Raw genomic sequence first — 57,671 nt, forward strand, 5'->3', positions numbered from 1 at the left:
CGGTTTCCGGATCGAGCCAGGAGAAGTCGAGGCGTGCCTGCAGACCAGCCCGGCGGTCGCCGCGGCCCATGTCGTCGGTCACGATTACGGCGATGGCGACTGGCGCCTGGTCAGCTATGTAGTACCGACCCGGGGCGTGGAAGCCTGGAGCGAACAGACCCGCGGCGAAGTTGCCGCGTTGGTGGCGGCTAATCTGCCGGATTACATGCGTCCTTCGGCCTACATTGCGCTGGCAGAATTGCCGGTCACAGCCCACGGCAAGATCGACAAGAACCGCCTGCCTTCGCCTGACTCGGTCCCTTCGACCGTACAGCACCTGCGCGAAGCGGGCCTCACCGAGCAAGAGCAGTTCGTGCTCAAAGTATGGTCGGACGATATCGGCCTGAAGAACATCGGCGTGAACGATGACTTCTTCGATTTCGGCGGTACCTCCCTGGCCCTGATCCGCTCGTTGAGTACCCTCAAGGCCCATTACCGGATCAACCTGGACCCTGGCGCACTGGCAGACGGCGCGACCGCCAAAGTGTTGGCCGACTGCATCCAGCGTTCCCTTGTCCAAGCCCAATGACCGAAAAGGAAAAGCTCATGAGCAAAAAATTCGCCTTGACCCCGGAAGAACGTGCGTCCTTTGAAAAGAACGGCTTCATCGGACCCTTCGACGCCTATACGCCAGAAGAAATGAAAGAGACCTGGAGGCGTACCCGTCTACGCCTGCTCGACCGCAGTGCCGCAGCCTACCAGGATCTGGATGCGATCTCCGGCGGCACCAACATCGCCAACTACGATCGCCACCTGGACGATGAATTCCTCGCCAACCACATCTGCCGTGCGCAAATCTGCGACCGCGTCGAGAGCATTCTCGGCCCGGATGTCCTGTGCTGGCGTACCGAGTTTTTCCCTAAATACCCGGGCGACGAAGGCACCGACTGGCACCAGGCCGACACCTTCGCCAACGCCTCGGGCAAGCCGCAGATCCTCTGGCCGGAAAACGAAGACTTCGGCGGCACCATCACCGTCTGGACCGCCTTCACCGACGCCAACATCGCCAACGGTTGCCTGCAATTCATTCCCGGCACCCAGAACAGCATGAACTACGACGAAACCAAGCGCATGGCCTACGATCCCGATGCCAACAACAGCTCGGTGGTCAAGGATGGGGTGCGGCGCGGTTTCTTCGGCTATGACTATCGCCAGCTGCAGATCGACGAGAACTGGAAGCCCGACGAAGCCTCCGCCGTGCCGATGCAGATGAAGGCCGGTCAGTTCATCATTTTCTGGTCGACCCTGATGCACGCCTCCTACCCCCACAGCGGTGAGTCCCAGGACATGCGCATGGGCTTCGCCTCGCGCTATGTGCCGTCGTTCGTGAAGATCTATCCAGACTCCGACCACATCGAGGAGTACGGCGGTCGCATCAGCCTGGAAAAATACGGCGCGGTCCAGGTAATCGGGGACAACACCCCGGAATACAACCGCCTTGTCACCCACACCACCCGAGGCAAGAAGTTCGAAGCGGTCTGATATTTTTCAGTGCCCTATGACAGTTGGCATGCGCAACGTGCCTGACAGGAGTCCCCCAATCCATGACTATTTCCACCGACGCAGCCACGCGCCTGTGTGAGACCGTGAGGATGCTTAGGCACCTTGCCATCCATCTGCCCGACCCGATCTGCCTGAGCTTTCTCGCCCAGGGGAATGACCTGTCACCCGACCAGGCTTCCCCCAGCGTCAGAGCCACGGAACGGGCGGTCAGTACCGCCTTCGCGCGGATCGGCGTCAAGGCCGTGCAGTACTTGCACGACGGTGAGACACAACTGTCGTCCTTCGAGATGTTTATCAGCAAGAAAATCTGCCAGGCGCTCGAGTTCTCCTACGAGCACTTCGACGACGTCGACAGTGCCAAGGAGTTCGGGCGCCTGGTCAGACACTTCGATTTCAGCGGTGCGGTGCCCGAGGTTGAGACACTGCACCTGATCACCCGCGACAACGTGGCGCTGTCAGTCCATGCCAGCACCGACCGACAACGCCCGGCCATCGTCCTGGCCCTGCCCTGCGGCATGCCGTTCGACCTGTGCCGCGACTGGTTCAACGCGCTGAGCGAGCGGTTCTTCGTGGTCACCTGGGAAACCCGCGGGCTGTTCGGTTCCTGCACTTCGTTCGACCAGTTGTCAGTGGATACCGACGCGCAGGTTGGCGACCTGATCAATGTGATGAACCACTACGAGCTGGAGAGCGCGCACCTGATGGGCATCTGCGGCGGCGCGGTGATTGCCCTCAGTGCTGCAGCCACCCACACCGACCGGGTCAACTCCCTGAGCCTGTGGCACGGGGATTACAACCTGGGCGACGACAGCCTGCGCACGCCTCATCAACAGAATTTCGAATGGCTGATGGAATCGGCCGCCGTGGACCGCAACGAGGCCAGTGACCTGCAGGCGCTGTTCCTGGACCAGGCGACGCTGGCGACGATTCCGGACTCCATCGCCCATGCGGCGCTCTATCCTTACGTCAATGAGGAGCTGTTCTACCGCTATGCGCGACTCAACGATGCGTTGAACAAGACTGAGTTGAAGTGGCGGTTGGAGCAGATTACGGTGCCTACGTTGGTCGTCGCTGGCGATGCCGATGCAACGACCCATATCGGCGGCTCGCAGCACATTGCCGATTCCATCAGCGATGCTCTGCTGCATGTGGAGCACAATGGCAGCCACCTGGCGTTTTTTGAATCGACCCAGCTTTCGAAGCAGACGGCCTTTCGTTTTCTGGAATCGACGCTTGAATCTACGTTGGTCTGATATTGGCGTCTGATTGTGTGTATATCCGTTTTTTCTGTAACGGCGACTTAGGGTTCCGCCCTTACGGCGGGTCACTTTCGAAAAAGCGTGTACGGACCGGACACATGGTTGACACCTGTGCGGAGACATAGTGGACACATTATGCGCCGTAGTCAGGGTTATTCACGTCGAAGGTCCGTAAAAAGTGATGGCAGAAATAGACGTCAAACAAGCCATCGCTTTCAGCGTTAGGGCGTATTGCGATGTGCTGTCCTACCAGTCCTTTGGCGATGCTGAAGTAGCGTTTCTGGAAGCGAAATCGACTGTGATACACCTTGGCCAACACATCATCCGGACCATATTCAAACTCTGACAGTTGCTGCGGATACGCCCAGGGGCTGCTCCGATAGCGGTCCATAGGCACCTTGTAGCCCAGCGCCTGATGGGGGCGCTGCAGGTTATAAACCTCACGCCATCGATCAAAAGCCGATTGAGCGTCCATTAGCGTGGAAAAATGACGCCCATCCAGCACCTCTGCTTTGAGTGAGCGGTGGAAACGTTCGATCTTTCCATTGGTTTGAGGATGGCGAGGACGGCTGAAACTGATCCGGATCCCCAGGCGAATCAGCCAGATACTCAGCTCTGTCACTTCACCCGGATTGCGTGGCGAGCCCCAAGGTGGGCCGTTATCGACGTTGATACGCGCCGGCAAGCCATAGCGTTGAAAAACCTCGATCATCCTCTCCTTCACCGTGGCTCCCCGTTCGTTGTCACAAGCCTCAATGGCTAGGCTGAACCGAGAGTGATCGTCCAGCAGGGTCAGGGGATGGCATCGACCTTGTTGCAGCGCAAAATGCCCTTTGAAATCCATCTGCCAAAGATCATTAGGCGCGTCGTGTTCAAATCTCAGCGTTGCCGATTGCTCTCTCTGAGAAGGCTGGATCAGGCCGTGCCGGTGCAAGACATTGGTGACGGTGCTGGGGGCGATACGCTTTTCCAACAGGCTGCTAATCGTGCGTCCGCCCCATGCCGGATGGGCCTGCCTAAGGGCGACGACTTGTGCCTCCATGGCGGCCTGGGTCAGTTTGGGGCTGGTCGCGGGTCTGCGGGACTTCTCTTGCAGACCCTGCTGACCATGCGCCTTGTAGCGATCTAGCCACTTGTAGGCTGTTTGCGGGCTGATGCCGAATCGTCGACACAGCTCACGTTTATTGCTGCCGGGTTGCCGTGCTAAGGCAACGAACTCTTCTTTCAGGCTCATGGCGTCTCTCGTGGTCCAGGGCATGATGGCTTTCCGGCGAAATTGGCTCGCTGGAAAGTGTCCACCATGTCCCCGCACACCCGTCAACCATGTGTCCGGTCCGTACAAAAAAGCGCGAAAGTAACCAAAGCGCTTTTGCCCCACCACTCGGTGCCTCGCTAGGGCTCGGCATGCCCGAACGTAGGCATTGCTCCGTGGGCCCGCCGCGAAGGGCCATCCATGGCCCAGCGCGGCTACCTCGGCATCCATGCCGAGGTGCCCACTGCACAATGCCTACGTTCGGCCATCGTGGTTAATGGGGCGCCGAGATCAACGTCCACCGCTAGGCGGCCTGAGAGCCGACCTGGTTTGGGGTGGGACCGCGTTCCTCCTGTGGGAGCGGGCTTGCTCGCGAAGAGGCCGGGGCATTCAACATCTTCATCGACTGTGCCATCCTCTTCGAGCAGGCCCACACAATTGGATCAAGCTACGGCTGCAGATACAGGCCGCCTGTGAGCCCGCCATCGCGAGCAAGCTCGCTCCCACAATTGGATTGGGGTACAGCCGGGAGAGACAGGCCGGCTGTAAGGCCGCCTTCGCGAGCAAGCCCGCTCCCACAATTGGATCGGAGTACAGCCGGGAGAGACAGGCCGGCTGTAAGGACGCCTTCGCGGGCAAGCTCGCTCCCACAATTGGATTGGGGTACAGCCGCAAGAAACAGGCCGGCTGCAAGGCCGCCTTCGCGAGCAAGCTCGCTCCCACAATTGGATTGGGGTACAGCCGGGAGAGACAGGTCGGCTGTCAGACCGCCTTCGCGGGCAAGCCCGCTCCCACAATTGGATCGGAGTACAGCCGGGAGAGACAGGCCGGCTGTAAGGCCGCCTTCGCGGGCAAGCTCGCTCCCACAATTGGATCGGAGTACAGCCGGGAGAGACAGGCCGGCTGTAAGGCCGCCTTCGCGGGCAAGCTCGCTCCCACAATTGGATCGGAGTACGACCGAGAGAGCCAGGCCGGCTCTCAGGCCGCCTCGCGGCGGACGTTGATCTCGGCGCCCCATTAACCACGATGGCCGAACGTAGGTATTGCGCAGTGGGCAACCCGGCATGGATGCCGGGTTAGCCGCGCTGGGCCATGGATGGCCCTTCGCGGCGGCCCACGGAGCAATGCCTTCGTTCGGGCATGCCGAGCCTAGGCGAGGCACCAAGTGGTGGGGCTAAAGCGTTTTGCTTACTTTTGCGCTTCTCAAAAGTGAGCCGCCGTAAGGGCGGAACCATAAGTAGCCGTGACCGAAAAAACGGATATACACACCACATCGAAACAAAAGATCAAACCCCATCACCTCAAGCAACCATATGCTTCTCACGATGAAACTCAATATAAAGCACAGTACGATAAGCCCTGGAAGCATTCACCGCAAAGTGGTCAAGAGAGCCGTCAAAGATCACCAAATTGCCATTTGTACTCTGATTAAAGCTGCCATTAACGTTGAGATAAGAGTAATTCTGGGTAGTAGGCGCATCGATGGTCAGCTGCATATGCAACAGCCCCTCTTCCCACGTACCCGTATGGGCATGGGTGCTGAGAAACACACTGGGCTCCATGCGCAGCAAAGCACAGAGCTTGATGCCCGGGATTTTGCTCAGCAGCTCGATGGTCGCCGGCATGGCGGCCTGGGCGTAGGGGATCGGAGTGTCATAGGCGACCAGGCCATATTGCGTCCAGTCGCGTTTTATCTCCATGTTGTCACCCCACCCCCAGATCCAGCCGTACTTCCCGCCCGCCTCCATATGCGCGGCGACTGCGTCGACGATCTCAGTGATCGACTTACCCACGCGGTTGATGGTCAGGGTCGGCGCATCGAGCGCGAGAAACTCTTCACGAATCACCTCCCAGTTTTGGGCAAGGTCCTGAAGTTTGGGGAAGCGGCTGGGATCATAAAACGACGGGCGCATAGGTGCTCCTTTTATCGAGGTTGTCGGCTCAAATGGCGATGCAAACACTGGTCTGCCAGGCCCGGGCGCGGGGGTGGCAAAGGCTCGGCAAAGGTTGACCCACCGCCCCCGGCCTGTCTGTCACGGGAATCCGGTACAACCATCACAGAGCGTTGACCGGGGGACTGTCGCTCGCCTGTATGGCGACTGCCTGCGGCTGGGTCTCGGCCAGTCGACGCATCGGTCCATAGAGCAAAACGCCCAGGGGCAAAAGCGCAAAAAGCGCGCCGGCCACCACGAACAGCAAGCCCACGCCGCGTCCCGCACCCACCCCCAGCCAGAGACCGATCGAATCGGCGTAAAGGCCGCCGGGCTGCAGCGCCGGCTGGAACCAGTGGTCCACCAATACACCACCGACGAAGATCACGAGGCTGGTGGCAGCAATGGTCAACATGTTGATCAGCGCAAACACACTGGCGCGATTGCCGCTGGGAATCTTGTGCATCCACAGTGAGGTCACACAGGCATCGGCGACGCATGCCGAGGTGATGGCGAAGAACGCCAGGGCGCAGTAGGCAACGGGATGCAAAACCACCCCCAAGGCAATGACACAGGCGGCCAACAACAGATCGGCTACCCCCACCAACGCCATCAACTTGCGGGGGTGGCCGATGAGAATCAGCAGCCCGGCGCCAAACAACCCGCCCAGGGCCGACCATGTGTAGGCCATGCCCAGCATCTGGCTGCTCATGGTGGACAACACCAACGGCGTCATCATGACGGTCGCCAGCGAAAGCAGCGCGTTGCGTACCACGGTGTAAACCAACATCCAGGCCATCAGGTGCCCGGCAGAGAAAAACTTCAGCGCCGAGGCAATATTGCCCAGCACACTGCGAAACACCGGTTCCTTGCCGGCACCGTGCGGTCGCTCCGGCGCGAATCGCACATGGGAAAACGCCTTGATCACCAGCAAGGTGCCGGAACAAAAGGTCACCACGTTCAGGCCCAGGATCATCACCAGGCCGGCCTTGGCCATGATGATCCCGGCCATTTGCGGTGCCACCAGCGCCGAAACGTTTTTACTGATGCTGATCAGCCCCGAGGCCCGGGTGAATTTCTCCGGGGCGACAATCGTATTGACCGCCGCCTGGTACGCCGGTTTGCGGAAAGCCGCGACGATGGAGGCCAAGCCATTGAAGATGTACAGGTGCATGGGTTCCAGGCGATCGAGCCAAAGCAACGCCATGATCCCCAGGAGCAGCACCGCCAGGCTCACATCGCAACAGACAATGATCACCCGGTGACTGATCCGGTCGGCCAGCCCTCCCGCCAACGGCAAAAACACAATCGCCGGCAACGTTGCCGCCAGTATCACATTGGTGAACGCCACCGCCGAGCCAGTATGGGAATACACCCAGACGCCGAGGGCGAATCCCATCATCGTCGTACCGACTACCGCCAACGATTCACCGCACCAGAGGAAATAGAAACTACGTCCCAGATCGAATCGCCGGTGGATGCTCTTGAGGCTCATGCGCGCGCATCGCGGGGTTTGCTGGCACCGATCAACCGGCGTCCCAGTCGATAGACCAGGGAGTAGGCCACCACCCCCAGCACCAACGGCGCATAACGGGAAAACAGAAAGGTGCGCAATACCCGCCTGGCAATGGGCGAGCGAATATCGCCACTGACATGCAAGGGGGTCGGGAATGTCGCGGCAACGGTCGCACCGAATGCGTCATCCATGGATTGCACCGCATGCCACCAATAGACCGGTATGTACAACGCATCGCCCGGTTCCACCACCGTGCGCATGGCGTGCAAACCCCGGGTCCCGGGAAAGCGCCCGGTATCGATGTCGTACAGATAACCCGCCTCTTCGACCACCGGCCGAAGCGCCTGCCAACTGGCCTCGTCCGGCGGCAGCAAGAGCACTTCCTTGGCACCGACCACCTGGGCCATGAAGGTCTCATCGACGACATGGAAATGCCAATCGGTGTAGGAGTTGCGGTACAGAAAGCTGCGATGGGGTGGATAGTGCCGGGGCTTGGACAGTGTCGGCATGAAGGGCAGGCCCCCGACGTCGTCCCTCATCTGCTCGATGGCAGAGCCTTTGGAAAAGCGGCAACTGTCGGCCACCTGGGGATCATCGCCCTCGCCGAGCCTGTCGAGAAACTCATGGAAGGGCACTTCCTGGAAGACCGTTTTCGCGTACTCGGTCATCGCCGCCTTGACCTCGGGCTTCGACCAGCCGATGACCTCCGAAACGATCTTCGAACGCACCTTCACCGAACTGTTGCGCGAATGCGCCTTGAGGTAGTCGAGGTTCCATTTATGGAACGCCGGCCAATGCCGCACGGCATTCTTAATCAGGCAGGGACGGTTGTAATTCACGTACTGGCGGGTGAATTGCTCATTGGAAATCGTCAGCGCATCGATCACCTCGACCGGTCCGGCCTGGGGGTGATTGGGAAAACGGGACAGGCTCCAGAACTTTGAGGCTGGACGATCCGACTCAGTGACGTGTGGCATTTTCGACCCTCGCAAACTCACTCAGGGCCGTTGGTATAACAGACTCGCGCCACCCTGCCCAAGCACCGCAATGCCCCGTTTCCCGTGGTTGTCCCTGCTTCCCATGACAGACATCACCCAACGGATGTTCTAGTTTTTTCCCACTATTTTCTTTCGTCCCGCCGACATGCCGTCGTCCTGGTCACTGTGCAGCGCTGCCCCGTGACCGGAAACGCACTCATGATTTGCATACAGGTGCTCCTCCATGGATTCCTCGATCGCCAAGCTGCCCGTACAAGACTCCGCGTCCCATGAACTGGCTTCGGTCCAACAGGGCATCTGGCTCGATCAACTCGCGCACCCGGACCTGCCCTACTACAACATTGGCATGTCCCTGGAGATCATGGGTGAGATCGACATCCCGCTGTTCGAGAAAGCCATCGAGCTGGTTGCCAACCGCCACGACACCCTGCGCCTGAGCTTCAGCCATGAAGGCGGCATGGGCCGCCAGCGGGTCTTGCCCGAGGTCAAGGTGAACCTGGAAGTGGTGGAGTTTTCCGAGGCCGACGCCGAGGCCGGCCTGGCCATGGACTACCTGCGCAACGCCTTCCGCCAGCCATTCGAATCGCTGACCGGCCAGCTCTGGGAAGCGCGCATGGTCCGTTGCGGACCGCATCGCCACTACTGGCTCAACCGTTACCACCACCTGGTCACCGACGGCATCGGCGTTGCGTTGATCGGCCATGCCGTGGGGGCGGCCTACAATGCACTGCTGGCCGGCAATGACGAGGTCGCCCAGGGGCATTCCTATTTGTCATTCCTCGAGGATGACCGGGCTTACCTGCAGTCTTCCCGCTACGAGCGAGACCGTGCGTTCTGGCAGGAAACCTACGCTCAACTGCCGCCCTCACTGCTGCAACGCCGGGCCGATTTCAAAACCGGGCAGGCCAACGAGCTGGCACCCAGCGCCCAGGTCCAAGCGATGCTTCCACGAGCGCTGTACAACGCGCTGACGCAGTTCGCCAGCGAGCGCAGCCTGTCGGTGGCCCATGTGCTGATCAGCGTGGTCGCCACCTATTTCTGCCGCACCGTGGGGGTCGATGAAATCGTCGTCGGCATGCCCGTGCACAACCGTACGACGGCCCGGGCAAAGGAAACCGCAGGCATGTTTTCCTCGGTCAGTCCGATTCGCCTGCCCGTCGACCCCCAGGCCTCGCTGCTGGAGCTGATGCACACCGCCGGCGGGCAACTGCGCCGCTGCTACCGCCATCAGCGCTTCCCGATTGCCGAACTCAACCGCACCCTGCGCCTGGCGCAAACGGGCCGGCGACAACTGTTCGACGTTTCGCTGTCGTTCGAAAGCCTCGACGGCGACGATCAGTTCGGTGGCACCTCATCCCGAGTGATCACGATGGATAACGGCTATGAGCAGACGCCCATGGCCATTTTCGTGCGCGACTACCATCCGTTTGAAGACGTGCATCTGGACTTCAACTTCAATACCGCTTACTTCAGCCTGGAAGAAGCCCGGTATTTGCAACAGCGCATGCTCGCGATGCTCGAAGCGGTGCTGGAGCGCTATGACACCCCGGTGGGCGATTTCCCGCTGATGAGCCAGGCCGAGCGGCAACGCTTGCAAGTCGAATTCAACGCCACGGCCCGTGAATATCCCCGGGACGTGCTGATCCACACGTTATTCGAACAACAGGCCGAGCAGCGCCCGGACGCCTGCGCCGTACGCGACGACAGCGGGCCACTGCTCAGCTACGCACAACTCAACCGCCAGGCCAACCAGCTGGCCCATCGCCTGATCGAACTCGGCGTGAAGCCGGACGCTCGCGTGGCCGTGAGCCTCAAGCGCGGACCGGAAATGGTCGTCGCCCTGCTGGGGATCCTCAAGGCCGGCGCCGCCTATGTGCCGATCGATCCGGACCTGCCGAGCGCGCGCCAAGCCTTCATGCTTGACGACAGCGCCCCCCAAGTCGTGTTGAGCAGCCATGGGCTACTGGACGCGTTGCCACCGCTGACCATGCCACTGCTGACCCTGGATGACGACGAAGACCACGCGCAACTGACCACGCAACCGGCACATAATCCAGATCCGCAGGCCCTGGGCCTGACGCCTCGACACCTGGCCTACGTGCTCTATACCTCGGGCTCCACCGGCACCCCCAAAGGCGTGATGAATGAACACCTGGGCGTGGTCAACCGCCTGCTATGGGCCCGGGACGAATACAGCGTCGACGCCAGCGATCGGGTGCTGCAAAAGACCCCGTTCGGTTTCGACGTGTCGGTCTGGGAATTTTTCCTGCCGTTGCTGGCCGGTGGTGAACTGGTCATGGCCCGCCCGGGAGGGCATCAGGAGCCGGACTACCTGGCCCGACTGATGCGCCAGGCCGGTATCACGATGCTGCACTTCGTGCCGTCGATGCTCGACGTGTTCCTGGAACACCACGACAGCCAGGGTTTTCCTGATTTGCGTCGGGTACTGTGCAGCGGCGAAGCCCTGCCCCGCAGCCTGCAACGACGCTTCGAACAGCAACTGGCGGGCATCGAGCTGCATAACCTGTACGGCCCGACCGAGGCCGCCATCGACGTGACCGCCTGGCAATGCCGCCCCGGTGATCCCGGCGAAAGCGTGCCCATCGGCAGGCCGATCGCCAATACCCAGATGCATGTGCTCGATGGCCGTGGCGAACCCCAACCGTTGGGTGTCGCCGGAGAAATCCACATTGGTGGCATCGGTGTGGCAAGGGGTTACCTGAATCAACCGGAGCTGAGCGCCGAACGCTTTATCGCTGACCCGTTCAGCCGCGAACCGAACGCACGCCTGTACAAGACCGGCGACCTTGGCCGCTGGCTCGCCAACGGCGCGCTGGAATACCTGGGACGCAACGACTTCCAGGTGAAAATTCGCGGTTTGCGCATCGAGATCGGCGAAGTCGAAGCGGCGTTGGCGCTGTGCCCCGGCGTGCGAGAAGTGGTGGTCATCGCCCGGGAAGACAACCCCGGGCAACCGGACAGCAAGCGCCTGGTCGCCTATGTCTGCGGCGAACCGGTCCCGGCCGAGCAACTGCGCGGCGCCCTGCTCAAGCATTTGCCCGAGTACATGGTGCCCAGTGCCTTCGTGCACCTGGACACCCTGCCCCTCACCGCCAACGGCAAGCTCGACCGCCGTGCCTTGCCCGCGCCTGGCCAGGAATCCCTGGCGAGCAAAACCTACGAAGCCCCTCGGGGCGACACTGAAATCGCCATTGCCGCAATCTGGCAGGCCCTGCTCGGCCTGGACCAGGTCGGTCGCCACGACAGTTTCCTGGAGCTCGGCGGTCATTCGCTGCTGACCGTGCAGATGCAAGCGCGCCTGCATCAAGACCTCGGCGTCGAGATCGACCTGCGCACGCTGTTTGCCCAGACCTCGTTGAGCGAGCTGGCCCAGCGTGTGGAACAGGCCAGCCAGTCACAGCTCCAGCCGATTGCCGTGATCGCCCGCGACCAGCCGTTGCCGCTGTCCCTGGCTCAGCAACGCTTGTGGTTTCTCGATCAACTGGACCACGCCGCCAGTGTTGCCTATCACATGCCCGCCGCGTTGCACTTGCGCGGCAGCCTGGATCGCAACGCCTTGCAGCAGGCCCTGGACCGTATCGTCGCCCGGCATGAAAGCCTGCGTACCACCTTCGAGCAGCGTGACGGGGAAGTCCATCAACGGTTCGCCGTCACCGACAGCGGTTTCGCCCTGGTCGAGCACGATCTGCAAGCCCTGGCCCCCGCTGCCCGCCAACAGGCTGTCGAGCAACTGACCCAGGCCGAAGCCCGCGAAGCCTTCGACCTGAGCCAGGGGCCGCTGATTCGCGGGCGCCTGCTGCGCCTGGCCGAAGACGAGCACATCCTGCTGGTCACCCAGCACCACATCGTCTCCGACGGTTGGTCGGTGGCGGTGTTGATCGGTGAGTTCAACACCCTCTACGCTGCTTTCAGCCAGGGTCTCGACGATCCACTGCCAGCCCTGGCCTTGCAATACGCTGACTACGCCGCCTGGCAACAGCAACACCTGCAAGGTGAGCGGCTGCAAGCCCAGGCCCGTTTCTGGAAAGACCACCTCGCCGGCGCCCCCGCGTTGCTCGAATTGCCCAGCGACCACAGCCGGCCGCAGGTGCAGAGCTACCGCGGCGCCGCCGTGGCACTGGAACTCTCGACAGCACTGAGCGCCAGGCTGCGGGGCTTCAGCCAGCAACAAGGCCTGACGCCGTTCATGACCCTACTGGGCGCCTGGTCGATCCTGCTCTCGCGCCTGAGCAATCAGCCTGAAGTGGTGGTCGGCACGCCCGTGGCCAACCGCCCGCGCCGCGAAACCGAGGCGCTGATCGGTTTCTTCGTCAACACCCTGGCCCTGCGCATCGATGTCCAGGCCCACAGCCGGCTCGATCAGTTCCTGGCCCAGATCAAGGCCACCACCCTCGACGCTTACAGCCATCAGGATTTGCCGTTCGAACAGGTCGTCGAAGCCCTGCAACCGGAACGCAGCCTGAGCCACAGCCCGCTGTTCCAGGCGATGCTGGTGCTCGGCAACACCCCCCATGATCAGGCCCTGGCGCTGCCGGGGTTGGATCTGAGCCTACTGCCCCAGGCCATCGACACCACTCAGTTCGATGTCAGCCTGTCGCTCAACGACAACGGCGACACCATCAGTGGCCGGTTCGAGTACGCCAGCGATCTGTTCGACCGCTCCACCGTGGAACGCTTCGCCCAGCATTTCCAGACCTTGCTGGAAGCCATGGTCGAGGACGCCGAACAACCCGTGCTCGGCTTGCCGCTGCTCAGCCCGGCCCAGCGCCAGGCTTCACCCGCGGCGCAGCCACCCAAAGCCGTGTTCGATCCGCAGTGGCTGATTCATCAGCGTTTCGAACAACTTGCCGCCGCCCAACCCCAGGCCATCGCCCTGGTCTTCGGCGAACTCGAACTGACTTATCAGGCCCTCAATCGCCGCGCCAACCACATCGCCCGGGCATTGCTCGCCCAAGGCGTACGCCCCGATGACCGGGTGGCGATCCTGGCCCAGCGCGGCGTGGAAATGGTTTGCGCAGTCCTGGCCGTGCTCAAGGCCGGGGCGGCTTACGTGCCGCTGGATCCGGCCTACCCCACTGAGCGTCTCGGTTATCTGCTGAGCGACAGCCGCCCGGTGGCCTTGCTGGCTCAACCGGCCTGCCTCGAGGTGTTGCCCGAGCATGCCGTGCCGGTGGTGCATCTTGAGGATTACCTTGCGATAGACGACCAGTCCCTGGACTACAACCTCGAGGCCAGCGCACTGGGCCTGACGCCCCGGCATCTGGCCTACGTTATTTACACCTCGGGGTCGACCGGACTGCCAAAAGGCGTGTTGGTGGAACATGGCAACGTCGCACGACTGTTCGACGCCACCGCCGACTTGTTCGATTTCGATAACAACGACGTCTGGACGCTGTTCCACTCCTTCGCCTTTGACTTCTCGGTCTGGGAAATCTGGGGCGCGCTGAGCTACGGCGGCAAATTGGTCATCGTTCCAAGTGACGTGGCCCGTTCACCCGACGAGTTCTACGCACTGGTCTGCCAACAGCAGGTCACCGTCCTCAACCAGACGCCAAGTGCCTTCCGCCAATTGAGCGAAGCCCGTGAGCGCAGCGACCAGGAACATGCCCTGCGCGAAGTGATCTTCGGCGGCGAAGCCCTGGACTTCCGCAGCCTGCGGCCGTGGACCGCGCGCACCGCGCTGTCCCGCACCCGCCTGGTCAATATGTACGGGATTACCGAAATCACCGTGCACGCCACTTACTACCCGATCAGCCAGGCTGAAATCGACAGCGGCGCGCCAAGCCTGATCGGCCCTCCGCTGCCGGACCTGTGCCTGCGCATTCTCGACGCGTACCAGCAACCGGTACCGGTGGGGGTCAACGGTGAGATCTACATCGGCGGCGCTGGCGTGGCCCGGCATTACCTGAACCGCGACGCGCTGAATGCCGAACGTTTCATCAGCGATCCGTTCGCCGTGGAGCCCGGCGCACGGTTGTATCGCACCGGTGACATCGCCCGCTATCGCGCCGACGGCGGTGTCGTTTACGTGGGCCGCAACGATTCGCAAATCAAGATTCGTGGGTTCCGTATCGAGCTGGGGGAAATCGAAACCATCCTCGCCGCCGTTGCGGGTGTGCGCGAAGTGGTGGTCGTGCCGCTGGAAAGCCAACCGGGCCAATCGGACAGCAAGCGGTTAGTCGCTTACCTGTGCGGTGAGCCGGTACCGGCCGAGCAACTGCGCGCCGCGTTGCTGGAGTCCCTGCCCGAGTACATGGTACCCAGTGCCTTCGTGCATCTGGACACCCTGCCCCTCACCGCCAACGGCAAGCTTGACCGCCGTGCCTTGCCCTCGCCGGGCCAGGACGCCTTCGCCAGCCGGGTCTATGAGGCACCGCGTGGCGAGGTCGAACAGATCGTCGCCAACGTCTGGCAAGATTTGCTGGGCATCGAACAGGTCAGTCGTCACGACCGCTTCTTCGAAATCGGCGGGCATTCGCTGATGGCCGTGAGTCTGATCGACCGCCTGCGCCAGTACGGCCTGAACGCCACGGTGCGGACCGTGTTCACGGCACCCAGCCTGCGGGAAATGGCCGAGGTCCTGAGCCGCAATCACGAGGCACTGTTCCAGGCACCGGCCAACGACATTCCGCCTGGCTGCACAGCCCTGACCCCGGACATGTTGCCCCTGGTGGAACTGACCCCGGCCCAACTCGACCAGATTGTCGCCGCCGTTCCAGGGGGCGCCGGGAACATCCAGGACATCTACCCGCTGGCCCCGCTGCAGCAAGGCATTCTGTTCCATCACTTGCTCGGACAGGAAGGCGACGCCTATCTGGTGCGCTCGGTCATCGAGTTCGATGACCGTCAGCGCCTCGACGCCTTTCTCGCGGCCCTGCAGGTAGTGATCGATCGCCATGACATCCGGCGCACCGCCGTGCATTGGGTCGGCCAGCCACAAGCCGTTCAGGTGGTGCAGCGCCAGGCGTTACTGCCGGTAGATCACATCACCCTGGTTGCCGATGAAGACGCACGCGCTCAACTGGAGCGTCTGAGCGACCCACGGCACATGCGCCTGGACTTGCAACAGGCACCGCTGACGCGCGCCTGCGTCGCCCGTGATCCAAACTCCGGACGCTGGTTGCTGGCCCTGCTGGATCACCACATGATCAGCGACCACGTGTCCCAGGGGCTGGTGCTCGAAGAAATCCAGGCCCTGCTGCAGAACCAGGGCGCCAGCCTGCCGGCCCCGATGCCTTATCGGGAGTTTGTCGCGCAAATCCTTGCGACACCGCCTCACGCTCACCAAGACTATTTCAACCGTCGCCTGAGCGGTGTCGAGGAGCCCACCGCGCCGTTCGGCGTGCTGGATGTCCAGGGCGACGGTGCCCACGTGATGGAAGCCAACGTGCGCCTCGACCCAGCCCTGAGCCAGCGGATCCGCGCGCAATCGCGCACCGCCGGGGTGACACCGGCCGTACTGTTTCATATCGCTTGGGCCCAGGTTCTTGGACGCTGCACCGACCGTGACGACGTGGTGTTCGGCACCGTGGTCGCAGGCCGCCTGCAAGGCTCGTTGGGGGCTGATCGAGCCCTTGGCGTATTCATCAACACGTTGCCGGTGCGGGTCCAGTTGGTCGGGGTCGGCGTTGGTACCTTGGTGGACGAAACCTATCGCGACCTCAGCGAACTGCTGGCCCATGAACAGGCATCCCTGGCCCTGGCGCAACGTTGCAGCAGCGTGGGCCCAGGTCTGCCGCTGTTCACCACCCTGCTCAATTTCCGCCATCAGACCGAGGGCGGCTCACTGGCCAACGAAGAGCAGATCCTGGCCTGGGACGGTGTAAGGTTCCTGAGCAACGAAGCCCGCACCAACTATCCGATTGAAGTGGCGGTGGCGGATGAGGGAGAAGATTTCTCCCTGACAGCCCAATCCATCAGGGGCATCGATCCACAACGCATCGCCGCGTATCTCGGCCAAGCCGTGGAGACGTTGGTCGAAGCCTTGGAACAAGCCCCCGAACGCCTCGCCAGCAGCCTCGACGTGCTCCCCGAAACCGAGCGGCAATTGCTGCTGAATGACTTCAACCACACCGCCACGGATTTCGGCTCCGCGCAGCCCATCCATACCCTGTTTGAAACCCAGGTCCAGGCCAACCCCGAAGAGGTGGCCCTGGTCTGCGAAAGCCAACAACTGACTTACCGCCAGCTCAATCGCCGCGCCAACCATCTAGCCCGGCAGTTGCTCGAACTGGGCATCGAGCCCGATCAGCGCGTGGCGATCTGTGCCGAACGCAGCCTGGACATGATCGTTGGCCTGCTGGGCGTGCTCAAGGCTGGCGCGGCTTATATGCCCATCGACCCGGCCCATCCGGCCGAGCGCATGGCGTTCATGCTGCAAGACAGTCAACCTCGGGCACTGTTGACCCAGTCGGCGCTCACCTTGCCGTCCGGGGATCTGCCGGTGTTCTTGCTCGACACAAGCGATTCGCTGCGAGCGGCGGACGACGCGGCGTTCGATGTCAACCCGCAGGTACCCGGCCTGACTGCCGAGCACCTGGCCTATGTGATCTACACCTCCGGCTCCACCGGGCAGTCCAAGGGCGTGATGGTCGAGCACCGTTCGGTGTTCAACTTCTGGCAAGTGCTGACCCGCACCACCCACCAGCATTGCCCAGCTCCAGCCACCGTGGCGCTGAATGCCGGGTTCTTCTTCGACATGTCGATCAAAGGCATCTCGCAGCTGTTCTCCGGCCATCGACTGGTGATCATCCCGCAACTGATCCGCGCCAGCGGCCACGAGTTGCTGGACTTCCTCGAACAACATCAGGTGCATGCCTTCGACTCCACGCCGTCGCAGCTCGATACCCTGCTCGCCGCCGGCCTGCTGGAACGCCAGAGCTACCAGCCCGTCAGCGTGCTGCTCGGCGGCGAGGCGATCAACGCCGCGACCTGGGAGAAACTGCGCAACTGCCCAAGCATCCGTTTCTACAACATGTACGGCCCCACCGAGTGCACGGTGGACGCCACCATCGACTTGATCCGTGACCTGGGCGAACGTCCGAGCATTGGTCGGCCGATTGCCAACGTCCAGGTCCACGTGCTTGACGCCCGTGGCGAACCGACACCGTTGGGCGTGGCCGGCGAACTGCACATCGGCGGTGCCGGCGTGGCCCGGGGTTACCTGAACCGACCGGAGCTGAGCGCCGAGCGCTTCATCGCTGACCCGTTCAGCCGCGAACCGAACGCACGCCTGTACAAGACCGGTGACCTCGGCCGCTGGCTGGCCGACGGTACGCTGGAATATCTGGGCCGCAATGACTTCCAGGTGAAGATCCGTGGCTTCCGTATCGAACTGGGCGAGATTGAAACCGTGTTGCTGGGCTGTGTCGGTGTCACTGACGCCGTTGTGATTGCCCGGGAGGACAACCGGTTGGTGGCGTACCTGTGTGGCGAGCCGGTCCCGGCCGAACAACTGCGTAGCGCCTTGCTCAAGCATTTGCCCGAGTACATGGTGCCCAGCGCCTTCGTGCACTTGGACGCCCTGCCCCTCACCGCCAACGGCAAGCTCGACCGCCGCGCCCTACCGGCGCCCGGTCAGGAATCCCTGGCGAGCAAAGCTTACGAAGCCCCTCAGGGCAACACTGAAATCGCCATCGGCGCGATCTGGCAAACCCTGCTCGGCCTGGATCAGGTCGGTCGCCACGACGGTTTCCTTGAACTCGGCGGCCATTCGCTGCTGACCGTGCAATTGCAAGCCCACCTGCATCAGGACCTCGGGGTCGAGATCGACCTGCGTACGCTGTTTGGCCTGGGTTCGCTGCATGCGCTGGCCGAGTGTGTCGATCAAGCGGCCCTGTCCCGTGTCCAGCCAATCAGCGTGGTCCCCCGCGATCGGCCGTTGCCGCTGTCCCTGGCCCAGCGACGCTTGTGGTTCCTCGATCAACTGGACCACGCCGCCAGCGTCGCCTATCACATGCCCGCCGCGTTGCACCTGCGCGGCAGCCTGGATCGAAACGCCCTGCTGCGCGCCCTGGATCGCATCGTCGCCCGCCACGAAAGCCTGCGCACCACCTTCGAACGCGGTGACGGCGAGGTCCATCAACGGTTCGCCGCCGCCGACATCGGCTTTGCCCTGAAGGAGCACGACCTGCAAAGCCTGGACGCCGATGCCCGGCGACAGGCCGTCGAGCAACTGACCCAGGTCGAAACCCGAGAGGCCTTCGACCTGAGCCAGGGGCCAATGATTCGCGGGCGCCTGCTGCGCCTGGCCGAAGACGAACACATCCTGTTGGTCACCCAGCACCACATCGTCTCGGACGGTTGGTCGGTGGCCGTGCTGATCGGTGAATTCAACACCCTCTACGCCGCTTTCAGCCAAGGCCTCGACGACCCGCTGCCCCCCCTGGCCCTGCAATATGCCGACTACGCCGCCTGGCAACAGCAACACCTGCAAGGCGAACGCTTGCAGGCCCAGACCCGTTTTTGGCAAGACCACCTCAGCGGCGCCCCCGCGCTGCTGGAACTGCCCAGCGACCACAGCCGGCCGCCGGTGCAGAGCTATCGCGGCGCTACCGTGGCCCTGGAACTCCCGGCACCACTGAGCGCCCGACTGCGCCGCTTCAGCCAGCAACAAGGCCTGACCCCGTTCATGACGCTGCTGGGCGCCTGGTCGATCCTGCTCTCGCGCCTGAGCAATCAGCCTGAAGTGGTGATCGGCACGCCCGTGGCCAACCGTCCGCGCAATGAAACCGAAGCGTTGATCGGCTTCTTCGTCAACACCCTGGCCCTGCGCATCGACGTCCAGGCCCACAGCCGCGTCGACCAGTTGCTGGCCCAAATCAAGGCCACCACCCTCGACGCCTACAGTCATCAGGACTTGCCGTTCGAACAAGTCGTCGAAGCCCTGCAACCGGCACGCAGTCTCGGCCACAGCCCGTTGTTCCAGGCCACGCTGGTGCTGGGCAATACGCCGCGCGATCAAGTCCTGGCACTGCCGGGACTGAACCTGACGCCGCTGACCCAGGCCGCCAGCACCAGCCATTTCGATGTGAGCCTGTCGCTCAACGACAACGGCGAGACCTTCAGCGGCCAGTTCCAGTACGCCACTGATCTGTTCGACGAAGCCACTGTCGTTGGCTGGAGTCGACACTTCCTGCACCTGCTTGATGCCCTGCTCGACGACGTCACACAACCGCTGACGAGCCTGCCATTGCTGGATCCGCAGCAACGCCAGCAACTGCTGGTCGAGTTCAACCCTGCCACGGCCGTCCTGGACGAAAGCCCGGGGCGTTTCCCTCATGCCGTATTCGAGGCCCAAACGACGCGCACCCCGGATGCCGTGGCGCTGGTGTGCGCCGGGCAAGTGCTCAGTTACGCCGAACTCAATGCCCAGGCCAACCGCATCGCCCACCGCCTGATAGCGCTGGGCGTGCAGCCTGACGACACTGTCGGACTCTTCTCTCGCCGCAGCGCGGAGATGGTGATTGGCTTGCTGGGCATCATGAAAGCCGGCGCGGCCTATGTGCCGCTCGATCCGCAATACCCGGCGGAACGCCTGGCCCACATGCTGGCCGATAGCGCGCCACGGGTACTGGTTCGTCAACAAGCGCTGGATGAGCTGCCGATGCCAGAAGGCCTGGCGACGCTCGAACTGGGTTGCCCATCGCTGCTGCAAGCCCCTGACCACAACCCCCGGGTGACGGACCTGAATTTCGGCCACCTGGCCTACGTGATCTACACCTCGGGCTCCACCGGCTTGCCCAAAGGGGTGATGGTCGAGCATCGCGGTTTGCGTAACTTGCTGGACTGGTTCATCGAGGACCTGGCGTTCGATGCCGATGACGCGGTGCTGCTGGCGTCCTCCTACAACTTCGACCTGACCCAGAAAAACATCCTGGCGCCGCTGATGGTCGGCGCCCAATTGCACCTGGCCGAAGAACCCTTCAGCCCGGGCGCCATCGTCGCGCAGATCGCCAAGGCCGGCATTACCCACACCAACCTGTCGCCCAGTGCCTTCCACACCCTGGTGATTGCCGATCGGCACCAAGCCTTGTCCGGCCTGAAAAGGGTGGTATTGGGCGGTGAGCCCATTCCCGTCGCCATGCTGGAAAAACTGGCAGTGCCACGGCCAACGGTGGTGAACGGCTACGGGCCGACCGAGTGCAGCGGCGTCGTCGGCTGGCACCGGGTGAACAGCGACCTCTCGACCTATCGGGACCAGTCGATCCCCATCGGCAAACCGATCCGCAACATGCAAATGCACGTACTGGACAGCCACGGGCAACTGCTGCCGGTGGGCGTGCGCGGCGAGGTCCATATCGGCGGTGTCGGTGTGGCTCGCGGCTACCTGAACCGGCCGGAACTCAGCGCCGAACGCTTCATCGCTGACCCGTTCTCCAGCACGGCCAATGCGCGCCTGTACAAAACCGGTGACATCGGTCGCTGGTTACCCAACGGCACGCTGGAATACCTGGGACGCAATGACGATCAGGTGAAAATCCGCGGCCTGCGCGTCGAACTGGGGGAAATCGAAGCCGCCCTCGCCGCCCTTCCGGGTGTGCGAGAAGCGGTGGTCGTTGCCCGCGATCACCAGGCAGACGAGACCTACAGCAAACGCCTGGTCGCCTATCTGTGCGGCGTGCCGGCCGCGGCCGAACAATTGCGTGCCGAACTGTTGAAACGCCTGCCCGACTACATGGTTCCCAGCGCCTTTGTGGTACTGGAGGCATTCCCGCTGACGCCCAACGGCAAACTCGACCGCCGCGCCCTGCCCGAACCGGGCCAGGACGCCTACGCCAGCCGGGCCTATGAAGCACCGCAAGGTCCGGTGGAACTGGCGATTGCCGGCATCTGGCAACAATTGCTGGGGCTCGAACGTGTCGGTCGTCATGACGGTTTCTTCGAGCTCGGCGGCCACTCACTGCTGGCGGTCAGCCTGATCGAACGCCTGCGCGAACAAGGCCTGAACGCCGACGTGCGCAGCGTCTTCAGCGCGCCAAGCCTGCGGGAGCTGGCCCAGGCCGTGGCAAACACCCAGGAGCAGACCTTCCAGGCACCGGCCAATCTCATCCCGGCCGCTTGTACCGCCCTGACCCCGGAGATGTTGCCGCTGGTGACACTGACCCCGGCCCAGCTCGAACGCATCGTCGCTGCCGTCCCCGGTGGAGCGGCGAATATCCAGGACATTTACCCTCTGGCGCCCTTGCAGGAAGGCATCCTCTTCCACCACTTGCTGGGACATGAAGGTGACGCCTACCTGATGCGCTCGATGCTCGACTTCGATAACCGCCAGTGCCTCGATGCCTTCATCGCCGCCGTGCAGGCAGTGATCGATCGCCACGACATACTGCGCACCGCCGTGCATTGGGACGGTTTGCCCCAAGCGGTACAAGTGGTGCAACGCCAGGCCCGGCTGACAGTGCACAGCATCACCCTCGATCCCCACAAGGACCCGATCAGCCAGCTTGAAACCCTGAGCGATCCCCGGCAACTGCGCCTGGACCTGCGCGAGGCCCCATTGATGCGTGCCTGCATTGCCCAGGACCCGCATTCCGAACGTTGGATGCTGGCGCTGCTCAACCACCACATGGCCAGCGACCACGTGACCCTGGAAATCGTCCTCGAAGAAATCCACGCCATCCTGCATGGACAAGGCGACAGCCTGGCGAGGCCGCAACCCTATCGCGACTTCATCGCCCAGACCCAGGCCATCCCGACGCAGGTCCACGAAGACTATTTCCGCCGGCGACTGGCTGATGTCGATACCCCCACCGCGCCTTTCGATCTGCTGGAGGTGCAAGGCGATGGCAATCACATCGAAGAAGCCAGTGTGCGCCTGAGCGTCGAACTCAACCTGCGCATCCGGGCCCAGGCCCGGGAACGCGGCATCACCCCAGCCGTGCTGTTCCATGTTGCCTGGGGGCAGGTGCTCGCCCGTTGCACCGGTCGTGATGACGTGGTGTTCGGCACCGTGGTTGCCGGTCGCCTGCAAGGTTCTGCCGGCGCCGAGCGTGCCCTCGGGGTGTTCATCAACACCCTGCCCGTGCGGTTGCGACTGGCCGAAGACGGCGCCAACGCCCAGGTGATGGCGACCCACCGCGACCTCAGTGAACTGCTGGCCCACGAACAGGCATCCCTGGCCCTGGCCCAGCGCTGCAGCGGTGTGCCCAACGCACTGCCGCTGTTCACCAGCCTGCTCAATTATCGGCACCAGCGCGGTGACAACCCGCTGCATTGGCCAGGCATGCGGATCCTGGGCAGCGCCGAGCGGAGCAACTACCCGCTGACCCTGTCGGTCAACGATTACGGCGATGCCTTGGGCCTGGCGGTGCAAAGCGTGCGGGCGGTGGATCCGCAACGCATCTGCGCGCTGATGCAACGCGCCCTGGAACAATTGACCCAGGCCTTGATGTACACGCCACAGATTCCGCTCACGCAACTGGACGTGCTGCCCACCGAGGAGCGCACCCTGCTGCTGGAAACCTTCAACCAGAACGAGGCGGACTACCCGACGCAGCGGTGCATTCAACAGCTGTTCGAAGAGCAGGTGCACCGCACGCCGGACGCCTGTGCACTGGTCGACAGCCAGCATCGCCTCAGTTATGCCGAGCTCAACGCCCAGGCCAACCGTCTGGCCCACCAGTTGATCGCGGCGGGGGTCCAGCCGGGAGATCTGGTGGCGATCTGCGTCGAACGCGGCGTCGCGATGATCAGTGGCTTGCTGGGCATTCTCAAGGCCGGTGGCGCCTATGTGCCGCTGGATCCGAGCTACCCGGCCGAGCGCCTGGCCTCGATTGTCGAGGATGCCCGGCCGCGTCTGTTGCTGGCCGATCCGGTCGGTCGCGCGGCCATCGGCACGCTGCAGGAAGGCACTCGCTACCTGGCCATCGAACAGGCGCTGGCGACGCCGTCGAACAGCCGCGACCCACACCTGGATAGCACCGGCCTGACCCCGACGCATCTGGCCTATGTGATTTACACCTCCGGCTCTACCGGCAAACCCAAGGGTGTGATGATCGAACACCACAACCTGGTGGCTTCGACGCTGGCCCGTGGCGCGGTGTATGGGCCGGCGACCGGCAAGCGTTTCCTGCTGCTGTCATCGATAGCCTTCGACAGCTCCGTGGCCGGAATCTTCGGCACCCTGGTCAGTGGCGGCGCCCTGTGCATCCCGGATGCCGAGACTGCCCGGGACCCTGAAGCCATTGCCCGCTTCATCGGCGAACAGGCCATCACTTCATTGCTGTGCGTACCCTCCCTGGGACGCCTGGTGCTGGCCAGCCTTGCCGCTGGCGAGGGTCATGGCGCGCTGCAAGAGATGATCGTGGCCGGTGAAACCTGCCCCGCACAGCTGGTGCAGGAATGTGCCGGGCTTGAACCTGCGATCACCTTGTACAACGAGTACGGTCCCACCGAAGCCACCGTCTGGGCCACGGTGCATCGCTGCACTGTTGAGGACCAGGGCACGGTGCCGATCGGTCGAGGGATTCCCAACAGCCGCCTGTACGTGCTCGACGAACAGCGCCAGCCGACACCGCTCGGCGTACCGGGCGAGCTGTACGTGGGCGGTGCGGGGGTTGCCCGTGGCTACCTGGACCGGGCGCAACTGAACGCCGAACACTTCCTTGCCGACCCGTTCGCGGCAAGCGACGAAGCGCGGATGTACCGCACCGGCGATCTGGTGCGCAGGCGCGCCGATGGGGTGCTCGAGTTCCTCGGGCGCAACGACCAGCAAGTCAAGATCCGCGGTTTCCGTATCGAACCCGGTGAGATCGAAGCCTTGATGCTGACCCTGCCGGGCGTGCGCGAGGCGGCGGTCATCACTCGCGAGGACACACCGGGGGCCGTGCGCCTGGTGGCTTACCTGAGTGTCGAACCGCACCTGGCCGGCCGTAACGCCAGCAGCACGCTGCGCCCTTACCTGGTCTCGCAGTTGCCGGACTACATGGTTCCAGCGGCGTTCGTGGTGCTCGAGCAATTACCGTTGAGCCCCAACGGCAAGCTGGATCGCCGCGCCCTGCCCGCGCCTCGCAGCGAAGACTTCGCCTATCGCCAATACGAAGCACCCAACGGCGAAACCGAAGCCCTGCTGGCGCAGATCTGGGCCGACTTGCTGGGCCTGGAACGGATCGGCCGTCACGACGACTTCTTCGAACTCGGCGGCCATTCGCTGCTGGCGGTGCAAGTCACGCTCCGGGCGCGCGAAACCTTCGGCGTCGAAGTGCCGCTCAGGGGGTTGTTCGAACACCCGTCGCTGGGAGCCCTGGCCGACCTGATCACCACCCTGCAGCTGGCGCAATACGAGTCGGATGAGCTGCTGGACCTGCAACAAGAAATGGCTTCGCTGTCTGAAAGCGAACTGCTCGCTATCGTCTCCAAGGATGCTTAATAAATTGAACGAACATAACGATAGTCTCGACCAGTTGAAACGCGCCGCCCTCCTGCGCCTGCTCAAGCAACGCGGCGCAACGCGGGTCATCGAAACAGCCCATGACGACATGATCAGCGTCGACCGCGAGGGACCATTGGCGCTGTCGTTCGCCCAGCAGCGCCTGTGGTTCCTCGACCAGTTGGACCCGACGGCCAGCGTCGCCTACCACATCCCCGCCTCATTGTTGCTGCGCGGCACCCTCGACCAGGCGGCCCTCAAGGCCGCGCTCGACCGGCTCGTGGCCCGGCACGAAAGCCTGCGCACCACCTTCCGCCGCGAAGGCGAACACCCGGTGCAAATCATCGCCCCGGCGGATTGCGGCTTCAGCCTGTTGGAACACGACCTGCGCCACCTCTCCCGGGACCAGGCCGAGCAACAGGCGGCGCGCCTGACTGAAGACGAGGCCGTGCAGCCGTTCGACCTGCTGCACGGGCCGCTGATCCGCGGCAACCTGTTATGCCTGGCCGAGGATGAGCACATTCTGCTGATCACTCAGCACCACATCATCTCCGACGGTTGGTCCATCGGCATCCTGGTCAAGGAGTTCGCCGCGCTGTATCAGGCATTCAGCACCCAGCAGGCCGATCCCCTCCCGCCGCTGCCCCTGCAATACGCAGACTATGCGGCCTGGCAACGCCAGCACCTGAATGGCGAGCGCCTGGCTCAGCAAGTGGAATTCTGGCGCAGCCACCTGGCCGGCGCCCCCGCCCTGCTCTCGCTGCCCACCGACCGGCCACGCCCGGCGGTACAGAGCTACCGCGGCGAAACCCTGAAGTTCGCGCTGCCCGCCGCGCTGTCCAGCGCCATCGCCCGGTTCGCCCAGTCCCAGGCCGCGACTCCATTCATGACGTTGATGGCCGCCTGGGCGGTGTTGCTGGCCCGGATCAGCGGCCAGCAAGACGTGGTGATCGGCACCGTCGCCGCCAACCGCGACCGCCTGGACGTGCAGTCGCTGATCGGTTTCTTCGTCAACACCCTGGCCCTGCGCATCCGCCTGGACGCCAACCCAACCCTCGAGCAGGTGCTGCAACAGGTCAAGCACCTGATGCTGGAATCATCCAGCCGCCAGGACACGCCATTCGAACAGGTCGTCGAAGCCCTCAAGCCACCGCGCAGTGCCAGCTACAGCCCGATATTCCAGACGATTCTCTACACCAATGCCGGAGACGGGGGCGGTTCGTTGCAACTGCCAGGGCTGGACCTGCAATTCCTGCCTTCGCGCAAAGGCAGTGCCCAGCACGATCTGTCCCTGCACATCGACGAAGGCGGCCCCTGCCTGTCCTGCAGCCTGGCGTACTCCACCGCGCTGTTCGACGCCTGCACCGTCGAACGCCTGGCGGCGCGCTTCGAGCGTCTGCTGCATTGTTTCACCGAAGCACCACACACCCGTATTGGAGCGCTGGAACTGGACCCGGCCCTCGCACTGCCCGAAGTCGCTGCATTGGCGCCTGTGCCGGAACAGCTGCCGTTGTCTTATCACCAGGAACGGCTGTGGTTCGTCGACACGTTTGAAACCGGGTATCTGTACGAAGCCAACCCGGTCTATCACAACATCGCGTTGCTGCTGGAGTTGACCGGCGAGATCAATCAACCGGCCCTGCAAACGGCCCTCGACGGATTGCTCGCCCGCCACGACATTCTTCGTTGCCGGGTGACCAGCGATGGCGCCCGCGCCTGGCAACGCTTCGACGGCCCGTCAAGCCTTGCCCTCGATCTGATACAGAGCGACCCGCACGATCTGGCGGCCCGGGCCCTGGCCGAAACACGTCGGCCCTTGACCATGGACGGCGGCAGCCTGGTGCGTGCAACCCTGGTCCGGGCGGATGACAACAACGCCGTCCTGGCCATTGCCGTGCACCATCTGCTAGCCGACCGCACCGCCATGGGATTGCTCAAGCGCGACCTCCTGGCCCTCTATGAAGCGGCCTGCGCCGAACGCCGCGCCGAGCTGCCCGCACTGCCTCTGGGCTACGGCGACTTTGCCGCCTGGCAACGCAACCTGCCGGCCGCCGTGCTGGAAAACCTGCGGGCCTACTGGGCCTATCAATTGCGTGGCAAGCTGCAAGCCCTGGAACTGCCGCTGAATCGGCCACGGGCCGCGGTGCATGTGTTTGCCGAAGCCACCCACGGATTCAGCATCGAGCCGACACTGGTTCGGCGCCTTGAAGCCCTGTCCAAGGAAGTCGGTGTCAGCAGCGAGAGCCTGGCCCTGAGTGCCTTCACCGCACTGTTGCGCCGCTACGCAGGGCACGACGAACTGGTGATCGGCACCACCGCGGCCTGTCGTGAACCGGCCCTGCACGACGTGATCGGACCGCTGGACAACCTGCTGGTGCTGCGCGAAACCTGCGACAACGCCACCACCCTGCAACAGCTTTGGGAACAGACCGCCAGCCACCTGGCCCAGGCACTGCGCCATCGGCACATGCAGTTCGACCAGTTGGTGCTCGCCCTCAATCCGGCCAAGGACATGAGCCGCACCGCGCTGTTCGACGTGCTGTTCAACTTCCAGCACGGCAGCGACACCCAGGCGCTGGTCGCCGGCCTGGCGGTCAGTACCCTGGAAACCAACCTGGGTTACGGCAAGAACGACCTGCACCTGCTGATCACCGCCGGCGAGTCACATTGGGCCGGGCACCTGGCGTACAACGCCGAGTTCTTCGACCGCGAATTTGTCCAGCAACTGATGCGTCATTACGTGCGCTTGCTGGAAGCCTTTGTCGATGATTTGCAGCAACGGGTCGACGACATCCCGTTGCTGGATTCGGCCGAGCGTCAGCGGCAGATCCTCGATTTCAACGACAGCGAAGCGGCCTGGCCCGACACCCTGACAGTGCATCAGATTTTCGAAGAGCAGGTACGCCGGACTCCGGAGCGCATTGCCGTCAATCTGGGCCAGGAAAACCTGAGCTATCGACAGCTCAATGAACAAGCCAACCGACTCGCCCACCGCTTGCGCGCGGCGGGTGTGCAGCCGCAGGAACTGGTGGCCATCGCCCTGGATCGCTCGGTGCAGATGATCGTCGCCACCCTGGCGGTGCTCAAGGCCGGTGCGGCCTATGTGCCGATCGACCCGAGTTCACCCCAGGAGCGCATCGCCTATGTGCTTCGCGACAGCGGCGTACGCAAAGCCATCGCTCGTCAGGACATGAGCCCGGCATTGCAGAGCCTGGGCATCGAAGTCCTTGATCCCCTCGCGGACAATGGCAGCAGCACCGCCAACCTGCCCAACCTCAACGCGCCGGACCACCTCTGCTATGTGATCTACACCTCGGGCTCCACCGGCGAGCCCAAGGGGGCGTTGCTCGAACACCGCAACGTGGTGCGGCTACTGCATAACAATCGCTCGGACTTCCAGTTCAGCGCCGATGATGTCTGGTCGCTGTTCCATTCCAATGCCTTCGATTTCTCGGTCTGGGAAATCTTCGGTGCCCTGCTCCACGGCGCCCGCCTGACCCTGGTGCCCGAGGCCCTGCGCCGCGATCCGACGCAGTTGCTGGGCTTTCTTGAAAGCGAACAGGTCACGGTCCTGAACCAGACCCCGTCGGCGTTTCTCCAGCTCAGTGCGGCGGCACTGGCGGCGCCACAGGTGCGCCTGGAGCGGCTGCGCTATGTGATTTTCGGTGGGGAAAGCCTGGAGCTGGGCAAGCTCGATGCCTTCCATCAGGCCTTCGGACATGTGGCACTGGTGAACATGTACGGCATCACCGAAACCTGCGTGCACGTCACCTACAAAGCCATCGGCGCGGCGGATATCGCCGCCGGTATCTCCAATGTCGGACGCCCGATCCCAACCACCGTGGCCTACGTGCTCGATGCTCAGCAGCGCCTGTTGCCTGTTGGTGTAGCCGGCGAGATTTGCGTCGGTGGGCTGGGGGTCGGACGCGGGTACCTGAATCGTCCGGCACTGAGTGCCGAACGCTTTATCGCCGACCCGTTCCGTCCCGGTGAGCGACTGTATCGCTCTGGAGACCTGGGCAAGCTGCTGGACAACGGCGAAATCATTCACCTGGGCCGGATGGATGCCCAAGTGAAGATTCGTGGTTTCCGTATCGAGCTGGGTGAGATCGAAGCCAAACTGCTGGCCTGCGACGGCGTACGTGAAGCACGGGTGCTGGCCCGCGAGGACGTGAGCCAGGGCAAGCGCCTGATCGCCTACCTGATCCCTCGCCCCGGCGCGCAGCTGGAGGTGGCGGCCTTGCGCAAACAGTTGGGGGCCACGCTGCCCGACTACATGATCCCAAGTGCGTTCGTCAGCCTGGAAGCCTACCCGCTCACCGCCAACGGCAAACTGGACCCGGATGCCTTGCCGGCGCCGGACCTCGATGCAATGTCCGCCCGCGGCTATGCCGCGCCCGAAGGTGCCACTGAAACAGCCCTGGCGCAGATTTTCCAGGAGCTGCTGGGCCTGGAACGCGTGGGACGCAGTGACAGTTTCTTTGAATTGGGTGGGCACTCGCTGCTCGCCGCGCAATTGGTTTCCCGGGTACGCCAACAATTGGGCGGCGAGCTGATGCTGCGTGAGCTGTTCAGCCATCCAAGCGTGGAAGAGCTGGCCCGGGTCGTCGGCGACCTGCAAAACGTCAGCAGCGAGACCATCGGTGTCGCCGACCGCAGCGCGCCGCTGGCGCTGTCCTTTGCCCAGCAACGCCTTTGGTTTCTCGACCAACTGGACTCAAGCGCCAGCACCGCATACCACATGCCCGCGTCCCTACTGCTGCGTGGCGATTTGGATCATGCCGCGCTCAAGGCCGCGCTCGACCGCTTGGTGGCACGTCACGAAAGCCTGCGCACCACCTTCGAACGTCATGGCGAGCAACCGGTGCAGATCATTGCCCCGGCAGACTGCGGCTTCGCGTTGGCCGAGCAGGATTTGCGCAGCCTGTCTTATGAGCAGGCCAGCCTCAGCGCATCGCGTATCGGCAACAGCGAGGCCGTGACGCCGTTCGACCTGCGCCAAGGGCCGCTGATTCGTGGGCGCCTGCTGCGCCTGGCCGATGACGAACACATTCTGCTCATCACCCAGCACCACATCATCTCCGACGGTTGGTCAGTGGGAGTATTGGTCAGGGAATTCGCTGCGCTTTACCGGGCCTTCAGTCAACAGCAACCCGACCCACTGCCCGCCCTGTCGATTCAATATGCCGACTACGCCGCCTGGCAGCGCCAGGTCCTCGATAGCGAGCGTCTGAACCACCAGGCCGACTTCTGGCGTGAGCACCTCGGCGGCGCGCCGTCGCTGTTGGCCTTGCCCACCGACCGCCCACGCCCGGCGACGCAGAGCTATCGGGGTGGCGATGTCCCTGTCGAGATCGCCCCCGCGATGCGCGAACGCCTGGAGCGTTTCTGCCAACAGCACAACGTCACCCTGTTCATGGCCTTGCTCAGTGCCTGGTCGGTCCTCATGGCGCGCCTGGGCAACGAGCGGGACGTGGTGATCGGTGTCCCCACGGCCAACCGTGGCCGCACCGAAACGGAAAACCTGATCGGTTTCTTCGTCAACACCCTGGCCTTGCGGGTAGACCTTGGACAGAACCCGAGCGTGGCGCAGCTGCTGGAGCAGATCAAGCAGACCACCCTGGCGGCCCACGAGCATCAGGACATTCCTTTCGAACAAGTCATCGAAGCCTTGCAGCCACCGCGCTCCCTGAGCCACAACCCGCTGTGCCAGGTCGCGCTGTCGCTGAATAATACCCCTGGCGGCGTTGAACTGAGCCTGCCCGGCCTGACCTTGGTTCCCGTGGCCCAGGCCCATGAAACCTCGCAGTTCGACCTGATGCTGACACTGGGCAATGCCAACGGCACGCTGGCCGGCGTGATCGAGTACGCCAGCGATCTGTTCGACCGCTCCACCGTGGAACGCTTCGCCCAGCATTTCCAGACCTTACTGGAAGCCATGGTCGAGGATGCCGAACAACCCGTGCTCGGCTTGCCGCTGCTCAGCCCGGCCCAGCGCCAGGCTTCACCCGCGGCGCAGCCACCCAAAGCCGTGTTCGATCCGCAGTGGCTGATTCATCAGCGTTTCGAACAACTTGTCGCCGCCCAACCCCAGGCCATCGCCCTGGTCTTCGGCGAACTCGAACTGACTTATCAGGCCCTCAATCGCCGCGCCAACCACATCGCCCGGGCGCTGCTCGCCCAAGGCGTACGCCCCGATGACCGCGTGGCGATCCTGGCCCAGCGCGGCGTGGAAATGGTTTGCGCAGTCCTGGCCGTGCTCAAGGCCGGGGCGGCTTACGTGCCGCTGGATCCGGCCTACCCCACTGAGCGTCTCGGTTATCTGCTGAGCGACAGCCGCCCGGTGGCCTTGCTGGCTCAACCGGCCTGCCTCGAGGTGTTGCCCGAGCATGCCGTGCCGGTGGTGCATCTTGAGGATTACCTTGCGATAGACGACCAGTCCCTGGACTACAACCTCGAGGCCAGCGCACTGGGCCTGACGCCCCGGCATCTGGCCTACGTTATTTACACCTCGGGGTCGACCGGACTGCCAAAAGGCGTGTTGGTGGAACATGGCAACGTCGCACGACTGTTCGACGCCACCGCCGACTTGTTCGATTTCGATAACAACGACGTCTGGACGCTGTTCCACTCCTTCGCCTTTGACTTCTCGGTCTGGGAAATCTGGGGCGCGCTGAGCTACGGCGGCAAATTGGTCATCGTTCCAAGTGACGTGGCCCGTTCACCCGACGAGTTCTACGCACTGGTCTGCCAACAGCAGGTCACCGTCCTCAACCAGACGCCAAGTGCCTTCCGCCAATTGAGCGAAGCCCGTGAGCGCAGCGACCAGGAACATGCCCTGCGCGAAGTGATCTTCGGCGGCGAAGCCCTGGACTTCCGCAGCCTGCGGCCGTGGACCGCGCGCACCGCGCTGTCCCGCACCCGCCTGGTCAATATGTACGGGATTACCGAAATCACCGTGCACGCCACTTACTACCCGATCAGCCAGGCTGAAATCGACAGCGGCGCGCCAAGCCTGATCGGCCCTCCGCTGCCGGACCTGTGCCTGCGCATTCTCGACGCGTACCAGCAACCGGTACCGGTGGGGGTCAACGGTGAGATCTACATCGGCGGCGCTGGCGTGGCCCGGCATTACCTGAACCGCGACGCGCTGAATGCCGAACGTTTCATCAGCGATCCGTTCGCCGTGGAGCCCGGCGCACGGTTGTATCGCACCGGTGACATCGCCCGCTATCGCGCCGACGGCGGTGTCGTTTACGTGGGCCGCAACGATTCACAGATCAAGATTCGTGGGTTCCGTATCGAGCTGGGGGAAATCGAGGCGCAACTGTTGGCCTGCGCCGAAGTCCGCGAAGCGCTGGTCATCGTGCGCGAAGATCAACCCGGCGACAAACGCCTGGTGGCGTACCTGATCGCTCAGGAAGGGATTGCCCTTGAGTCCTCGGCCTTGCGTAGCCAATTGGCAAGCGTGCTGGCCGAACATATGCTGCCCAGCGCTTTCGTGACCCTGGCCGCCTGGCCCCTGACCACCAACGGCAAGCTGGACCGTGGTGCCTTGCCGGCACCGGACTTGTCCGCGGCGGCGAGCCAGCACTATGAAGCACCGCTGGGGGATATCGAAATGACCCTGGCCAGCGCCTGGCAGAAACTGCTCGGAGTTGAACGGGTGGGTCGTCAGGACCACTTTTTCGAACTCGGCGGCCACTCGTTCCTGGTCATCAGCCTGATCGAGCGTCTGCGCCAGGCCGGTCTGCAACTGGATGTGCGCACGGTCTTCTCCGCGCCGACCCTCAAAGCCATGGCCGCCGTCCTCGCCGGTGGCAGCAACAGCCAACGGGTGGTCCCGGCGAACCTGATCCCCGCCGACTGCACAGCCATCGAGCCTCAGATGTTGCCGCTGGTGACCCTGAGCCCACAGGAAATCGAACACATCGTCGCCGATGTCCCCGGTGGGGCGGGCAATGTGCAGGATATCTACCCCCTGTCATCGTTGCAGGAAGGTATTCTGTTCCACCACTTGTTGCAGTCCGAAGGCGATGCCTACCTGATGCGCACCGTGGTGACGTTCAATCATCGCCAGGTGCTCGACGACTTCCTCGCCGCCGTACAGGTGGTGATCGACCGCCACGACATCCTGCGCACGGCCCTGCGCTGGCACGGCTTGCCGCAGCCGGTGCAGATCGTTCATCGCCAGGCGCAGCTGCCGGTCATTCTCCTGGACGGTCTGCCCGGCCAAGCGGCCTTGCAGACCCTTCGCGACCACACGGACACTCACCATCTGCGACTCGACCTGCAACGGGCTCCGCTGATCGCGGCCTACATCATCTACGATGAACCCGGTGAGCAGTGGTTGCTGGCCTTGCTCGACCATCACCTGGTCAGCGATAACGTGACCTTGCGCCTGATCATGCTGGAGATCCAGGCGGTCATGGCCGGCCAGGCCGACAGCCTGCCGCCGTCCCAGCCGTACCGAAACTTCATCGCCCAGGCCGCCAGCGTGTCCCAGGCCGATCACGAAGCCTATTTCCGGCGCTTGCTGGCCGATGTCGACGCCACCACCGCGCCTTACGGGGTGCTGGATGTCCGGGGCAACGGTGCCGGGATCAAGCGCGCGGTCAAACACTTGAGCGACGAGCTCAGTGCACGGGTATATCGAACGGCGCGCCAGCAAGGGGTCCCGACGTCCGTGCTGTTCCACGCCGCCTGGGGCCTGGTGGTCGCGGCCACCAGCGGGCGCGACGATGGGATTTTCGGCACGGTGTTGTCGGGACGCTCCCAAGGCACCGCCGGCGCCGACCATGCACTGGGGATGTTCATCAATACTCTGCCGATGCGCATTCGCTTGCAGCAGAACACGGTCAGCGACATCGTCCAGGACGCCTACCAGCAGCTCAGTGAATTGCTGACCCACGAACAGGCTTCCCTGGCCCTGGCCCAGCGTTGCAGTGCGGTGGACGCTTCCCTGCCACTGTTCACGGTGATCCTCAACTGCCGCCATGGCGACCTGGTGAATGCGTCCGGGGAAAACGCCGTGGATGGAGGCCACCACGAAGGCATGCACTTTGTGGCCTCCGAAACCCGTACCAACTACCCCATCGAAATTGCCGTGGCGAATGTGGGTAGCGGATTCTCCCTGACCGCCCAGTCCATCACCGGCATCGATCCGCAACGCATCGCCGCGTATCTCGGCCAAGCCGTGGAGACGTTGGTCGAAGCCCTGGAACAAGCCCCCGAGCGCCTCGCCAGCAGCCTCGACGTGCTCCCCGAAACCGAGCGGCAATTGCTGCTGAATGACTTCAACCACACCGCCACGGATTTCGGCTCGGCGCAGCCCATCCATACCCTGTTTGAAACCCAGGTCCAGGCCAACCCCGAGGCGGTGGCCCTGGTTTGCGAAAGCCAACAACTGACTTACCGCCAGCTCAATCGCCGCGCCAACCATCTAGCCCGGCAGTTGCTCGAACTGGGCATCGAGCCCGATCAGCGCGTGGCGATCTGTGCCGAACGCAGCCTGGACATGATCGTGGGCCTTATGGGCGTGCTCAAGGCCGGCGGCGCCTACGTGCCCATCGACCCGGCCCACCCGGCCGAGCGCATGGCGTTCATGCTGCAAGACAGTCAACCTCGGGCGCTGTTGACCCAATCGGCGCTTACCCTGCCGTCCGGGGATCTGCCGGTGTTCTTGCTCGACACAGCTGATTCGCGGCGATCGGCGGATGACGCGGCTTTCGATGCTAACCCGCAAGTGCCTGGCCTGACGCCTGAGCACCTGGCCTATGTGATCTACACCTCCGGCTCCACCGGCCAGTCCAAGGGCGTGATGGTCGAGCACCGTTCGGTGTTCAACTTCTGGCAAGTGCTGACCCGCACCACCCACCAGCATTGCCCAGCTCCAGCCACCGTGGCGCTGAATGCCGGGTTCTTCTTCGACATGTCGATCAAGGGCATCTCGCAGCTGTTCTCCGGCCATCGACTGGTGATCATCCCGCAACTGATCCGCGCCAGCGGCCACGAGTTGCTGGACTTCCTCGAACAACATCAGGTGCATGCCTTCGACTCCACGCCGTCGCAGCTCGATACCCTGCTAGCCGCCGGCCTGCTGGAACGCCAGAGCTACCAGCCCGTCAGCGTGCTGCTCGGCGGCGAGGCGATCAACGCCGCGACCTGGGAGAAACTGCGCAGTTGCCCAAGCATCCGCTTCTACAACATGTACGGCCCGACCGAGTGCACGGTGGACGCCACCATCGACTTGATCCGTGACCTGGGCGAACGTCCGAGCATTGGTCGGCCGATTGCCAACGTCCAGGTCCACGTGCTTGACGCCCGTGGCGAACCGACACCGTTGGGCGTGGCCGGCGAACTGCACATCGGCGGTGCCGGCGTGGCCCGGGGTTACCTGAACCGGCCGGAGCTGAGCGCCGAGCGCTTCATCGCTGACCCGTTCAGCCGCGAACCGAACGCACGCCTGTACAAGACCGGTGACCTCGGCCGCTGGTTGGCCGATGGCACGCTGGAATACCTGGGCCGCAATGACTTCCAGGTGAAGATCCGTGGCTTCCGTATCGAACTGGGTGAAATCGAAAACGCACTGGTGGCCTGCCCAGGCATCCGTGAGGCCGTGGTGATCGCCCGTGAAGACAGCCAAGGCGACTCGGAGAGCAAGCGCCTGGTCGCTTATGTCTGCGGCGAACCGGTTCCGGCCGAGCAGCTGCGTAGCGCGCTATTGAACGATTTGCCCGAATACATGGTACCCAGCGCCTTCGTGCACCTGGACGCCCTGCCCCTCACCGCCAACGGCAAGCTCGACCGCCGCGCCCTACCGGCGCCCGGTCAGGAATCCCTGGCGAGCAAAACCTACGAAGCCCCCCAGGGCGACACCGAAATCGCCATCGCCGAGATCTGGAAGGGCTTGCTGCACCTGGATCAGGTCGGTCGCCACGACGGCTTCCTCGAACTCGGCGGCCATTCACTGCTCGCCGTGCAGTTGCTCTCGCGCCTACGGCGCAAGCTGGGCGCACGGGTGACCCTGCGCGAACTGTTCGACGCGCCGACCGTGCGTGGCCTCGCTTCGCTGGTCCAGGCAGCCTCGCCAACCGAGGCTGCGTCGATTCCCTTGGCCAATCGCTCGGGGCGACTGCCGTTGTCGTTCTCCCAGCAACGGCTGTGGTTCCTCGATCACCTGGACCACGCGGCAGGTGCGGCTTATCACCTGCCCCTGGCCTTGCGCCTGAAGGGGCCGCTGGACAAAGTGGCGCTGCAGGCAACACTCGACCGCCTGGTAGCGCGTCACGAAACCCTGCGCACCCGGTTTGAACTGGTGGACGGCGAGCCGCTGCAAAAAATCGCACCGGCCGACTACGGCTTCCAGTTGGAGCAGCAGGACCTGCGCACGATTGCGGACGAGGAACGCAAAGCCACGCTGGAGCACATCGGCCAGATCAACGCCACGCAGTTGTTCGACTTGAACCTCGGGCCACTGATGCGCGGCCACCTGGTGCAACTGGCGGACGAGGAACATGTGCTGTTCATGACCTTGCACCACATTGTTTCCGATGGCTGGTCCAACAGCGTGCTGGCCCGAGAGGTCAGCGTGCTCTACACCGCATTCAGCCAGGGCCAGAAGGATCCATTGCCGCCCCTGGCGCTGCAATACGTAGACTACGCCGCCTGGCAACGACGATCCCTGGAAGGCCCGGCGCTACAAGCGCAGATCGACTTCTGGCACCAGCATCTGGAAGGTGCGCCCGCCTTGTTGAACCTGCCGTTGGATCGCCCACGCCCGGCGCTACAGAGTTATGCCGGCGGCATCCTCAAGTGCAGCTTTTCGCCCGCCCTCAGTGCCGATCTCCGGGCTTTCAGCCAGGCCCAGGGCACCACGTTGTTCATGGTGCTGCTGGCGGGCTGGTCGGTGCTGATGAGTCATCTGAGCGGTCAGGACGATGTGGTGGTCGGCACACCGGTGGCCAACCGTCAGCGTCCGGAGCTGGAGGCGCTGATTGGTTTCTTCGCCAACACCCTGGCGTTGAGAGTCCGCACCGAACGCGACACCCGAGTCGACGAACTGCTGGCACGGATCAAGGACCTGACCCTGGCTGCCTACAATCAACAGGACCTGCCTTTCGAGCAGGTGGTAAGTGCGCTGCAACCCACGCGCAGCATGAGCCACAGCCCGTTGTTCCAGGTCATGTTGAGCCTGGACAATACACCACCGAAACCGCTGCAATTGCCTGGGCTCGAGGTGCAAACCCTGCAAAGCCCTCACCACACCACCCAGTTCGACCTGTCGTTGTCACTGATCGATACCGGCGAGCGCATCAGCGGCAGCCTGCAATACGCCAACGACCTGTTCGACACGGAGACGGTGCAGCACATCGCCGGGCTCTTCGCCAACGTCCTGGAACATCTGGTAGCCGACGAGCAGCAATCCATCGGCCAGCTGCTGGCGGACACGCCACCGCTGGTGCGCTCGGTCAATGCCATCGCCCAGGCAAACGTCACCGACGACGCCCCTGCCCCGGACTTGCCGTACGAAGCGCCGCAGGGAGACACCGAGATCGCCATCGCGGCCCTCTGGCAGGATCTGTTCAAACAGGAGCGGATCAGCCGGCACGACGACTTCTTTAGTCTCGGCGGTATTTCGTTGATGGCGGTGCAGATGGCCTCGCGGCTGCGCAAGGTCCTCGGTAAACCCATCGCCGTGCGCGACCTGTTTGTCGAGCCGACCATTGCCGGCTTCGCCAGGACCCTCGACGGCCAGGCCCGGCCAGGCGCCCACGGCAATCTGGTACCGATCCGGCGCACGGGTTCCCAACGGCCGCTGTATCTGGTCCATCCGCTGGGCGGTGAAGTGCAATATGCGCGGGATCTGGCGCCTGCGCTGGATCCCCAGGTTCCTGTCTACGGCTTGGCGGCCAGTGGCCTGGTGGCGGGAGAAGCGCCGCTGTCCGACGTGCCGGCCATCGCGGCGCGTTACCTGACGGCCATCCGCCAGGTCCAGCCGCAGGGTCCGTACCGGATCGCCGGTTGGTCGGCCGGTGGCCTGATCGCCTATGAAATGGCGCGTCAACTTCAGGCCGGCGGTGAGTCCGTGGAGTTCCTCGGTATCATCGATGCCTCGGCCCGTCCTGACCCGGTACCGGCGCAATCGCTCAGCGAAGCGCAGTTCCTGATGGCCTGGCTCCCTGAGCGCATCGACCCTGAACTGTTCCAGCAACTGACAACGCTGGCGGAACACTCAGACATCGAGGCCATGCTGACGCTGTGCATGACCCATCGCCTGCTACCGGAGGAGTTGCCCCATGACATCGATGGCGCCCTGCTGCGCACTCACCTGGGGGTTGCCTATGCGACACGCCTGGCCATCGGCGCCTACGTCAGCCCCCCAAGCCCGCTCAAGGTGTCGCTGTTCACCGCGAGCGAACAGCAACGCAATGACCCTACCCTGGGCTGGCGCGGATTGCTGCAGGATCAAGTGAGCGTGACGGCATTGCCCGGCACCCATATGACGCTGGTCAAGGCACCCCACGTGACCAAGCTGGGCGAGGCGATTTCCAAGGCGTTGAAAACTGGCACGGGGTCATGAATCTGTGAGGGAGCAGGGCTTGCCCGCGAAGGCGGCGGCACATTCAGCATCGATGCAAGCTGAGCCACCGCTTTCGCGAGCAAGCTCGCTCCCACAGGGGATTTGGAGTCCTTGCAATTTCCATGAACACCTCAAAACCAGTGTGGGAGCGGGCTTGCCCGCGAAGGCGGCGGTATATTCAGCATCGATGCAAGCTGACCCACCGCTTTCGCGAGCAAGCCCGCTCCCACAGGGGATTGGGGTGAATGTAGCTTCTATGACCGCCTCGGAACCAATGTGGGAGCGGGCTTGCCCGCGAAGGCGGCGGTACATTCAGTGTTGATGCAAGCTGAGCCACCGCTTTCGCGAGCAAGCTCGCTCCCACAGGGGATTGGGGTGAATGCGACTTCTATGACCGCCTCGGAACCAATGTGGGAGCGGGCTTGCCCGCGAAGACGGCGGTACATTCAGCATTGAGGCAAGCGGACCCACCGCTTTCGCGAGCAAGCCCGCTCCCACAGGGGATTGGGGTGAATGTGGCTTCTATGACCGCCTCGGAACCAATGTGGGAGCGGGCTTGCCCGCGAAGGCGACGGTACATTCAGCATCGATGCAAGCTGAACCACCGCTTTCGCGAGCAAGCCCGCTCCCACAGGGGATTGGGGTGGATGCGACTTCTATGACCGCCTCGGAACCAATGTGGGAGCGGGCTTGCCCGCGAAGGCGGCGGTATATTCAGTGATGATGCAAGCTGAGCCACCGCTTTCGCGAGCAAGCTCGCTCCCACAGGGGATTGGGGTGAATGCGACTTCTATGACCGCCTCGGAACCAATGTGGGAGCGGGCTTGCCCGCGAAGGCGGCGGTACATCCAACATCCCTGCCAGCTGAGCCACCGCTTTCGCGAGCAAGCTCGCTCCCACAGGGGATTGGGGGTGGATGCGACTTCTATGACCGCCTCGAAACCAATGTGGGAGCGGGCTTGCCCGCGAAGGCGGCGGTACATTCAGCATCGATGCAAGCTGAGCCACCGCTTTCGCGAGCAAGCCCGCTCCCACAGGGGATTGGGGGTGAATGCGACTTCTATGACCGCCTCGGAAGCAATGTGGGAGCGGGCTTGCCCGCGAAGGCGGCGGTACATTCAGCATCGATGCAAGCTGAACCACCGCTTTCGCGAGCAAGCTCGCTCCCACAGGGGATTGGGGTGGATGCGACTTCTATGACCGCCTCGGAACCAATGTGGGAGCGGGCTTGCCCGCGAAGGCGGCGGTATATTCAGTGATGATGCAAGCTGAGCCACCGCTTTCGCGAGCAAGCCCGCTCCCACAGGGGATTGGGGGTGAATGCGACTTCTATGACCGCCTCGGAAGCAATGTGGGAGCGGGCTTGCCCGCGAAGGCGGCGGTACATTCAGCATCGATGCAAGCTGAGCCACCGCTATCGCGAGCAAGCTCGCTCCCACAGGGGATTGGGGTGGATGCGACTTCTATGACCGCCTCGGAACCAATGTGGGAGCGGGCTTGCCCGCGAAGGCGGCGGTACATCCAACATCCCTGCCAGCTGAGCCACCGCTATCGCGAGCAAGCTCGCTCCCACAGGGGATTGGGGGTGGATGCGACTTCTATGACCGCCTCGGAACCAATGTGGGAGCGGGCTTGCCCGCGAAGGCGGCGGTACATTCAGCATCGATGCAAGCTGAGCCACCGCTATCGCGAGCAAGCTCGCTTCCACAGGGGATTGGGGTGAATGTGGCTTCTATGACCGCCTCGGAACCAATGTGGGAGCGGGCTTGCCCGCGAAGACGGCGGTACATTCAGTATCGATGCAAGCTGAGCCACCGCTTTCGCGAGCAAGCCCGCTCCCACAGGGGATTGGGGGTGAATGCGACTTCTATGACCGCCTCGGAACCAATGTGGGAGCGGGCTTGCCCGCGAAGACGGCGGTACATTCAGTGTTGATGCAAGCTGAGCCACCGCTTTCGCGAGCAAGCTCGCTCCCACAGGGGATTGGGGTGAATGCGACTTCTATGACCGCCTCGGAACCAATGTGGGAGCGGGCTTGCCCGCGAAGACGGCGGTACATTCAGCATCGATGCAAGCTGAGCCACCGCTTTCGCGAGCAAGCCCGCTCCCACAGGGGATTGGGTGTGAATGCGACTTCTATGACCGCCTCGAAACCAATGTGGGAGCGGGCTTGCCCGCGAAGGCGGCGGTATATTCAGCGATGATGCAAGCTGAGCCACCGCTTTCGCGAGCAAGCCCGCTCCCACAGGGTTTTCGGGGGTTCGCAATCTCTGGATTCGACACCAAACCTGCTCTGCGGACCGGAATGTCCCCGTTTTCCGCTACAGACTTTTCCTACCTGGAAACGCCTAATACCCCCTCAAGCTGAATCGTTTTTGTGGATTGGATTCCATAGGCGATACCTGATCGCCGTCGATCAGGACTGTCACCCATCGCACGATCACTCTAGAGGGAGCCTTATGCATGTGATCATTACGGCCATCGGCTCAGCCGGTGACGTCCATCCATTTGTCGGGATCGGTCGAACGCTCGCAGCACGTGGCCATCGGATAACGTTTTGCGCCAGCGCGGCGTTCGCGCCGGTGATCGAGCGCTGCGGTTTCAAGTTTCTGCCATTGGGCACCCGCGAGGAATATCAAGCGGTCATGGCTGACCCGGCGTTGTGGCATCCACGGACGGCACTGCCCACCCTATGGAAAACCGTCGGCGGTACCTTGCGCGACCAGTATCGGCTCTTGGAGCAAGCATGTGACGATGACACCGTCATGATCGGCTCGTTGTGGGCGTTTTCCGCTCGCCTGCTGCAAGAAAAACACGGCATTCCGCTGATCACCGGCCAAGTCACCCCGTTCGCCATCTGGTCACCCCTCGCGCGTCCCACCCACCCTCCTGGAGAGAACCTGCCGGCCTTTGTCCCCTATCCCGTGAGACGCCTTTTGCTCAGTGTCATCGAGCACGCCTTCCTGGATCGGCTCATGAAACCGGAGCTCAACGATTTTCGTCGTGAATTGGGCTTGCCCCCGGTCAAACGCATCATCAGCCAATGGATCTCCTCGCCCGATCGGGTATTGGGATTGTTTGCCGATTGGTTCGCCCCGATCCAACAGGACTGGCCTGCCCAGACGGTTCTGACCGGGTTCCCGCTATTCGATGAATCCGGCTTCGAGGAGCCCGACGCCGAGCTGGAGGACTTTTTGAACGAGGCCCCACCGGTGGTGTTTACCCCGGGTTCGACCACGGTGGATGCCGCGCAGTATTTCGCCGCAGCGGCTCAAGCGCTGAAGTTGACGGGCCGTCGCGGGGTGTTCCTGACCAGCCAGCCAGTAGACCCATCGTTATCCAGCGACGGCACGATTCTGGTCAGGCGCTACGTCCCCATGAGCCGCATCCTGCCCCACACCGCAGCTCTGGTGCATCACGGCGGCGTCGGGACAACGGCCCTGGCCTTCGCCGCGGGTGTACCGCAGATCACCACGCCGTTTGCCCACGACCATTTCGATAATGCGGCACGAATGGAGCGCTTGGGCTGCGGCTTGCAAGTGTCCACTCCGGCCTCCGCCGAATCCCTGGCCGCAGCCTTGGACAAGGTGCTGAACAGTCACGAGATACGTACCAGTTGTGACCGCTACAGCAAGCTGATGCCCAGTGGTGACAGCGCCCGCGAAGCGGCGGCGCTGCAAGTCGAGGCACTCGCCGCTCGTGCTGATGTTTACCGCGTCGCGTAATCACGGATTGACGGTGATTGACTGTGCGCTGCCGATGGCCCGGTTTCAGGCATCCCTCTTTTTATTCGTTTCATCGGGCCATCGGATCGGCCCACGGAGAACACCATGACTCAGACCATGCCCGCCTCGGGTGCAGAGCACCTGCTTTATCCCCTCGCCGCCCCGCAACTGGATATCTGGCTGGACCAGGTGCTGCATGGCGACAGTCCGTTGTACAACATCGGCGGCTACGCACGGATCAATGGTGCGGTCGACGCCTCACTGATGCAAATGGCCATCGATCAAGTCGTCAACCGCCACGATGCCTTGCGTATCCAACTGGTCCCAGGCTCAGCCGAACATCCGTTGCCACGGCAACGGTTCCTGGGGGCGGTCAGCGTTCCACTGAACGTACACGACGTCTCCGCACATCGAGATGCGGAGACCAGCGCACTGGCCTTGCTGCAGGAAAACCTGCAAACCGCGTTTTCCTTTGACGATGGATTACTGTTGCGGGCGGACCTGATCAAGGTCCGGGAAGATCTCTACTACTTTTTCGTCAATGGCCATCATCTGATCATCGATGGCTGGTCCTTCGCCATGATCGGCCGGGCGATCAGCCAGGCCTATACCGCCCTGCATGACCAGGTGGAAAACGAGGTCACGGCGCCGACCTATCAAACCTATATCGAGCAGCAAGGCAGCGTCAAAGACTCGGCCTCCTTCCAGCGCCAACGCCAGTACTGGCTGGATAAATACCGCACATTGCCCGAACCCCTGCTGGCGCCCCGTTATCAGAGTCGATTCGAGCAGGGCCTGGCGCCCAGCCAGAACCACGCCTGGCGTTTGCCGCGCGCGCTTTACAATCGCCTCGGCGAACAGGCGAAAGCGTCCGGCCAGGTGACTGTTTTCCACGTGATGCTGGCGGTGCTGTACAGCTACTTCGCCCGCGTCGAGCAACGCGACGAGATCGTGATCGGCCTGCCCATCCTCAACCGCGCCAATGCTGCACACAAAGCCACGGTCGGTTTATTCGTCGGCATGAGTCCGGTACGCCTGAGCCTGGGCACCGACCTGAGCTTCAGCGAACTGGTCGGCAAGATCGCCCTGATGCTCAAGCAGGACTACCGCTATCAACGCTTCCCGTTGAGTGAACTGAACCGCGAGCTTGGCTTGCAGAACCAGGGCCGGCGCCAGTTGTTCGACCTGGTGGTGTCCTACGAACAGGACCAGGACACCTGGTACGGACCGGCGCTCGCCCAGCCCGTCAAACTCAGTAACGGCTACGAACAGATGCCACTGTCGATGCACATTCGGGAGGCCGCGCCGGACGACGACGTATGGATGCATTTCATCTACAACGAAGCCTATTTCGAAAGCGCGCAGATCGAAGCGTTGCAACAGCGCTTCACGAACATCCTGGAGTGCGTGGCCGCTGATTTCGATGCGCCGATCAATACCCTTGATCTTATGCCGGCCACTGAACGCCAGGTGCTGGATGAATGGAATCGCACCGACGTCGACTACCCCAGGGATGTGTTGCTCCATCAATTGATCGAGGCCCAGGTCGTCGCTCGCCCCGAAGCGATCGCGGTGCGCTTCGAGGGGCAGGCGCTGACCTATGACGAACTGAACCGACAGGCCAATCGGCTGGCCCACGCCCTGTTGGAAGAAGGACTTGGCCCGGACGCACGGGTCGCGATCTGCCTGGAGCGCAGCCTGGAGATGGTGGTGGGCCTGCTGGGCATTCTCAAGGCGGGCGCCGCCTACGTGCCGCTGGACCCGGGTTATCCGACCGACCGCTTGAGCCATATGCTGAACGACAGCGCGCCGGGCGTCCTGATCACCACCCGTGGGCTATTGACGAACCTGCCCACCGTGACGATGCCAGTGTTGTGCCTGGATACCGACCCTGAACGCCTGTCCCGGCAACCGGAGCACAACCCGGACGCCGCCGCACTGGGCTTGACGCCGCAACACCTGGCCTATGTGATCTACACCTCTGGCTCCACGGGCCTGCCCAAAGGCGTCATGAACCAGCACGACGGGGTCGTGAATCGATTGCTCTGGGCCCGCGATGCCTACGGGGTCGATGAGCACAGCCGTGTCTTGCAGAAAACCCCGTTCAGTTTCGATGTGTCCGTCTGGGAGTTTTTCCTGCCCTTGCTCAGCGGCGCGCAACTGGTCGTCGCCGCCCCCGACGGGCATAAGGACCCTGGTTATTTGATGGACATCATGGCCAGTGCCGGCATCACGCTGCTGCACTTTGTGCCGTCGATGCTGCAAATCTTCCTCGACCAGGTCGAACCGCAGCGATTGCCCGAGCTGAAGCAGGTCCTGTGCAGTGGCGAAGCCTTGCCCCCGGTCCTGCAGGCGCGTTTTTTTGAACGTTTGCCGGCGGTGCAGTTGCACAACCTCTATGGCCCCACCGAAGCGGCCATTGACGTGACGGCCTGGCATTGCCGGCCCGACGTTCACGAAGGCATCGTGCCGATCGGCCACCCCATCGCGAACATCCACATGCATGTCCTCGATGCGAACCTGCAACAGCTGCCGCCCGGGGTCGCCGGCGAGCTTCACATCGGTGGCCTGGGTGTTGCCCGAGGTTACTTGAACCGTCCCGAACTGACGGCCGAACGGTTTATCCGCGATCCGTTCCAGAGCGCGCCCCAGGCTCGCCTGTACAAGACCGGCGACCTCGGGCGTTGGTTGCCCGACGGCAGCATTGAGTACCTGGGACGCAATGATTTCCAGGTGAAGATCCGCGGTCTGCGCATCGAGCTCGGCGAGATCGAAGCACACTTGCTCGCTTGCGAGGGTGTCAAGGACGCCGTCGTGATCGCTCGCCAGGAACACAAAGGTGATGCGTACCTCAGCGCCTATCTGGTGAGCGAGCCCGGCTGCGTGCTTTCACCGCAAGCGCTGCAAGACGCCCTGCGCAAGCAGGTCCCCGACTACATGGTGCCCCGGCATCTGATTCAGCTTGAGCAGTTACCGTTGAATGTAAATGGCAAGCTGGACCGCAAGGCCCTGCCCGAGCCGGACGCAGCGTTGGGCGGTACCGATGCGACAGCGCCGCGCACAGCGTTGGAACAGGCACTGGCCGACCTCTGGCGGGACAACCTGAACCGCCCTGAACCCGGCGTCCACGACAACTACTTCACGCTGGGCGGCGATTCCCTGAAGGTCATTCACTTGCAGATCAAGGCACGTGAACAAGGGATTGCGCTGACCCTGGCGCAGCTTTACCAGCACCCTACCATTGCTCAACTGGCTCAGTGCCTGGAGGCGCAAGAAGCTTCGTCCACAGGGCTGCAACCCTTGGCCCACGTGGCGCCTTTTGCCCAGGTGCCGCAAGCGATCCGCCAGGCCAGCGAAGGTTTGTACGATGACGTGTTCGCCGCGTCGCAGCTGCAAGTCGGCATGATCTATCACTCGATGATGCACCCGGAATCCGCGATCTATCACGACATCTTCCGCTACCGTCTGCGCCTGCGTTGGGATGCGGCGGCCTGGGAACGGGCCTGCACCGCATTGATCCAGCGCCACCCGGCCTTGCGCATGTCGTTCGATATCGGCCACGCCGAAGTGCCCATGGCCCGGGTTCATTCGACGGTCGAGCCACCCGTGCAGGTCATCGATGTCCTCTCACTGAGCCCCGCTGCACGGGCCGACGCCATTGGCAGCTATGTGGAGGAACGTAAACGTTACCGCGAAGACTGGCAGCGGGCGCCGCTGTATCAGTTCTGCGTGTTCGTCGCGCAGGATGAAATCGACCTGGTGTTCAGCTTCCACCATGCGATCCTCGACGGCTGGAGTGTCGCGACCTTGATGCGCGATCTGATCACGCTCTACACCTCAGCATCTGACACCGACGCGCTGCCCGCCCTGACCACCACGCCAGCCGACTTCGTGGCCCTGGAACAGGAAGCGATGGCAACGGATGAACATCGCCAGTTCTGGAGCGACTATCTGCGCGACGCCCCCGCCGCGGCCATGACCAGCTGGATTCATGCAGTGGCCCCTGACTCGATGCCGCATCGCTCGGCCTACCGGGAAATGCCCGCAGCGGACTTGGCCCGGCTCGAAGCGTTCTGCCAGGCCCAGGACCTGCCGTTGCGCGCGGTCTTGCTGGCGGCCCACGGTTTCGCCCAGGCCATCATGTCCAATCAAAAGGAAGTGCTGTGTGGCGTGATCAGCCATGGTCGGCCAGAGTTTGCAGATGCCGCCTCGGTCCTGGGCTTGTTCCTCAATACCCTGCCCATGCGCTTGCGCACCCTCGGCCAGGATTGGCTTGCGGTGATCCGGGCAGTGATTGCCCAGGAACAACAGGTGTTCGCCCATCGGCGCTATCCGTTCGCATTGATCCATCGCGAAACCGACGTCGCCTTGAACGTGGTGTTCAATTACGTCGACTTTTATGTCCTCAAGGACATGCTGGCAAAGGATGAGGAAATCCTCACCGACTGGGAAACCACGGAAGCCAGCAATTATGACTTGCTGACCACACTGGGCCGACACCCTGGCAACGGCTCGCTGATGTTGAAGATGGACTACTGCACGGCGCGAGTCGCCACCAGCCAGGTCGAGGCCTATGCCGATTACCTGCTGCGCACGCTGGAATTGATGATTGCCGCCCCCAACGCCAAACCCTGCATACCGGCATGGCTGCCGCGCCTGGAACGAACCACGCCCGGCTCGGCCACGGCATTGCCCCATGACAATCTGTCGGCCTTGTTACTGGACAGTTTCGCCCGCCATGACGAGCAGGTCGCGGTGCGTCTAGACCAGACCTGCCTCTCGTACCGCCAACTGCGGGACGCCAGCGCACAACTGGTGAGTTGGCTGCACCAGCAGGGTATCGGCCAGGGCGATCGGGTCGCGATCATGATGCCCCGCTCGCCCGACCTGATCGTTGCCTTGCTCGGTGTCATACAGGCCGGCGCTGCGTATGTGCCGATAGACCTGAGCTACCCAAACGAGCGCATCCAACTGATTCTCGAAGACTCGCAACCACGCCTGGTGCTGTTCGCGGATGCGTCTGCGCACTTGGCGATGGCCCTGGCAGGCCAGGCCGACCAGCGTCACTGGGACAGCGTGGTCGCCGATTTCGACGACAACCTGGCGCACTGTCACGCGCAGGTTGCCTCTATTGCCGCAGACATCGTGGCTGACGACAACGCCTACTTGCTCTATACCTCCGGCTCGACGGGCCGCCCCAAAGGCGTGGCCATGCCGCACCGGGCATTGACCAATATGATCCTCTGGCAGAACCGCCAGCAGGCGCAGGACGTCGGTCCAGGTGTGCTGAAGACGCTGCAATACTCGCCCATTTCGTTCGACGTATCGTTCCAGGAAATTCTCTCGACCCTGTCTTGCGGTGCCGAGCTGGTGATGATCGATGAGGGACTGCGCTATGACTTTATCCGGTTGTTGAAATTCATCTGCGCGCAGGACGTGAACCGCCTGTTCCTGCCCTACGTCGCCTTCCAGGGTTTGGCTGAAGTCGCCATGCAACTCGGCATCCGCCCCGTATCGCTGCGCCAGATCAACGTGGCAGGCGAGCAACTGAAAATCACGGCGGAGATCCGCGATCTGATTGATCACCTCGACGATTGCCGGGTCGAGAACCACTATGGCCCCACCGAAGCCCACGTGGTCACGAGCCTGAAGCTTGAAGGCGCCGCAGCGACCTGGCCGAGCATGCCGCCCATCGGCACGCCCATCGACGGGGTGCGCATGCACGTCCTGGATGCCGCGGGTAATCCCTGCCCGGTCGGGGTCATGGGCGATCTGTTCATCGAAGGCGCGTGCCTGGCCAACGGCTACTGGAACCAACCCGATCTGACTGACGAACGCTTTGTCTATCGCCAGCTGGAAGGCCAGACCCGGCGCTTATATGAAACCGGGGATATCGGCTTCTACCTGCCTTGGGGCGATCTGGTGTACCAGGGCCGTAGCGATGCCCAAGTCAAAATCCGCGGTTATCGCGTCGAACTCGGCGAGATCGAAGTGGCCATGCTCGGCTCCGCCCGGTTCAAGGCCGACATTCAGCAGGTGGCGGTCATCGACAAGCCGGCAACCGATGGCAGTCGTTATCTGGTGGGCTTCGTCCAGCCCATGCCGGGCCGTACGCCGGATCTGGATCAACTCAAGGCCGAAATGCGCCTGGCGCTGCCCGACTACATGGTGCCGACCACGCTTGCCAGCATCGCCCAGCTACCGCTTGGACCCACCGGCAAGATCGACCGTCGGCGATTGCAGAAGGTCGACGTTCAACACACGTTGCTGCGGCCCTTTATTGCGCCCAGGAATGCTGTGGAGGATCTGCTGCAAGCCTATTGGCAAGAAACCCTGGGCATGGAAGACATCAGCGTTTATGACAACTTCTTCGAACTGGGGGGTAACTCACTCAAGGCAGTGCAACTGGTGGCCATGCTCGCCAGGCATCAGGGCCTGGAGCCATCGCTGTCCGACTTCATCCAGGCCCCGACCATCGCCGAATTCGCCCAAGTGCTGCAACAGACCGAAACCGGACACCCGGGCACCGGCGCGCTGGTGGACTTCAAAAATGCCCCGCGCCGGCCAATGCTGTTCCTGGTGCACCCCATCGGCGGGCACGTGCTGTGTTATGCGGCACTGGCGCGCGTTCTCAAGGACCAGGTCCACCTGTATGCACTGCAAGCACCGGGAACATGGGATGCCCGTGAACCCTTGCAATCGGTGCGGGCCCAGGCGGTGTGTTACGCCGACGCCATTGAAGAGATCGCGCCTGAAGGACCACTGAACGTGGGTGGTTGGTCCTATGGCGGGGTCGTGGCGTATGAACTGGCGAGCGAGTTGCAGCGACGCGGACGACGCCTGCATAACGTGTTTTTGTTGGACACCATCGTGCGCGTCAGGCAGGGCGAGGTGCAGATAGAACGCAGCGAGTTCATGAATTGGTTCATGTGGGAACTGCTCAGCGGCGACGGCCAGAAGGAATACGACTACCACGCCCTGGACTTCTCCTCCATGGCCGACGCCCATGCCTTCGAGGCGATCAGGCAGCACGGCATTGACCAGGGTCTTTTCGACGAGACCCTCACCCTGGCGACGCTGGAGCAGCTGTTCCGGGTCTTTCATGCCAACTGGCAAGGGTTGCTGGACTACCGCTTCCCGCCACTGGACTTGCCTATCACGCTGTTCGCGGCGGATGTCGAGCTGCCCGATGTGCTGCAAGCCCCCCATGAACTGGTGGGCACGGCCTTTCGCGACCCGTACCGCGGCTGGCGCTCGATTGCTCCCCAGGTGCAGCGAGTCGCCGTGGAAGGCGACCATCTGACCATGATGCGCGAGCCCCATATCGAGCGGGTGGGCGAATTCATCAAGTCACGCATCGACGTGGCCCGCGCCAGGAACGCCGGATCCATGACGGCATTCGCCTGACCATTACCGACGGTCGCGGGGCTGGATTGACGGCCCCGCTTGACTCAAATACCCGGTCGTCCCGGGCTTGATACAGGTGAAACAGCATGACAGAACCCAGAAAAGCCATTGTGGCCGGCGCCGGTATCGGCGGACTGACCGCCGCCATCGCGTTGCAGCGAGCGGGCTGGCAGGTCAAGGTCTTCGAAGCGGCCCAGACGCTGCGTACCGGTGGCACCGGCTTGTCCATCATGGCCAATGCCATGGCGGCCCTGCATTCGATCGATGCCCATGTGCCGGTGGAACAGATGGGCCAGGTGATCCGAGCGTTTTTTTTCAAGAAACAAAATGGGGCTCCCATCACCAGCATGCCGATCCACGAGATCGGCGAACAGTTGGGTCACCCCAGTGTAAATATCCAGCGCCCCCTGCTGCTGCGTGCCCTGGCGCAGCAGCTCGCACCTGACACCCTGACCACCGGGTTGCGCTGCGTGGGTTATACCCACCGCCCGGATGGCGTCACGGTGCGGTTCGAAGATGGCAGCACCGACGAGGCTGATCTACTGATTGGCGCCGATGGCCTGAACTCAGTGATCCGCCAGCAGATGCTGGGCGAGACGCCCACACGCCCATCGGGCTATGTCGCCTGGCTGGCGGTTACGCCATTCAGCCATCCGGTCATGACCGAAGGTTATGTGGCGCATTATTGGGGCCGCGGCAAGCGCTTTGGACTTTGCGATGTGGGGGATGGCCAGGCGTATTGGTGGGGAACCTGCAATCACGAAAACGCAGCGGACGCCGCCTTGAACATCAGCAAGGAGGAAGTGCTCAGTGCCTACGCCGGCTGGGCGCCGGAAGTCGTGGCGGCCATCGAGGCCACCCCCGAAAGCGCGTTGTTGAAAATGCATGCCCGGGATCGCCGTCCCGTGGAGCAATTCTGTGACGGGCACGTGGTCCTGTTGGGTGATGCGGCTCATCCCATGTTGCCCAGCCTGGGCCAGGGTGCAGCGCAGGCGATTGAAGATGCCGTGGTGTTGGCCGAACGCCTGGCGCAAACGCCAGACCTGCGCACCGCGCTGGCAAATTACCAAGCGTACCGACACCCCCGGGCCAATGGGATCGTCAATGCCGCCCGTTTCATGAGTGGCATCGAACAAGCCGAGTCGGCGCTCGCTTGCTGGCTTCGAGAGTGGTATTTCCGCCTGACCCCACAAAGCAGCCTGCGTAAAAAGAACATCGACATCCTGTCATTCAAGCCCAGCGCATAAGGCGTTGCACGGTGCACAGCAACGAGATGCGTCAATGACAAAAAACGACTCCTACACAGACAAAAAACGACATCTGGATAAACGAAAATCGAGAAATCCGAATATTCCGCCATAATCGAAAGTCTGAATTTCGGGCATTTTTGCCAGATTATTCCTACATGCAAGATCCGTTAAAAACAGATAACGAGCAGCTTTTCAGGAGTAAATAAACACCTTAAACCATTAATTTAATTAGATATTCAACAAAAAAAAAGCCTAAGGACACGCCCTCGCCGTAGTCACCAATCGAGGAACAGACCTTCGTCAAATGCGTATTTTTGCCAGGAGTCATCGCAAAGCAGCGCCCCCCCCCTGACCCGGGATGTCCCTGTTTTCCCTTACAGACTTTTCCTACGCCGAAACGCTTAATAGTCCTACCGGCTGAACCGTTTATGTGTGAATGGATTCACAGGTGATATTTGACCCCCAAGGTATCAAATCCAGAAAAGGCTTCAGCATTTTGAGAAGCGGTCGGATTTTCTTCCGTCAACGATCACTGAGATGCGCGGAGCTTTTTCGAAGTATGCAGGTAAGCAGAATGAATCGACATGCGTGTATTGAGGGCGCCGAGAAATCGCACCTCTACGTAGAGCTAGGAAAGCTGATTTCAAGTGTCGGGCACGAGAGCTTCTTGACCAACATGCACCAGATGATCGAAACATCGGTGCCTGTCAGTCGACTCGAGTTGAGTGAATGGACCGTCGACGATACCCAAACGGACGTTCTCGATGTCCAACTGCTGGGGTACGCGGGCTCAGAAAGAAACGCGCACATGCAATCCGCCTGCCCCACCAGTGCAATACAGCGCAATGATCACCCCTTGGTGAAAAGAGTGCTGGAGGTGGACGACGCCTTGCTGATCCATCTGAACGCCCGGATGCAGGACGAAAAAGGCAACAACTGCCTTGGCACATCCCATCAATGCTATCTGATTTCACGCAAGGCCAATCGTCGTTGCGTGATCTCGGTGCATCGCCCCCAGGGACAGCGCGACTTTTCCCTCCAGGAACTGTCCTTTTTGAAGTACCTCTCCGAGACGCTGCTGCCGCTGGCGGAGCGACATGCCCATCTCAATCGGCAGTCGTGCTTTAAAAACCCTGGCAGCGCCGCGAGCCATTCGCTCGATAGCGTTGAACAGACCCAGTTGCAGCGCGATTTCAATGAGCGATTGAGCCCCTGCGACGTCACGCTTTCGGTGCGGGAAAAAGAGGTCTGCCTGGGGCTGCTGGCTGGAGGCACCGTACCGGAGATCGCGGAAAAGCTAAGGGTCAAGAACAGCTCCATCGAAACCTATCTCAAACGTGCCGCCGCCAAGTTGGGTGTCAGCGGACGGCATGGGCTGGCGAAATGGATGATCGGATCATGACCGCACGCTGCGGGCGAACGCGGCCCCAATAGAACCCGCCTGCCCGCGCCTGCGGGGCCTGAGCAGGTACCACGATGAGACAGGTCGATGCATAAACTCTTGAGCCCCCTGGCGGTCGCGGCATTCATGCTCGGCGGTTGTTCGCTTATCCCGGACTACCAGCGTCCCGATGCACCGATAGCCGGGCAATACCCGCAGACGTCCGCTTATGCCCCGGCCCTGTCGGGGCCTATCGCGGCTGAACAGGGTTGGCGTGATCTGTTCCAGGATCCAGCGCTGCAGCAACTCATCGAAAGTGCGCTGGTCAACAACCGCGACTTGCGGGTGGCGGCCCTGAACGTCGAGGCTTACCAGGCGCAATATCGGATTCAGCGGGCGGATCTCTACCCGGCGATCAGTGCCAATGGCACAGGTTCGCGCCAACGGTTGCCGGCCAGCCTGACGGGAACCGGCGAACCCGCGATTAGCAGCTCGTATTCGGCCACACTGGGCATCAGCGCCTATGAACTGGACCTGTTCGGGCGAATACGCAGCCTCAGTGAGGAGGCGTCGCTGGTCTATCTGTCCAGCGAAGAAGCCCGTCGCAGCACCCAGTTGAGCCTGGTGGCCAGCGTGGCCAGCGCCTACCTGACCTGGCGTGCCGATCAGGAGCTGCTGACGCTGACCCGCGACACGCTCCAGTCCTACGAGGAAAGCCTGCGCCTGACCGAACGCAGCAATCAGGTCGGCACCGCCTCGGCCCTGAGCCTGAGCCAATCGCGAACCTCGGTGGAAAGCGCCAAGGCCAGCCTGGCCAAGTTTCAACGCCAGGTTGCCCAGGACCTCAACAGCCTCACGTTACTGGTGGGCACGTCGGTCGCGGATGACCTGCCCGCCCGGCCGCTGGCATCCGACCTGCTCATCGAAGTACCGGCCGGACTGCCTTCGGACCTGTTGCAGCGGCGGCCGGACATTCTTGAGGCCGAGTACCTGTTGCAATCGGCCAATGCCAACATCGGCGCGGCACGCGCCGCGTTCTTCCCGAGCATCAGCCTGACCGCCAATGCCGGCAGTTCGAGCAGCGAACTGTCCGGGCTGTTCAAGGGTGGTTCGGGCAGTTGGGTGTTTCAACCACAGATCAATTTGCCAATTTTCAATGCCGGCAGCCTTCGGGCGAGCCTGAACTATTCGAAAATCCAGAAAGACATCCGTGTGTCGCAATACGAAAAAGCAATCCAGACCGCCTTCCAGGAAGTTTCCGATGGCTTGGCGGCACGCAAGACCTATAAGGACCAACTGCTCGCCCAGCATGACCTGGTACAGGCCAACCAGGACTACTACCGCCTGGCGGAGCGGCGCTATCGGATTGGCGTGGACAGCAGCCTGACGTTCCTTGATGCCCAACGCTCGCTGTTCAGCGCCCGACAAACCCTGATCGCCGACCGGCTGTCGCAACTGCTCGCCGAGGTCAGTCTGTACAAGGCTCTGGGCGGGGGTTGGGTAGAACGCACAAACAAAGTGACTGTGAGGTGACTGCAAATGGGCACATTCGAACCCGGGGCACTGGTGCGCTTACGCTCGGGAGGTAAAACGATGGTAGTCAAACACGCTTCGTCGATATCCCAGCTGCCCGAAACCTCGCTGCTGCTGTGCGAGTACCGGGCCAAGAATCGGCTGGTGCAAGGCTTCTATGCGATACGCGACTTGATCCCGGCCTCCGGAAACCCGGGCACTGAAAGATCATAGCCAACCCAGCCATCAGGGAAAAACGGCCCCCTGTGGCGAGGGAGCTTGCTCCCGCTGGGCTGCGCAGCAGCCCCAAAAAAGCTGAACGCAATCAACCTGAAACACCTCAGCGGCCGGTTTCGGGGCTGCTTCGCACCCCAGCGGGAGCAAGCTCCCTCGCCACAAAAGCGGCCCGATGCGCCGTCGTCAGACCGTACGCGAATACTGGACTGTCTGGTCTGCCTCCAGGTACGCATCAAAGGCCATGGCGACGCTGCGCATCATCAATTGCCCCTGGGGCAGTAGCACCAGCGCTTGGTCCGTGATGTCCAGCAGGCCGTCGCGCACCTGCTCCTGAAGTCGATCCAGCACGTCAGCGAAGTACTCGGTAAAACGAATGCCATGACTGGCCTCGATCCGGCCGAACGCTACCTGCCCATGGCACATCAGTTCGCTGATGACCTCACGCCGCAAGCGATCATCATCACTCAGGCGATAGCCCCGCTGCACCGGCAGCAGGCCTTGGTCCAGGCGCGCATAGTACTGGGACAGCTCCTTGACGTTCTGGTTGTAGCTGTCGCCGACCTTGCCGATCGAGGACACACCCAGGCCAATCAAGTCGCAATCGGCATGGGTGGAATAACCCTGAAAGTTGCGCTGTAGTGTGCCCTGGGCGCGGGCGCGCACCAGCTCATCGTCCGGCAAGGCGAAATGGTCCATGCCGATGTAGACGTATCCGGCCTCGGTCAGGCGGTTGATGGTCAGCTCGAGCAACTCCAGCTTGCGCTCCGGCGGGGGCATGTCTTCGGGCCGGATCATCCGTTGCGCCCGCACCCGTTGCGGCAGGTGCGCGTAGCTGTAGGCCGCAATGCGATCGGGGCGCAGGGCAATGATCTTGCTCAAGGTCACATCGAAACTGGCGACGGTTTGCAGCGGCAGGCCGTAGATCAGATCGACACTGACGGACTTGAAGCGTGCCAGCCGAGCCGCCGCCACCAGCTCAACGACCTGGGCTTCGCTTTGTACCCGATTGACGGCCGCCTGCACCTGGGCATCGAAATCCTGGACACCGAAACTCAAGCGATTGAAACCCAGCTCGCGCAGGCCCTGGATCTGTTGCGCATCGATGGTCCGCGGATCGACCTCGATGGAAAACTCATGGGCGTCACTGTCATCCATGTCGAAGGACTGGTGCAGGCAGTCCATCAGATCAGCCAGTTGCTCGTGGGTCAGGTAAGTCGGCGTACCGCCACCCAGGTGCAATTGGGTCAGTTTGCGCGAGCGATCGAACAAGGTCGCCTGCTGGACAATTTCGCGCTTGAGGTACGTCAGGTATTCGACGGCGCGATGGGTCTTGCGGGTGATGATCTTATTGCACGCGCAGTAATAGCAGAGGCTCTGGCAGAACGGGATATGGATGTACACCGACAACGGCTTGGGTACCGGCGCCTGATTACTGCGCTGGGCCGCTTCGTGGTACTCGTCCATGGCAAACGCCTGGTGAAACTGTGGGGCCGTGGGATAAGAGGTGTAGCGCGGCCCCGGGCGGTCATACTTTTCCACCAGGGCACGATTGAAACCGGATGCAGCGTTCATGAGGGATTCAACTTTTCAAAGGAGCGTGGGCTTGCGTCATCCGGCTCTGGATCGAACAGATTGCAGATCGCATCCACATGCAGGCGCCCAGCGGGCAGGATGCCGATAAACCGGCTCGACAATTCAATCAATCCCTTGTCGTGCAACGCCTCCAGGAGTGGCCAGGCAGGCGCGAAATGCTCGCGAAACACCACCCCGAACCGCGTTTCGATGGCTGGGATATCCAGCTCCAGGTCACAGGAAAGTTGCTCGATCACGGTTGCACTGACCTGATCCTGCGCCTCACAGCGCCAGCCGCGACACACCGGCAACTGTCCGGCGTCCAGCTGCTGAGAGTAGTGAAGCAGATCGTCAGTGTTCTGCACGTACAGATGCTCGATCTGGGTGACGGCCGACAAGCCGAAACCCACGTGGTCACAGCAACCATGCCGGGTAAAGCCCTGGCAATTGCGATGCAGGCGTCCATGCTCCTGGGCCACCGCCAAGTCATCGTCAGCCCGGACGAACTGCCCCAGGCCGATGTAGTGATACCCCGCGCCGATCAGTTGCTCGCAGCAAATCCGCCGCATGGCCTCCTTGTCGGCCCGGCTGCTAAAAACCGCGGTGGGCCCCGCGTTCTTCGAGCGATAACGATAAGGCGCACAGGCATAGTCAAAGACATGCAGCCGGTCTGGTTCCAGCTCGATCAGCGTCGCCAGTTTCAGGGCGAAACTGTGGGGCGTCTGCCAGGCGTGGCCGTAACCAAGGTCAATGTTGATCGAACGAAAACCAAAAGTCCGCGCCGCATCGATCAGCGAATGAATCGGCGCCGGACTCTGGTAGCAATCAACTGACAAATCACTGTCGGTACCGATGTCGGGAACGCCGATGCTGACATGGGTAAATCCCTGATCCCGAATCAGGCCCATGGTCGACCAGTCGGTGTGGTGCAGGTCCACTTCGATGCTGTGATCGCCGCCGTTGTATTCGCAGAAGGCGAAACGCTTGCGCAGATCATCCATCAGTTTCTGTAAATGAGCGATCACCGGGGTGCCACCCGTCAGGCTAAATTGCTCGACGCGGCGCCCGGCACCCAAGTGGCAACCCACCATCGCCATCTCATACGCCAAGCGTTGCAGATACCCCTCGATTTCCCCGCACCGACAGACACTGGCCAACGTCGAACACGAGGCCAGCCGCAACCGCGAAGGCAGATGCACCGACAGGGACAGGGGGCGCCGCGTCTGGCGGCTGTCGCGCAAGCCCCGCAGCAGGTCGAGCGAACCGATGCCGCCATGGAATTTTCGCGTCCCGACCGGACAATCGACATCCGCCATCGCCGAGGCACGTCCTGCGGATCGCTCGCCGAGGGTTTGAAACAGGTCGAACATGACAATCTCCGAATGGCTGCGCAGCAACAGTGTCTGACGTAACCCGCCGGGCCTCCTTGACCTGTATCAAGCGCCTTGAAACTGCGGCGAAATGGCTTACCAGGTGATGTAGAACATGCCCTTGGCCAGGAATACGATCGCCACCATATGCAGGAACACACTGGTATGAATGATGTGAACGTAACGGGCGTTCATGCGCTCGCTCCTGAACAACCACATGGCCCAGAGAAAATGCCCCAGCACACTGCCCGCCAGCAGGATCTTCAAGCCCAGCAACACACCGAACGATGACTGCAGCGGCGACGACAACACCGGCCAATACCGCAGCCAGACCATACCTCCCCCCGCGCCGAACAACACCAGCAGTACCCACGGCATCAACTGCCGGGCACGCCGGCTGATGCCTTGTTCCAGCAGCACCATGACTTTGGCGGGGAGTTGTTTGCGGATGCTCTCGAGGAACAGCACCTCGAAAAATACCGTGCCGATGAACACCAGCGCGGCGAACAGGTGCAGGGTCAGAAACAGCGGATAGCTCATGAGACTCCTTGGCGCCCTCTTCCGGACGCCGTGTTGATGGGAGGCTACCGCGCAGGCCAGGCACAGGGGTTGATGCCAATCAAGAAAGTCGCATGTACCCGCCACCCCCATCCCTGTGGGAGCGAGCTCGCTCGCGATAGCTTCGGGTCAGCCAGCCCTGATGGGACTGATACACCGCTATCGCGAGCAAGCTCGCTCCCACAAGGG

Annotated in this window: 18 protein-coding genes (1 of these 18 running past the window's edge); 11 read left to right on the forward strand and 7 right to left on the reverse strand. The window is 62.5% G+C overall.

Annotated features, from left to right (window positions below):
* The 3 genes from syrB1 to syrC all read left to right on the forward strand — a co-directional run.
* Positions 1-568: the end of a syringomycin E biosynthesis L-threonine--[L-threonyl-carrier protein] ligase SyrB1 gene (gene syrB1 / locus CD58_RS15515; protein WP_025213914.1), read on the forward strand. Its footprint begins 1,280 nt before the window's first position; only the last 568 of its 1,848 coding nucleotides appear in the window; the start codon falls outside the window, past its left edge; its stop codon occupies positions 566-568.
* 17 nt (positions 569-585) lie between these two features.
* On the forward strand, positions 586-1,521 hold the full coding sequence (gene syrB2, locus CD58_RS15520) for a syringomycin E biosynthesis L-threonyl-[L-threonyl-carrier protein] 4-chlorinase SyrB2 (protein WP_025213915.1): 936 nt from the start codon (positions 586-588) through the stop codon (positions 1,519-1,521).
* A 62-nt stretch (positions 1,522-1,583) separates the two neighbouring features.
* Positions 1,584-2,795: a syringomycin E biosynthesis aminoacyltransferase SyrC gene (gene syrC / locus CD58_RS15525; protein ID WP_025213916.1), complete on the forward strand. Its 1,212-nt coding sequence runs from the start codon at positions 1,584-1,586 to the stop codon at positions 2,793-2,795.
* Between the two features lie 139 nt (positions 2,796-2,934).
* Here syrC and CD58_RS15530 read toward each other — a convergent pair whose 3' ends face one another.
* From CD58_RS15530 to CD58_RS15550, 4 genes are all read right to left on the reverse strand, one after another.
* On the reverse strand, positions 2,935-4,059 hold the full coding sequence (locus CD58_RS15530) for an IS481 family transposase (RefSeq protein ID WP_025213442.1): 1,125 nt from the start codon (positions 4,057-4,059) through the stop codon (positions 2,935-2,937).
* Positions 4,060-5,354: 1,295 nt separating this feature from the next.
* Positions 5,355-5,966, reverse strand: coding sequence for an aspartyl/asparaginyl beta-hydroxylase domain-containing protein (locus tag CD58_RS15540; protein WP_025213918.1), 612 nt, complete (start codon positions 5,964-5,966; stop codon positions 5,355-5,357).
* 142 nt (positions 5,967-6,108) lie between these two features.
* Positions 6,109-7,479 carry an MFS transporter gene (locus CD58_RS15545; RefSeq protein ID WP_025213919.1) on the reverse strand — a complete coding sequence of 457 codons (1,371 nt, stop codon included), beginning with the start codon at positions 7,477-7,479 and terminating at the stop codon, positions 6,109-6,111.
* Entirely contained in the window at positions 7,476-8,477 is a 1,002-nt protein-coding gene (locus CD58_RS15550) for a cupin-like domain-containing protein (RefSeq protein WP_025213920.1), read from the reverse strand. Before CD58_RS15550 ends, CD58_RS15545 begins: the two co-directional genes overlap by 4 nt.
* Positions 8,478-8,721: 244 nt before the next feature.
* Here CD58_RS15550 and CD58_RS15555 point away from each other — a divergent pair, with 244 nt between their 5' ends.
* The 8 genes from CD58_RS15555 (at position 8,722) to CD58_RS29305 (ending at position 53,979) form a co-directional block, all read left to right on the forward strand.
* A complete protein-coding gene (locus CD58_RS15555; protein ID WP_049866959.1) occupies positions 8,722-24,888 on the forward strand; it encodes a non-ribosomal peptide synthetase in 16,167 nt (5,388 codons plus the stop codon).
* A 4-nt stretch (positions 24,889-24,892) separates the two neighbouring features.
* Positions 24,893-38,470 (forward strand): non-ribosomal peptide synthetase, encoded by a 13,578-nt coding sequence (locus CD58_RS15560; RefSeq protein WP_038436646.1) that lies wholly within the window; start codon positions 24,893-24,895, stop codon positions 38,468-38,470.
* A 2,459-nt stretch (positions 38,471-40,929) separates the two neighbouring features.
* Positions 40,930-42,195, forward strand: coding sequence for a glycosyltransferase (locus CD58_RS15565; RefSeq protein WP_038436647.1), 1,266 nt, complete (start codon positions 40,930-40,932; stop codon positions 42,193-42,195).
* A 105-nt stretch (positions 42,196-42,300) separates the two neighbouring features.
* Positions 42,301-49,602 (forward strand): amino acid adenylation domain-containing protein, encoded by a 7,302-nt coding sequence (locus CD58_RS15570; RefSeq protein ID WP_025213921.1) that lies wholly within the window; start codon positions 42,301-42,303, stop codon positions 49,600-49,602.
* Between the two features lie 86 nt (positions 49,603-49,688).
* On the forward strand, positions 49,689-50,849 hold the full coding sequence (locus tag CD58_RS15575; RefSeq protein WP_025213922.1) for an FAD-dependent monooxygenase: 1,161 nt from the start codon (positions 49,689-49,691) through the stop codon (positions 50,847-50,849).
* A 577-nt stretch (positions 50,850-51,426) separates the two neighbouring features.
* Positions 51,427-52,254, forward strand: a complete 828-nt coding sequence (locus CD58_RS15580; RefSeq protein WP_025213923.1) for a helix-turn-helix transcriptional regulator — start codon at positions 51,427-51,429, stop codon at positions 52,252-52,254.
* Positions 52,255-52,341: 87 nt separating this feature from the next.
* A complete protein-coding gene (gene adeC, locus CD58_RS15585) occupies positions 52,342-53,766 on the forward strand; it encodes an AdeC/AdeK/OprM family multidrug efflux complex outer membrane factor (protein ID WP_025213924.1) in 1,425 nt (474 codons plus the stop codon).
* Positions 53,767-53,826: 60 nt separating this feature from the next.
* Positions 53,827-53,979 carry a hypothetical protein gene (locus tag CD58_RS29305; RefSeq protein ID WP_404942629.1) on the forward strand — a complete coding sequence of 51 codons (153 nt, stop codon included), beginning with the start codon at positions 53,827-53,829 and terminating at the stop codon, positions 53,977-53,979.
* 186 nt (positions 53,980-54,165) lie between these two features.
* Here CD58_RS29305 and hemN read toward each other — a convergent pair whose 3' ends face one another.
* From hemN to CD58_RS15600, 3 genes are all read right to left on the reverse strand, one after another.
* Positions 54,166-55,554: an oxygen-independent coproporphyrinogen III oxidase gene (hemN, locus tag CD58_RS15590; RefSeq protein ID WP_025213926.1), complete on the reverse strand. Its 1,389-nt coding sequence runs from the start codon at positions 55,552-55,554 to the stop codon at positions 54,166-54,168.
* A complete protein-coding gene (locus CD58_RS15595; protein WP_025213927.1) occupies positions 55,551-56,924 on the reverse strand; it encodes a coproporphyrinogen III oxidase in 1,374 nt (457 codons plus the stop codon). Before CD58_RS15595 ends, hemN begins: the two co-directional genes overlap by 4 nt.
* A gap of 96 nt (positions 56,925-57,020) precedes the next feature.
* Positions 57,021-57,464: a CopD family copper resistance protein gene (locus CD58_RS15600; RefSeq protein ID WP_025213928.1), complete on the reverse strand. Its 444-nt coding sequence runs from the start codon at positions 57,462-57,464 to the stop codon at positions 57,021-57,023.
* Between the last annotated feature and the right edge of the window lie 207 nt (positions 57,465-57,671).

Source organism: Pseudomonas brassicacearum (genome assembly GCF_000585995.1).
Classification (GTDB): domain Bacteria; phylum Pseudomonadota; class Gammaproteobacteria; order Pseudomonadales; family Pseudomonadaceae; genus Aquipseudomonas; species Aquipseudomonas brassicacearum_A.

Coding starts and splice junctions, on each gene's coding strand:
- CD58_RS15575 (WP_025213922.1), top strand. CDS start 49,689: ATGACAGAACCCAGAAAAGCCATTGTGGCCGGCGCCGGTATCGGCGGA.
- CD58_RS15540 (WP_025213918.1), bottom strand. CDS start 5,966: ATGCGCCCGTCGTTTTATGATCCCAGCCGCTTCCCCAAACTTCAGGAC.
- CD58_RS15530 (WP_025213442.1), bottom strand. CDS start 4,059: ATGCCCTGGACCACGAGAGACGCCATGAGCCTGAAAGAAGAGTTCGTT.
- hemN (WP_025213926.1), bottom strand. CDS start 55,554: ATGAACGCTGCATCCGGTTTCAATCGTGCCCTGGTGGAAAAGTATGAC.
- CD58_RS15570 (WP_025213921.1), top strand. CDS start 42,301: ATGACTCAGACCATGCCCGCCTCGGGTGCAGAGCACCTGCTTTATCCC.
- CD58_RS15580 (WP_025213923.1), top strand. CDS start 51,427: ATGAATCGACATGCGTGTATTGAGGGCGCCGAGAAATCGCACCTCTAC.
- syrC (WP_025213916.1), top strand. CDS start 1,584: ATGACTATTTCCACCGACGCAGCCACGCGCCTGTGTGAGACCGTGAGG.
- CD58_RS15550 (WP_025213920.1), bottom strand. CDS start 8,477: ATGCCACACGTCACTGAGTCGGATCGTCCAGCCTCAAAGTTCTGGAGC.
- adeC (WP_025213924.1), top strand. CDS start 52,342: ATGCATAAACTCTTGAGCCCCCTGGCGGTCGCGGCATTCATGCTCGGC.
- CD58_RS15545 (WP_025213919.1), bottom strand. CDS start 7,479: ATGAGCCTCAAGAGCATCCACCGGCGATTCGATCTGGGACGTAGTTTC.
- CD58_RS15600 (WP_025213928.1), bottom strand. CDS start 57,464: ATGAGCTATCCGCTGTTTCTGACCCTGCACCTGTTCGCCGCGCTGGTG.
- CD58_RS15565 (WP_038436647.1), top strand. CDS start 40,930: ATGCATGTGATCATTACGGCCATCGGCTCAGCCGGTGACGTCCATCCA.
- CD58_RS15595 (WP_025213927.1), bottom strand. CDS start 56,924: ATGTTCGACCTGTTTCAAACCCTCGGCGAGCGATCCGCAGGACGTGCC.
- CD58_RS15555 (WP_049866959.1), top strand. CDS start 8,722: ATGGATTCCTCGATCGCCAAGCTGCCCGTACAAGACTCCGCGTCCCAT.
- CD58_RS29305 (WP_404942629.1), top strand. CDS start 53,827: ATGGTAGTCAAACACGCTTCGTCGATATCCCAGCTGCCCGAAACCTCG.
- syrB2 (WP_025213915.1), top strand. CDS start 586: ATGAGCAAAAAATTCGCCTTGACCCCGGAAGAACGTGCGTCCTTTGAA.